Annotated in this window: 48 protein-coding genes (2 of these 48 only partly in view); 25 read left to right on the plus strand and 23 right to left on the minus strand. The window is 66.2% G+C overall.

The genetic code is table 11. The features are described 5' to 3' along the window. Positions 1-148, minus strand: the 5' portion of a protein-coding gene (locus tag KF892_22930) for a hypothetical protein (protein MBX3627882.1). The gene continues 773 nt to the left of window position 1, outside the view; the window shows 148 of its 921 coding nt (coding positions 1-148); it begins with the start codon at positions 146-148; its stop codon lies beyond the left edge, outside the window. A 186-nt stretch (positions 149-334) separates the two neighbouring features. On the opposite strand from KF892_22930, the gene KF892_22935 reads away from it, so the two are divergent. The 4 genes from KF892_22935 (at position 335) to KF892_22950 (ending at position 5936) form a co-directional block, all read left to right on the plus strand. Beyond that, entirely contained in the window at positions 335-2413 is a 2079-nt protein-coding gene (locus KF892_22935; protein ID MBX3627883.1) for an AsmA family protein, read from the plus strand. 81 nt (positions 2414-2494) lie between these two features. Continuing rightward, positions 2495-4309 (plus strand): phosphogluconate dehydratase, encoded by a 1815-nt coding sequence (edd, locus tag KF892_22940; protein ID MBX3627884.1) that lies wholly within the window; start codon positions 2495-2497, stop codon positions 4307-4309. 27 nt (positions 4310-4336) lie between these two features. Then, positions 4337-4963 (plus strand): bifunctional 4-hydroxy-2-oxoglutarate aldolase/2-dehydro-3-deoxy-phosphogluconate aldolase, encoded by a 627-nt coding sequence (gene eda / locus KF892_22945; GenBank protein MBX3627885.1) that lies wholly within the window; start codon positions 4337-4339, stop codon positions 4961-4963. A 115-nt stretch (positions 4964-5078) separates the two neighbouring features. Then, positions 5079-5936 (plus strand): DUF2167 domain-containing protein, encoded by an 858-nt coding sequence (locus tag KF892_22950; GenBank protein ID MBX3627886.1) that lies wholly within the window; start codon positions 5079-5081, stop codon positions 5934-5936. A 14-nt stretch (positions 5937-5950) separates the two neighbouring features. On the opposite strand, the gene gloA is transcribed toward KF892_22950, so the two are convergent. After that, positions 5951-6337, minus strand: a complete 387-nt coding sequence (gene gloA, locus KF892_22955) for a lactoylglutathione lyase (protein ID MBX3627887.1) — start codon at positions 6335-6337, stop codon at positions 5951-5953. An 83-nt stretch (positions 6338-6420) separates the two neighbouring features. Further along, positions 6421-6963 (minus strand): PaaI family thioesterase, encoded by a 543-nt coding sequence (locus KF892_22960; protein ID MBX3627888.1) that lies wholly within the window; start codon positions 6961-6963, stop codon positions 6421-6423. Between the two features lie 51 nt (positions 6964-7014). Between KF892_22960 and KF892_22965 the strand changes: the two genes are divergently transcribed. Both KF892_22965 and KF892_22970 read left to right on the plus strand, forming a co-directional pair. Then, positions 7015-7482 carry a winged helix-turn-helix transcriptional regulator gene (locus tag KF892_22965; GenBank protein MBX3627889.1) on the plus strand — a complete coding sequence of 156 codons (468 nt, stop codon included), beginning with the start codon at positions 7015-7017 and terminating at the stop codon, positions 7480-7482. Next, positions 7472-8722: an MFS transporter gene (locus KF892_22970; protein MBX3627890.1), complete on the plus strand. Its 1251-nt coding sequence runs from the start codon at positions 7472-7474 to the stop codon at positions 8720-8722. Before KF892_22965 ends, KF892_22970 begins: the two co-directional genes overlap by 11 nt. A gap of 3 nt (positions 8723-8725) precedes the next feature. On the opposite strand, the gene KF892_22975 is transcribed toward KF892_22970, so the two are convergent. The 3 genes from KF892_22975 to KF892_22985 are packed head-to-tail and all read right to left on the minus strand — an operon-like array spanning position 8726 to position 11054. Beyond that, complete coding sequence (locus tag KF892_22975) at positions 8726-9298, minus strand: TMEM165/GDT1 family protein (GenBank protein MBX3627891.1); 573 nt, start codon at positions 9296-9298, stop codon at positions 8726-8728. Between the two features lie 11 nt (positions 9299-9309). After that, on the minus strand, positions 9310-10101 hold the full coding sequence (locus KF892_22980; protein MBX3627892.1) for an SDR family oxidoreductase: 792 nt from the start codon (positions 10099-10101) through the stop codon (positions 9310-9312). Further along, on the minus strand, positions 10098-11054 hold the full coding sequence (locus KF892_22985) for an MBL fold metallo-hydrolase (GenBank protein MBX3627893.1): 957 nt from the start codon (positions 11052-11054) through the stop codon (positions 10098-10100). Before KF892_22985 ends, KF892_22980 begins: the two co-directional genes overlap by 4 nt. A gap of 48 nt (positions 11055-11102) precedes the next feature. Between KF892_22985 and tssA the strand changes: the two genes are divergently transcribed. Further along, on the plus strand, positions 11103-12149 hold the full coding sequence (gene tssA / locus KF892_22990; GenBank protein ID MBX3627894.1) for a type VI secretion system protein TssA: 1047 nt from the start codon (positions 11103-11105) through the stop codon (positions 12147-12149). Between the two features lie 3 nt (positions 12150-12152). Here tssA and KF892_22995 read toward each other — a convergent pair whose 3' ends face one another. The 6 genes from KF892_22995 to KF892_23020 form a co-directional block, all read right to left on the minus strand. Continuing rightward, a complete protein-coding gene (locus KF892_22995; GenBank protein MBX3627895.1) occupies positions 12153-12941 on the minus strand; it encodes an OmpA family protein in 789 nt (262 codons plus the stop codon). After that, positions 12938-13915 carry a type VI secretion system-associated protein TagF gene (tagF, locus tag KF892_23000; protein ID MBX3627896.1) on the minus strand — a complete coding sequence of 326 codons (978 nt, stop codon included), beginning with the start codon at positions 13913-13915 and terminating at the stop codon, positions 12938-12940. The genes KF892_22995 and tagF overlap by 4 nt, the downstream gene beginning before the upstream one ends. Next, entirely contained in the window at positions 13912-17721 is a 3810-nt protein-coding gene (tssM, locus tag KF892_23005; protein MBX3627897.1) for a type VI secretion system membrane subunit TssM, read from the minus strand. The genes tagF and tssM overlap by 4 nt, the downstream gene beginning before the upstream one ends. 21 nt (positions 17722-17742) lie before the next feature. Next, complete coding sequence (locus tag KF892_23010; protein ID MBX3627898.1) at positions 17743-19305, minus strand: hypothetical protein; 1563 nt, start codon at positions 19303-19305, stop codon at positions 17743-17745. Between the two features lie 92 nt (positions 19306-19397). Further along, the gene (locus KF892_23015) at positions 19398-19667 is read right to left on the minus strand and encodes a PAAR domain-containing protein (GenBank protein ID MBX3627899.1); all 270 of its coding nucleotides are present in this window, start codon (positions 19665-19667) and stop codon (positions 19398-19400) included. A gap of 83 nt (positions 19668-19750) precedes the next feature. Further along, a complete protein-coding gene (locus tag KF892_23020; protein ID MBX3627900.1) occupies positions 19751-20593 on the minus strand; it encodes a M15 family metallopeptidase in 843 nt (280 codons plus the stop codon). 299 nt (positions 20594-20892) lie between these two features. Between KF892_23020 and KF892_23025 the strand changes: the two genes are divergently transcribed. Further along, positions 20893-21558 carry a hypothetical protein gene (locus KF892_23025; GenBank protein MBX3627901.1) on the plus strand — a complete coding sequence of 222 codons (666 nt, stop codon included), beginning with the start codon at positions 20893-20895 and terminating at the stop codon, positions 21556-21558. A gap of 100 nt (positions 21559-21658) precedes the next feature. Here the strand turns inward: KF892_23025 and KF892_23030 are convergent, their stop codons facing one another. From KF892_23030 to tssJ, 7 genes are all read right to left on the minus strand, one after another. Beyond that, the gene (locus KF892_23030; protein ID MBX3627902.1) at positions 21659-22744 is read right to left on the minus strand and encodes a DUF1911 domain-containing protein; all 1086 of its coding nucleotides are present in this window, start codon (positions 22742-22744) and stop codon (positions 21659-21661) included. Positions 22745-22959: 215 nt separating this feature from the next. Continuing rightward, complete coding sequence (locus tag KF892_23035) at positions 22960-23997, minus strand: DUF1911 domain-containing protein (protein ID MBX3627903.1); 1038 nt, start codon at positions 23995-23997, stop codon at positions 22960-22962. Positions 23998-24003: 6 nt separating this feature from the next. Further along, positions 24004-25572, minus strand: coding sequence for a hypothetical protein (locus KF892_23040; GenBank protein ID MBX3627904.1), 1569 nt, complete (start codon positions 25570-25572; stop codon positions 24004-24006). Then, positions 25569-28673, minus strand: coding sequence for a type VI secretion system tip protein VgrG (locus KF892_23045; GenBank protein ID MBX3627905.1), 3105 nt, complete (start codon positions 28671-28673; stop codon positions 25569-25571). The genes KF892_23040 and KF892_23045 overlap by 4 nt, the downstream gene beginning before the upstream one ends. A gap of 142 nt (positions 28674-28815) precedes the next feature. Further along, positions 28816-29559, minus strand: coding sequence for a type IVB secretion system protein IcmH/DotU (gene icmH / locus KF892_23050; GenBank protein MBX3627906.1), 744 nt, complete (start codon positions 29557-29559; stop codon positions 28816-28818). 44 nt (positions 29560-29603) lie between these two features. Beyond that, positions 29604-30953, minus strand: a complete 1350-nt coding sequence (tssK, locus tag KF892_23055; protein ID MBX3627907.1) for a type VI secretion system baseplate subunit TssK — start codon at positions 30951-30953, stop codon at positions 29604-29606. Positions 30954-30976: 23 nt separating this feature from the next. After that, a complete protein-coding gene (tssJ, locus tag KF892_23060) occupies positions 30977-31597 on the minus strand; it encodes a type VI secretion system lipoprotein TssJ (GenBank protein MBX3627908.1) in 621 nt (206 codons plus the stop codon). Between the two features lie 409 nt (positions 31598-32006). On the opposite strand from tssJ, the gene KF892_23065 reads away from it, so the two are divergent. The 10 genes from KF892_23065 to KF892_23110 all read left to right on the plus strand — a co-directional run bounded on the left by KF892_23065 (position 32007) and on the right by KF892_23110 (position 47353). Further along, a complete protein-coding gene (locus KF892_23065) occupies positions 32007-32516 on the plus strand; it encodes a hypothetical protein (protein MBX3627909.1) in 510 nt (169 codons plus the stop codon). Between the two features lie 30 nt (positions 32517-32546). After that, positions 32547-33062, plus strand: coding sequence for a type VI secretion system contractile sheath small subunit (gene tssB / locus KF892_23070; GenBank protein MBX3627910.1), 516 nt, complete (start codon positions 32547-32549; stop codon positions 33060-33062). A 3-nt stretch (positions 33063-33065) separates the two neighbouring features. Further along, complete coding sequence (tssC, locus tag KF892_23075) at positions 33066-34553, plus strand: type VI secretion system contractile sheath large subunit (GenBank protein MBX3627911.1); 1488 nt, start codon at positions 33066-33068, stop codon at positions 34551-34553. 24 nt (positions 34554-34577) lie between these two features. Beyond that, positions 34578-35096 (plus strand): type VI secretion system tube protein Hcp, encoded by a 519-nt coding sequence (locus KF892_23080; GenBank protein MBX3627912.1) that lies wholly within the window; start codon positions 34578-34580, stop codon positions 35094-35096. Between the two features lie 69 nt (positions 35097-35165). Continuing rightward, positions 35166-35639, plus strand: a complete 474-nt coding sequence (tssE, locus tag KF892_23085) for a type VI secretion system baseplate subunit TssE (protein MBX3627913.1) — start codon at positions 35166-35168, stop codon at positions 35637-35639. Positions 35640-35665: 26 nt separating this feature from the next. Beyond that, positions 35666-37558 carry a type VI secretion system baseplate subunit TssF gene (gene tssF / locus KF892_23090; protein ID MBX3627914.1) on the plus strand — a complete coding sequence of 631 codons (1893 nt, stop codon included), beginning with the start codon at positions 35666-35668 and terminating at the stop codon, positions 37556-37558. Then, positions 37522-38601, plus strand: a complete 1080-nt coding sequence (gene tssG / locus KF892_23095) for a type VI secretion system baseplate subunit TssG (protein MBX3627915.1) — start codon at positions 37522-37524, stop codon at positions 38599-38601. Before tssF ends, tssG begins: the two co-directional genes overlap by 37 nt. Positions 38602-38647: 46 nt before the next feature. Beyond that, the gene (tssH, locus tag KF892_23100) at positions 38648-41362 is read left to right on the plus strand and encodes a type VI secretion system ATPase TssH (protein ID MBX3627916.1); all 2715 of its coding nucleotides are present in this window, start codon (positions 38648-38650) and stop codon (positions 41360-41362) included. Positions 41363-41495: 133 nt separating this feature from the next. Next, the gene (locus tag KF892_23105) at positions 41496-44555 is read left to right on the plus strand and encodes a type VI secretion system tip protein VgrG (protein ID MBX3627917.1); all 3060 of its coding nucleotides are present in this window, start codon (positions 41496-41498) and stop codon (positions 44553-44555) included. A 32-nt stretch (positions 44556-44587) separates the two neighbouring features. Continuing rightward, on the plus strand, positions 44588-47353 hold the full coding sequence (locus KF892_23110; GenBank protein ID MBX3627918.1) for a hypothetical protein: 2766 nt from the start codon (positions 44588-44590) through the stop codon (positions 47351-47353). A gap of 58 nt (positions 47354-47411) precedes the next feature. On the opposite strand, the gene KF892_23115 is transcribed toward KF892_23110, so the two are convergent. Next, positions 47412-48413 (minus strand): SUMF1/EgtB/PvdO family nonheme iron enzyme, encoded by a 1002-nt coding sequence (locus tag KF892_23115; GenBank protein ID MBX3627919.1) that lies wholly within the window; start codon positions 48411-48413, stop codon positions 47412-47414. On the opposite strand from KF892_23115, the gene KF892_23120 reads away from it, so the two are divergent. Beyond that, the gene (locus tag KF892_23120) at positions 48404-49477 is read left to right on the plus strand and encodes a TPM domain-containing protein (GenBank protein ID MBX3627920.1); all 1074 of its coding nucleotides are present in this window, start codon (positions 48404-48406) and stop codon (positions 49475-49477) included. The genes KF892_23115 and KF892_23120 overlap by 10 nt on opposite strands. A 114-nt stretch (positions 49478-49591) precedes the next feature. Next, positions 49592-50230: a CDP-alcohol phosphatidyltransferase family protein gene (locus KF892_23125; protein ID MBX3627921.1), complete on the plus strand. Its 639-nt coding sequence runs from the start codon at positions 49592-49594 to the stop codon at positions 50228-50230. A 24-nt stretch (positions 50231-50254) separates the two neighbouring features. Here the strand turns inward: KF892_23125 and KF892_23130 are convergent, their stop codons facing one another. Beyond that, complete coding sequence (locus KF892_23130) at positions 50255-51439, minus strand: acetyl-CoA C-acyltransferase family protein (protein MBX3627922.1); 1185 nt, start codon at positions 51437-51439, stop codon at positions 50255-50257. Between the two features lie 87 nt (positions 51440-51526). On the opposite strand from KF892_23130, the gene KF892_23135 reads away from it, so the two are divergent. Both KF892_23135 and KF892_23140 read left to right on the plus strand, forming a co-directional pair. Beyond that, complete coding sequence (locus KF892_23135) at positions 51527-52219, plus strand: SDR family oxidoreductase (GenBank protein ID MBX3627923.1); 693 nt, start codon at positions 51527-51529, stop codon at positions 52217-52219. 3 nt (positions 52220-52222) lie between these two features. Beyond that, on the plus strand, positions 52223-53698 hold the full coding sequence (locus KF892_23140; GenBank protein MBX3627924.1) for a carboxylesterase/lipase family protein: 1476 nt from the start codon (positions 52223-52225) through the stop codon (positions 53696-53698). Between the two features lie 36 nt (positions 53699-53734). On the opposite strand, the gene KF892_23145 is transcribed toward KF892_23140, so the two are convergent. Together KF892_23145 and KF892_23150 are read right to left on the minus strand one after the other, a co-directional pair. Then, positions 53735-53959: a hypothetical protein gene (locus KF892_23145; GenBank protein ID MBX3627925.1), complete on the minus strand. Its 225-nt coding sequence runs from the start codon at positions 53957-53959 to the stop codon at positions 53735-53737. Then, positions 53956-54849, minus strand: a complete 894-nt coding sequence (locus tag KF892_23150; protein ID MBX3627926.1) for a diiron oxygenase — start codon at positions 54847-54849, stop codon at positions 53956-53958. The genes KF892_23145 and KF892_23150 overlap by 4 nt, the downstream gene beginning before the upstream one ends. Positions 54850-54990: 141 nt before the next feature. On the opposite strand from KF892_23150, the gene KF892_23155 reads away from it, so the two are divergent. The 3 genes from KF892_23155 to KF892_23165 all read left to right on the plus strand — a co-directional run. Continuing rightward, entirely contained in the window at positions 54991-56124 is a 1134-nt protein-coding gene (locus KF892_23155; protein ID MBX3627927.1) for an LLM class flavin-dependent oxidoreductase, read from the plus strand. A gap of 273 nt (positions 56125-56397) precedes the next feature. Beyond that, on the plus strand, positions 56398-57414 hold the full coding sequence (locus KF892_23160) for a hypothetical protein (protein MBX3627928.1): 1017 nt from the start codon (positions 56398-56400) through the stop codon (positions 57412-57414). Positions 57415-57436: 22 nt separating this feature from the next. Further along, positions 57437-57671 carry the 5' portion of an isoprenylcysteine carboxylmethyltransferase family protein gene (locus tag KF892_23165; GenBank protein ID MBX3627929.1) on the plus strand. Its footprint extends 416 nt past the window's final position, so only the first 235 of its 651 coding nucleotides appear in the window; its start codon is at positions 57437-57439; its stop codon lies off the right edge, out of view.

Genomic DNA, 57671 nt, shown 5'->3' on the forward strand with positions numbered 1-57671 from the left:
ATTGGCCATCGAGCAGCCGGGTCATGGACACGAGCACCGCGCGGTCGCGTGCGTCCAGGCCGACGGCGGCGAGGTCGAGCGAACGCACGCCTGAAGGCGATGGGCTCGTGGCGGAAGGGCTGGCCGGGGAATCAGCGCGTTCGGGCATGGAGGCTCGACAGGTGCTCGCAGCGGGACCGGGCCAGTCTACTAGCGCCGTTGCGACCGCGGGTGTGTGCCATTGCACGTGGCACGCCCCGTAGGACATGCCCCACAGCCACTGCCGGCCGGTGCCGATACGACCCGCGAGGCCACGGGCCTAAGGTGCTGGCAACCCACCACCCGGAGCGACGCGATGACCTCATCCCCACGGCGCATCAGCAAAGGCTGGGCCGTGGCAGCGGCCGTGTTGGGCGCGCTCGTCGTCGGCGTGGCCGCCTGCGAATGGGCCGGCTGGCCCTTCCTCGCCAAGCCGGTGGAGCGCGCGCTGAGCCGCACGCTCGAGCGCGAGGTGCAGCTCGGCAATGACAGCTCGCGTGCCACGGTGCGCTTCTTCGGCGGCCTCAGGGTCGCGGTGCCGCACCTGCAGATCGGTGCGCCCGCATGGAGCCACCGCCCGTTTTTCCTGCAGGCGCGCAATGCGCAGATGCACCTGTCGTATGGCGACCTGTGGCGCGCGAAGAAGGGTGCGCCGCTCGACATCGACCTGCTGCGCGCCGACCACCTGGTGGTGCATGCCGAACGCCGGGCCGATGGGCGTGCGTCGTGGGTGTTTGGTGGCCTGCAAAAGCCCAAGGAGGAAAAGGAGGGGCAGCCCAAGGTCTTCCCGACCGTGCGCGAGCTGCGCGTCAACGAAGGGCAGCTCACGTATGTCGATGAGCCGTTGAAGGCCGACATCGTCGCCAAGCTCGCGCTGGCCGAAGGCGAAGCCGGTGTGCAGCCGCCTCCAACACAAGGCTCGCAACCCCTGCCGGTGGCGCTGCGCGGACTCATCGCCAGCGCCGAAGGCACGTATGGCCCGGCGAAGCTCTCGGCCAAGCTGCGCACGGCGGGGGTCACGCCCCTGCTGCGCAGCGACTCCGGTGCGCCCTCGGTGCCGGTGGTGCTGGAGCTCAAGGCCAACCAGGCGAGCCTGAGCTTCAACGGCACGGTGACCGACCTCTTCAAGCTGTCCGACCTGACCGGCACGTTCCGCGTGAGCGGCCCGTCGCTTGCGGCGGCGGGCGACCCGCTCGGCGTCACCTTGCCGACCACCGGTGCCTTCGTGCTGGCCGGCCGCATTCACAAGGACGGCAAGGTCTGGAAGGTGGCGGCGCACGACGCCACCGTGGGCGCCACCAGGCTCAAGGGTGACTTCACCTACGACATGAACCCCCGCGTGCCGCTGCTGTCGGGGAAGGTGACGAGCCCGCGACTGCTGCTGGCCGACCTCGCACCCACCATCGGCGGCGAGCCCGGTGCCGCACCGGCCCCGCCGGCGAAAACAAAGGCGCCGCCGGCCGCGCGCGTGCTGCCCGACAAGGAATTTGACCTGCCCTCGCTGCGCGTCATGAACGCCGACGTGCAGATGGCCTTCGAGCGCGTCGAGCTGGGCGCGCTTTTCGCGCTGCCGCTGCAGCCGCTGAAGACGCACCTCACCTTGAAAGACGGCAAGCTGCGCCTCGACGAGCTCGTGGCCACCACCGCCGACGGCAGCGTGCGCGGCAACGTCGCGCTCGACGGCACACGCGACGTGGCCCTCTGGAACGCCGACCTGCGCTGGTCGGGCGTGAAGCTCGAGCAGTGGCTCAAGCAGAAGCGCGCCGATGACAAGCCGCCCTTCGTCAGCGGCAAGCTCGTCGGGCACGCCAAGCTCGAAGGGCGGGGGCGCTCGACGGCGCAGATCCTCGGCAGCCTCGATGGCAGCGTGGCCACCACTGTGCGCCAGGGGCAGGTCTCGCACCTCATCGTCGAAGCCGCGGGCCTCGACCTGGCGCAGGCGCTGGGTGTGTTCGTGAAGGGCGACGAACCGCTGCCCGTGAGCTGCGCGCTCGCCGACCTCCAGGCCGAGAAGGGCGTGCTGACCACGCGCACCTTCGTGGTCGACACACCCGACTCGACCGTGTGGGCCGAAGGCAGCATCTCGATGAAAGACGAGGCGCTCGACCTCAAGGCCACCGTGGCGCCCAAGGACTTCAGCCCGCTTGCGCTGCGCACGCCGGTGCAGGTGAAGGGGGCGTTCAACGCACCCAAGGTGTCGATCGAGAAGGCCCCGCTTGCGCGCCGGGTGGCCGGCGCCGCGCTGCTGGCGCTGGTGAACCCGGTGGCCGCGTTGCTGCCGCTTTTCGACAAGGGCGAAGACGACGGCAGCGACAGCTGCAACCAGCTCGTCGCCCGCGCCCGAGAGGCGGCCCGCGAGGGCCGGTCTCCTGCCGACAAGAAGAAGGGCCAGTAACCACGGCACGCGCATCGGCCGCGTTGACTTGTAATTTGGTTACCTGATAATCGCGCACCAGGTTACAAGTCGTCCGCTCCCATGAAACCAGCCGTCCTCGCCGTCACCCAACGCATCCGCGAGCGCAGCGCCCCGCTGCGCACCGCCTACCTGAAGCGCGTGGAGGCCTGGGGTTCCCGCCCCCGCGGCGCCGACCGCATGGGCTGCGCGAACGTCGCCCACGCCTTCGCCGCCATGCCGGCCTCCGACAAGCTGCGCATCGTGGCCGAGCGTGCGCCCAACATCGGCATCGTCAACGCCTACAACGACATGCTGTCGGCGCACCAGCCGCTGGCCACCTACCCCGACCTGATCCGCGATGAAGCGCATCGCCGCGGCGCCACCGCGCAGGTGGCCGGTGGCGTGCCCGCCATGTGCGACGGTGTCACGCAGGGCCTGCCCGGCATGGAGTTGAGCCTCTTCTCGCGCGACACCATCGCGATGAGCACCGCGGTGTCGCTCACGCACGATGTGTTCGACGCGGCCCTGCTGCTCGGCGTGTGCGACAAGATCGTGCCCGGCCTGCTCATCGGCGCCTTGCACTTCGGGCACCTGCCGTGCGTCTTCGTGCCGGCGGGGCCGATGACGAGTGGCTTGTCGAACAGCGACAAGGCCAAGGTGCGCGAGCAGTTCGCGCAAGGCCTCGTGGGCCGCGAGGAGCTGCTCAAGGCCGAATCGGCCGCGTACCACGGCCCCGGCACCTGCACCTTCTACGGCACGGCCAACAGCAACCAGATGCTGATGGAAGCGATGGGTCTGCACGTGCCCGGCACGGCCTTCATCCACCCGCACGAAGGCCTGCGCGAGCAGCTCACGCGCCAGGCGGTGCGGCAGGTCCTCGAGATTTCACGCGGCGAGCGCCGCACGCCGATCGGCCGTGTGGTCGACGAGCGGGTGATCGTCAACGCGCTCGTCGCCCTGCTCGCCACGGGGGGCTCCACCAACCACCTGATCCACTGGGTGGCGGTGGCCCGCGCGGCGGGCATCCTCATCGACTGGAGCGATTTCTCCGAGCTGTCGCACGTGGTGCCGTTGCTGGCACGCGTGTACCCCAACGGCAGTGCCGACGTGAACCAGTTCCAGGCGGCCGGTGGCCCGGGTTTCGTGCTGCGCGAGCTGCTCGACGCCGGCCTGCTGCACGGCGACGTGATGACCACCACCGCCGGCGGCCTGCGCGACTACACCCGCGTGCCCGCGATGGACGGCGAGCGCCTGGTGTGGCGCGACCTGCCCGAGGCGAGCGGCGACGACCTCATCGTGCGCCGCGCGAGCGACCCCTTCAGCCCCACGGGCGGCCTCAAGCTGCTCGACGGCAACCTGGGCCGCGCGGTGATCAAGGTCTCGGCCGTGCCCGAAGCCAACCATGTGATCGAAGCGCCGGCCATCGTGTTCGACGACCAGGAGTCGCTGCTCGCCGCCTTCAAGGCCGGCTCGTTGCAGCGCGACTTCGTGGCGGTGGTGCGCTTCCAGGGGCCGCAGGCCAACGGCATGCCCGAGCTGCACAAGCTCACGCCGCCGCTGGGCGTGCTGCAGGGGCAGGGCTTCAAGGTGGCGCTCGTGACCGATGGCCGCATGAGCGGGGCCTCGGGCAAGGTGCCCGCGGCCATCCACGTGAGCCCGGAAGCGATGGCGGGCGGGCCGCTCGCGAAGGTGCGCGACGGTGACGTGATCCGCCTCGACGCCGTGGCCGGCACGCTCGAGGCATTGGTCGACGCGCCCACCTGGGCCCAGCGCGAGCTCGCCACGATGAGCGAGCAGCGCCGTGCCGACAACGCCCACGGCCTCGGCCGCGAACTCTTCGGCGGCATGCGCCGCAACGTGCGCAGCGCCGAAGAAGGCGCCATCACCTGGCTTTGAACTGGCTTTGACCACCAGCACCCCACCATGAACACACTCGAACTCGCCACCCACGGCCCGGTGATCCCGGTCATCGTCATCGACCGTCTGGAAGACGCCGTGCCCCTCGCCGAAGCCCTGGTGGCCGGCGGCGTGAAGGTGCTGGAGGTGACGCTGCGCACGCCGGTCGCGCTGGCCGCGATGGAGGCGATTGCGAAGAAGGTGCCCGAGGCCATCGTCGGTGCCGGCACGGTGCGCAACGTCGGTGATGCGAAGGCGGCGCTGAGCGCCGGCTGCAAATTCGCCGTGAGCCCGGGTTACCTGAGCCTCGTCGGCCAGGCCTGCCGCGAGATCGGCCTGCCGCTCCTGCCCGGCGTGGCCACCGGCAGCGAAGTGATGCAGGCCAACCTCGACGGCTACGACTTTCTCAAGTTCTTCCCGGCCACCGCGGCGGGTGGCATCCCGATGCTCAAGGCGCTGGCCGGGCCCTTCGCCGACGTGAGGTTCTGCCCGACCGGCGGCATCACGCCCGAGACAGCGCCGCAGTTCCTCGCGCTGCCCAACGTGCCCGTGTGCGGCGGCTCGTGGCTCACGCCGGCTGCCGCCGTGGCGGCGCGCGACTGGGCGCGCATCACGCAGCTGGCGCGGGAGGCGCAGGCCCTGCGCGCCGCGTGATCCTCCGATTCCCCCGGCCGGGCGAAGACGGCCGCTTGTGCGGCCGCTAGGATGACCGTTCCCGCGGAGTTCTCCCGCGGGCACAGACCTACTTCAAATCCAACGGGGGAAATTCATGTCGTCGATTCATCGCGCGCTTGGCGCGCTGGCGCTGCTGTGCGCCTGGGCTGTTGCGGCCACTCCTGCGCAGGCCACCGAGCCGCCGCAGCTGAAGGCCGAACACGGTCCCAAGACCATCACACTCGGCGACCAGGGCACGCTCAAGCTGCCGGCCGGCTACGTGTACCTCAACGAGCGCGATGCCGGCGCCTTGCTCACCTACTGGGGCAACCCGGGGCCGCACGAGCTGCTCGGCATGGTGCTCAGCGAGAGCGAGAAGGAAACCTGGGCCGTGTCGCTGCGCTTCCGCCCCGAGGGCTACGTCAAGGACGAAGACGCGAAGAGCTGGAACGCGGACGAACTCTTCAAGTCGGTCAAGGAAGGCACCGAAGCGTCGAATGCAGAGCGCAAGAAGCTGGGCGGCGGCGAGCTGCACGTGATCGACTGGGTACAGAAGCCCACCTACGATGCCACCAAGCACCAGCTGGCGTGGGGCATGCGGGCGGAATCGGTGGATGGCGCGCAGCGCGGTGAGTCGGTCAACTACAAGACCTATGTGCTGGGCCGCGAGGGTTACATCGAGATGAACCTGATGACCGATCCGCAGGCGCTCGCCGCCGCGCAGCCGCATGCAAGCACGCTGCTGGCGGCCGCCCGCTTCAACGAGGGCAAGCGCTACGAAGATTTCTCGGCCTCCACCGACAAGGTGGCCGCCTACGGCCTGGCCGCGCTGGTGGCGGGCGGCGTGGCGAAGAAGGTCGGCCTGCTGGCGACGATCGGGCTGCTCTTCGCCAAGTTCTGGAAGATCCTCGCGGTGGGCGTGCTGTTGTTCGGCGGTGCCATCGCCAAGCTTTTCAAGCGCAAGAGCGCCTGAGATCCAGCCCGCGCTCAGGGCTTGCGTTCGATCAACTCGACCTTGTAGCCATCGGGGTCGGTGATGAAGGCGATCACCGTGTTGCCACCCTTCACCGGCCCGGCTTCGCGCGTGACGGCCCCGCCGTTCGCGCGGATCTTGTCGCAGGCTGCATAGGCATCGGGCACCTCGATGGCGATGTGGCCGTAGGCCGTGCCGAGCTCGTACTTCTCGACGCCGTAGTTGTAGGTGAGCTCGATCTCGGCGTGCTCGGGGTTGTGGCCGTAGCCGAGGAAGGCGAGCGAGTACTGCTGCTCGGGACGATCAGTGGTGCGCAGCAGCTGCATGCCCATCACCTTCGTGTAGAAGTCGATCGAGCGCTGCAGGTTGCCGACGCGCAGCATGGTGTGGAGGATTCGCATGGGTCAGTTCTGCTCGGCCGCCCGGAGGGACTGACGCGCCCCTTGGGGGCCGCGAACGAAGTGAGCTTGGGGTCGATTCATTTTCAGCCCTTGGCGTCCATGATGAAACAGGTGGTCGAGGCGTGAGCGTACAGCTTGCCGTCGTGGCCGTAGAGGCGGCCCTCGGCGGTGCCCATGCTGCGCCCGAGGTGAATCACCTGGCCTTCGGCTCGCACGAGCGGCACGTGTTCGGTCAGTGCCCGCACGATGTTGATCTTCAGTTCGACCGTCGTGTAGGTCTTGCCCACGGGCAGTGAGGCGTGGATGGCGCAGGCCACGCACGAGTCGAGCAGCGTGGCAAACCAGCCGCCGTGCACCGTGCCCAGCGGGTTGTAGTGCGCACGTCGCGGGCGGCCCTGGAAGATGGCCCGACCGGGCTCCACGAACACCGGCAGGAAGTCGAGCGTCTCGCCGATGTGCGGCTGCGGCAGCTCGCCCGAGAACATCGCGTTGAACACCTCGATGCCGGCCTTGCCCGCCACCTGCTCGGGGCGGATCACGCCGAGCGCGCTGCGGCGGGCGCGCACCGCGGCTTCGTCGGCCTCCCAGGCGGCGAGGGTCTGTTCAGGGGTGGGCGTGTCGGCCATGAGGCCCTCCATGAAGTTGCATATACAAATATTGTAGCTACAATGATCTGAATGATAGCCAAGACACAAGCCGCGGCCCCACGCGGCTGCACCAACTTCAAGCTGCGCCAGATCACCCGCACGGTGAGCCGGCGCTACGACGCGGCGGTGGCCGCGGCCGGCCTCAAAACCACGCAGTACTCGCTGCTCTCTCACATCGGTGGGCTGGAGCCAGTGCGCCCGTCGGACCTCGCGGCCAAGATGAACCTCGACGTCTCCACGCTCTCGCGCAACCTGCAGCCGCTGGTCGCGCAGGGCTGGGTCGAGCTTGGCCCGGGGCCCGATGCGCGCACGCGGCTCGTCTCGCTCACCGAAGCGGGCCGCGCCAAGCGTGCCGAAGCGCAGCGCCTGTGGAAGCAGGCTCAGCAGAACCTCAACGACACCCTGGGTGCAGAGCGCGTGGCGCAGCTGCACCAGTTGATCGAAGACAGCCTGGCGCTGCTCGGCGCCGATGAAGAGGATGCAAGTGATGACGAATGAACAGAACACCCGCCGCCTGGCGCTGTGGCTCGTGCTGCTGGCCGCGGCCGGCACGTTCTCGTTGACGATGGGGGCGCGCCAGTCGATGGGCCTCTTCCTCAACACCCTCAACACGCACACCGGCCTGGGCCTTGCGAGCATCAGCCTCGCGTTTGCCTTCGGCCAGCTGTGGTGGGGGCTCACGCAGCCGTTTGCCGGCATGGTGGCCGACCGGGTGGGTGCCGGGCGGGTGCTGGTGGTGGGGGTGGTGCTGATCGCCATCGGCACCGCGCTCGTGCCCTTCATGACGACGACGGCGGGGTTGATCCTCGCGATCGGCGTGCTCTCGGCGGGCGGCGCCGGCATGGCCGGCCCCGCGGTGCTGATGGCCGCGACCACCCGGCTGGTGCCGCCCGAGAAGCGCGGCATGGCCTCGGGCATCGTGAACGCGGGGGGCTCGTTCGGGCAGTTCCTCTTCGCGCCGCTCGCGCAGGCCATCACCGCGGCGGCGAGCTGGGTGGTCGCTCTGCAAAGCCTGGCCTTCATCACGCTGCTGGCGCTGCCTGCGGCGTGGGTGCTGCGGGGCACGGCCCAGCAGGCCGCAGCGGCGGCCGGTGCCGCGCCGCTCAAGAAGGAGACGACCCGTGAAGCCATCGGCCGCGCGGTGCACAACCCGAGCTACCTGATGCTGTGCGCCGGTTTCTTCGTCTGCGGCTTCCACGTCGCCTTCATCGCGACGCACCTCCCGGGCGTGGTGGCCTCGTGCCAGCTGCCGGCATCGCTCGGCGCCTGGGCGCTGGGCATCATCGGCCTCTTCAACATCGTGGGCAGCGTGGCAATGGGCTGGGCGGTGTCGTTCCAGGGCGGGCGCTGGCGCATGAAGTCGCTGTTGTCGCTGGTGTATGCGACGCGGGCGGTGGCGGTGCTCGTGTTCCTGCTGGCACCGAAGACCGAGTTCACGCTGCTGGTGTTCGCGGCGGTGATCGGCGTCACCTACCTGTCGACCGTGCCGCCCACCGCCGGTCTCGTCGCCAAGTTCTTCGGCCCGGCGCACATGGCCACGCTCTTCGGGCTGGTGATGCTCGCGCACCAGATCGGCGGCTTCCTGGGCGCGTATTTCGGCGGCAAGTCGTTTGAGTGGACCGGCAGCTACAACTGGATGTGGTATGCCGACATCGTGCTCGCCGTGGGCGCGGCGCTCATCCACCTGCCGATCCGCGAAGCCTCGGCCGTGCCGGCCGCGCAGCCGGCGAAGGCCTGAGGTTCAGGCTCCCACGCCGAGCAGGATCAGCACGCCAATCACCGCGAACACCAGCGCGGCGATGGCGTGCACCCACGCCATCGGCACAAACCTGACTGCACGCTCGCCGAAGAGCACCGCCGGCACATTGGCCAGCATCATGCCGAGCGTGGTGCCGGCCGTGACCCAGATCAGCGAGTCGAAACGCGCGGCCAGCATCACGGTGGCGATCTGCGTCTTGTCGCCCATCTCGGCGAGGAAGAAGGCCACCACCGTCACGCCGAACACCCCCCAGCGGCCGGCGCTCGCGGTCTCGCCGTCGTCGGCCTTGTCGGGAATGAGCATCCACACCGCCACGGCGAGGAACGACGCACCGAGCACCCAGCGCATCCATTGCGGGTTGACGAGCGTTTGCAGCCACGCGCCGAGCGCGGCGGCGGCCGCATGGTTGGCCAGCGTCGCGACGAGGATGCCCAGCACGATGGGCACGGGCTTGCGGTAGCGGGCCGCAAGCAGCAGGGCGAGGAGCTGGGTCTTGTCGCCGATCTCGCCGAGGGCGACGACGCCGGTCGACACCCAGAAAGCTTCGAAGGTCATCAGGAAAAGGGTCAGGCCGTGGGAACGGTGTAGTTGAGCGTCATGCGTCCACCGTCGACGAAGACGATCTCGCCCGTCATGTAGCTAGACGCGTTGCTGAGCAGGAAGGCGGTCACGTCGGCGATCTCGGCCGGCTCGCCGAGGCGCTTCATCGGCGTGCGGCTCATGATGCGCTGCTTCGCTTCTTCACTGCCGAGCACCGCGTTGCGTGCCAGCTCGGTGGCGATGGTGCCGGGGGCGACGGCGTTGACGCGCACCCCGCGGTCGGCGAGCGAGAGCGCCATCACGCGCGTGAGCTGGTTGATGCCGCCCTTGCTCACGTTGTAACTGGCGATGGTGGGAATGGCCATCACGCCGTTGACCGAGCTCATGTTGACGATGGCGCCGCCGCCCGTCTTCACCATCTCGCGTGCTGCCGCCTGGCCGACGAGGAAGGCGCCCTTGAGGTTGACGTCGAGCACGGCGTCCCAGTCGGCCTCGGTGATGTCGAGGAAGTCGGCGGCCTTGAAGATGCCGGCGTTGTTGACGAGGCCGGTGATGCGGCCGAAGGTCGCGAGCGTGTTGCCGATGGCCGCGTCGACCTCGGCTTTCGAGGCCACGTTGCAGTGCACGTAGTGCGCCTGGCGGCCTTGGGCGGTGAGCGAGGCGGCGAGGGCCTGGCCGCGTGCATCGTCCACGTCCCACAGCGCGATGGCGGCGCCGTCTTGTGACAGGCGCTCGGCACACGCGGCGCCGATGCCCCGCGAGGCACCCGTGACGATGACGACGTGGTCGTTCAGCGCGAAATTCACCTGTGAGTTCATCGTTTGTCTCCCGCAAGCCAGACGGCGATGCCCTGGGCGTTGAGTTCGATGTCGTTGGCGAGCAGGTGCAGCACCTCGTCATCGGCCAGCGTGCAACCGTGTGCGTGCACGCGCTTCAGGTAGGTGGCGCTCAGCGCATGCTTCAGCTGCGCATGGCGGTCGGGCGCGTCGCGCAGCGGCAACGCCAGTTGCACCAGCTCGTCGATCTGCTCCAGCAGGGTGGCGCCGAGTGCGGCGACGTCTTGCACGCGGCCATAGTGGGTGAGGAACATCGACTCGGGCTGGTACGAGAGCAGCCGCTGCACCGAGGCCTTGAGCACGGGCGGGTCGAAGTGCACCGGCGTGGTCGTCGGCAGCAGCCAGGGCCCGCGCGCGGTGTCGAACTCGCGGTACGAGAGGCCGAAGGTGTCGCCGGTGAAGAAGCTCTGGCTGCGCTCGTCCCAGATGCAGTGGTGATGCTTCGCGTGGCCGGGGGTGTCGAGCAGCGTGAGGGTGCGGCCCGCCAACTGCACCGCCATGCCGTCGTGGCTCGTGACGACCCGCTCCTTCGGGATCGGCGCGATGGTGCCGTAGGCGCGCGTCACTTCGTCGGCACCGTACACCTCGCTGGCCCCCGCGATCAGCGCGCTCGGGTCGACCATGTGCCGCTCGCCGCGCGGGTGCACGAGGAGCCGGGCCTTGGGCAGCGCTTGCATCAGCGCACCGGCGCCGCCTGCGTGGTCGAGGTGCACGTGGGTGACGATCACCCAGTCGGCGTCTTCCGGCGCCAAGCCCGCGGCCGACAGTGCCGCCAGCAGGCGCGGCACGCTGTGCGTGGTGCCGGTGTCGATGAAAGCGGCGCGGCCGTCTTCCACCATCAGGTAGGCGGCGTCGAAATTCGGGCGGTGGAAGCCGGTGTCGACGGTGTGGATGCCGTGGGGCGCAGGGCCCCCCAACGAGGGTGTGGCGGTCATGATTCATTCTAGGCAGCGCGCAAAAGCCCACCGCTACACTGCCTGCCCATGAACACCGACGAGCTCCTGCAGCCGATTTCCGACTCGGCCCCGTGTGGCGAAGACCTGTCGTTCTCGGCCGAGTTCGACCAGATCGCCGAGATGCGCCGCGAAGACGACCCGACGCTCGACCAGGGCGAATGGGTCACGAGCCTGAAGATGGCCGACTGGCCCGGCGTGCTCGACCGCTGCAGCGAGCTGCTGCGCAGCAAGTCCAAGGACCTGCGGCTCGCGATGTGGTGGGCCGAGGCCGCCACCTTGACGCAGGGTTACGTCGGGCTGCGACAGGGTCTGGAACTGTGCGGCGGGCTGTGCGAGCGCTATTGGGACGACTTCTACCCGCAGCCGGAAGACGGCGACCAGGAGCAGCGCATCGGCAACCTGCGCTGGTTCCTCGGGCGCATCGGGGCGCTGTCGACCGTGGCGCCGATCACGCGCGGCCGCACCGGCGTGTACTCGCTGCAGCAGATGTTCGCCGCGCGTGCGCTGCAGCCCACGCCCGAGAAGCCGCTGCCGCCTGAAGCGCTGACGCTCGACAAGTTCAACCGCGCCTTGCGCGAAACCCCGAAAGACGACCTGCGCGCCTCATTGGCGGCGCTCGAAGCCAGCCAGCAGCTGCTGAACGGCTTGCAGGGCCTGGTCGACGCAAAGCTCGGGGCCGATGGGCCCAGCTTTGTGTCGGCGCGCGAGGCGTTGGCTTCGGCGCTGCACGAGCTGCAGCGCCTGTCGCGAGAAGCGGGCGCGATCTCGGGCGCTGCGGTGTCCGATGTGGGCGCCGGTGCGGCCAAGGTCACCGCCGACGCGGCTGCTGCGGGCGCTGCCACCGGCGGGCCCCTGCGCACGCGCGAGCAGGCGCTGGCACAACTGCGCGAGGTGGCGAGCTTCTTCCGCGCCACCGAGCCGCACAGCCCCGTGGCCTACCTCGCCGAGAAGGCGGTGCAGTGGGGCGACATGCCGCTGCACCTGTGGCTGCGCGCCGTGCTCAAGGACGCGGGCGCGCTGGCCCACGTGGAAGAACTCCTGGGCGTGCAGCCGGCCCGGGACGAGAACTCTTAAGCCTTACTGGCTCACCCGGAACTCGATGCGCCGGTTGCGCGCACGCCCTTCCGGCGTGTCGTTCGCAGCCACGGGCCGATCCGGGCCCGACCCCGAAGTGGTGATGAGCGAGGGCGGCACGCCCTTGCCGGCGAGGTAGCTGCGCACCGCATCGGCCCGCGCGAGCGAGAGCACGATGTTGGTGTCGCGAGCGCCTTGCGAATCGGTGTGGCCGATCACCTCGACCTTCTTGCCGCCCATCTTCAGGAGCGCCGCCGCCATCTCGTCGAGGATGGTGCGGCCAGCCGGGCGCAGCACGCTGCTGCCGGCTTCGAACTCGATGATGCGGTTGGCGAGCGTCGCGTCGAGCACCGACTGCTCCTGCGCCGCCACGCGCAGCGCGTTGCGCACCGCGTAGGTCGGGTTCAGCGCCGTGGCCATGTCGGCGGCGAGCTGCTGGCGCTGTGCTTCGTTGCCCACCTCGCCCTTGAGCTCGATGTTGTTGCCGTTGATCACGAGCTGGCCGCGCGACACCTGCTTGAGGTTGGGCGAGACGATCTTCTGCACGTAGCCACTCCAGTTGGGAGGTGCCACGACCTGGCCCACGCCGAGCTGGTCGACCACACGCTCGGCACCGTAGATCTCGCGCACGCGGGCGAGGATGGCGTTGCGGGTGGCTTCGTCGGGCACGGTGCCGGCGACGACGACCTGGTTCGGTGCCGCAGCGGTCTCGGCTGCAGCCGGCATGGCGGCTGCCATCAAGGCCACCAGGGGCAGCACGCGTTTCATGAAGGACGGGAGGCTCATGCTCATTCCCCGAGGAAGGTTTCGCGGAACATGTCGACCGCTGCCGCGAGAGACAGCGAGGGGTCGCGCAGGTGGTTGGAGAGCTTGCGCAGGCCGTAGTCGGAGCCGATCCAGTCTTCCACCCACTCGGCTTCCGTCACGCTGACGTTGTCGTTGCGGCTCGCCTCGCTGTCGATCACCGAGCGCAGCGTGAGCGGCGACGCGCCGTGGAAGCCCATCACCAGCACCGGCTGCGCGCCATGCATGGTGACGAAGATGGCGGTCTCGGCCGAGGTGCGCGCAAAGAAGCGGCTGATCAGGTCGACCCACATCGTGAGCACGTGCGGCAGCTGCATCGGGTCGCGCGGCAGTGGCAGCAGCAGGCCCTTGTTGAGGTCGGCATGGCCTTGCGACAGCACCGGCTGCAGGAGCAGGCCGAGGGCCAGCGCCGTTTGGCGGAACGAGATCGGCGCAGCGCCCGGCGGCATGAGTGCCGCTTCGAGGCGCTCGATCGTGATCTGTTGCGCGAAGGCCTTGTACGACTGACGCAGCGCGTTGGTTTCGCGTTCCAGCTCCAGCGGGCCGAGCAGCTGCTCCTGCACCTCGGCGAAGTCGGTGGCCTGCTGGGCCACGCGCACCTGCGTGTCGAGCCGGCCCCACAGCGGGCTGAGTGCCTGCGGGCTGTAGGGCAGGAACTGCAGCGGCTCGTCGACTTCGAACGACGCGGCCAGCACGAAGGGGAAGCGGCGGCCTGAGGCATCCTGGCTGGCCACCATGTGCCCCACCAGGCCGGCATTGCTCTGCGTGCCGAGGATGGCGAAGTGCACCGGCGAGGCGGCGTCGTAGACGATCTTCCAGCGGGTGTCTTCGGCCAGCAGCTCGAGCGTCTGCGACATCCAGTGGTCGATGCTGTGGATGAGCGCCGAGCCCGCGCTCGAGCGCACGAAATCGCCGCGCGACGGCAGCTTGCCGAAGTAGAGCGCCTGGGCGGCTCCGCTCATGGCCGGCCTCCCGTCAAGGGTGCAGACGCGGGCACGGCAGGCGCGAGGCCGGCCACCAGCGGCGGCAGCTGCACGCCCTTCAGGCCGCCCGAGGCGCTGGGGGTGTCGGCCGCGCCGGCCGCATTCGGCGAGCCGACGGCGGCGCTGGCGATCAGGCGCAGCTGCACCGTCACGGCCAGGTTGGCGTTGGGCCACGAGAGTTCGAAGACGTTGCTGTCGATCTTGCGGCGGCGCGCCTTGTTGATCATCTTCTCGAGACCGTAGCCGCCCGGCTCGTTGAGGAACTCGACGGTGCGGCCATCGGTGGTGACACCGGTGATCTTCACGCCCGGCGTGCCCTGGCCGGGCCAGACGAAGTTGGTCCAGCTGGCGATGGCGTTGCGGTAGCGCAGCTGCTGGCCGTCGACCTCGATGGTGTATTCGGCGAGGCCCGGCACGGGCGTGGGCAGCATCTGGAAATTGGTCTGGGCTTCGTTGCCGCCGCCCGAGCCACCCCCTGCCGCACCGCCGCTGCCAGCCCCGCCGCCAGCGACCGGCGCCACCCACACCGGGAAGCCAGTCGCGAACTCGGGCCGCAGGCGCAGGCCGATGTCAGCCCAGGTGCGCGGCGTGATGATGTCGCCGCGGCGCACGACGAGCGCGCCCAGCGCCTGCTCGCTGAACTTGGCGACGCCACCATCGGGCCCGAAGAGCTTGGTCATCTCGCCGGCCGTGGCCTCCAGGCGCGAAGCCTTGTCGAACGGGTACTTGCCCGCCAGCGTGCGCTGGAACGGCTCGTGCACCTGCGCGGCCCAGATGCGGTTGATCTCGTTCTCGGCCGCCGGCACGATGACCGCGTAAGACTGGATCAGCGGGCGCACGAGCAGCGGGCGCAGCGTGGCCTTGGCGGCATCGGTCTGGCCGGCGAGCATCTGCTCGTCGACGAGCTTGAGCGCTTCGCTGAGCTCGGAGCTGCCTTCGAGCGTCTGCTGCATCAGCTGGCGGCTGGCCGGGCCGGCGTCGCCCTGGTTCTTGATCTGGTTGAAGCGCGTGCGGACCTTCGACAGCGACTGCAGGTAGTTGCGGATCAAAGCCGGGTTGCTGTCACGCTCGACCATCAGGCGCGTGAGACCGGCGAACTCCTTGCCGATCGGCCCCATCGGGATGGCCGCCTGGCCGGTGGTCACGTCGAGCTTCACTTCCACCGGGCTCGGCGACATGCGCAGGATGGAGCGCTTGAACCAGTCGACGAAGCCCTTCTGCCCCTTGGCCAGCTTGTCGTTGAGGATGCCCGGGTTGTCCCACGAGGTCTGGTCGTAGAGCGCGGTGATGAGCTTGCCGACGGGTGAGGCCGCCGGGTCGCCCAGGCGGTTCATGCGGATCACCGCCTGCTCGAAGCTGCCGAACTCCTTCACCGTCACGCCCTGCAGGAACTTCTGCCACTCCTGCACGTATTCGGTCTTGTAGAGCTGCACCAGCGCCTTGCGGATCTGCTCAGGGCTGCCTTCGAGCGTGAGGTCGTCTTGCGTCGCGGTCTTGAGCACCCAGTCGTCGGCACGCGTTTCCTTGAGCGAGGCTTCCTTGAAGGCGTCTTCGATGAAGCCGTCCCACGCTTCGCGGGTGAAGGCCCCCGAGATGGCGTAGCTGCCGGCCACGATCTCGCGGTCGGCTTCGTCGATCAGGCGGGCCACCGTCATCGGCGGGAAACGGGTGGCGGCTCGCGCCTTCACTTCGGCGTACACGCGCTCGCGTGCCGGCATGCCCTTGACGACGCGGCGCAGGTTCTCGCGCGTGGTGTCGAGCAGCGCGAGGTTGGTCTGCGTGGCGGGGAAGTCGGGTGCCGAGACCTGCGTGAGCGCGAAGGAGAGGATGCGTTCGGCCGAGCGGATCAGCTGCTCGCGCGGCATCGACCCGCGGTTGGCTTCGAGCCAGCCGCGCCAGAAGCGGGTGAGCTGGTCGCCGAGGTGGCCGGTTTCCATGCGGGTGCGGTCGCCCAGCATGATGTAGGTCTTGAGTGCGTTGTAGGCGTCGGAGACGTTGGTGCTCGAGGCGGCGGAGTAGAAGCCCATCGGCTCGGGTGTGGTGGCAGGCCGCGCGGCGTTGCTGCTGTCGGCTGAGCGGCCGAGCGGTTGCAGTTGCGCGGCGTTGGCGTTCACCTCGCCGAGGTAAGCCGCAATCGCCCCTGCGGTGGGCTTGAGCAGCACTTCCTGCAGGCCCGACAAGTAGACCGCTCGCATCTTGGCTTCGAGCGCCTCGCCCTGGTAGAGGCCGAGCGCGAGGGTCCACGGGCGCTCTTCGCGGTAGCGCTGCAGCTGGTCGACGCGGTCTTGCACGATCTCGAGCGCTTCGAGTCTCGACTGCAGGTCGATGCGGCCTTCCTGCAGCTTGATCGCCTTGTTGAGGTCGGCCTGCACGTTGGCCACGAGCTGGCGGTTGCCCACATACGACCACGTCCAGCCGGCGAGCATGGCGCCCAGCAGCAGCGCGCCACCGAAGAACGCGGCATAACGCCAGCGCAGCTTGTTGCGGCTGGTGTACTGCTTGACGAGGTTGGCGTCGGCGAAGACGACCTTGGAGAAAAGGTCGCGCAGGAAGAAACCGTTTTGCGCCACCACTGCAGCGGTGGGTGCGGTGCCCACCGCGGGCGAGAGCCCGAAGCGCTCGGCCACACGCTGGCTCGCGCGGCCGGTGGACTGGCCTTCCTGCACCGCGCTCGTGAAATAGAAGCCGCGGAAGATCGGGCGGAACTGGTACGGGTTGTCTTCGAAGAGCGTGGTGATGAAGGTGCGCAGCGGCGCCTTCAGCGACGAGAACTCGAGCGGGAAGGTCAGCACGCCGGGCGGCAGTTTCTCGCCGCGGTGCATCGACATGCGCACCGTCGAGGCTTCCTTCAGGCCGTCATTCAACTCGTCGAAGTGCTTGTCGAAACTTGCCACCACGTCGGCCTTGGTGGCGGTGTCGTAGGGCAGGGTGGCGCCCCACACCCGCTCGCGCTCGTCGCGGTCGCGGTCTTCGAAGAATTCGGCAAAGCCCGAGATCAGGTCGGCCTTGGTGAAGACCACGTAGACGGGCGCGAAGACTTCGAGCTTCTCGGTCAGCTCTTGCACACGCTGGCGCAGCTGCTTGGCGAGCGTGATCGCGAATTCGGGCTTGTTGTTCGAAAGCTCGGCGAGGCTCGCCGCGATGATCACCCCGTTGAGCGGCGCCTTCGGGCGGTTGCGCTTCAAGAGCGAGAGGAAGCCGAGCCATTCGTCACGGTCTTCCTGGTGCACCGAGTAGCGGCCGGCGGTGTCGAGCAGGATGCCTTCGGTGGTGAAGAACCAGTCGCAGTTGCGTGTGCCGCCGATGCCCTGGATCACCGATGACGTTTTGTCGGAGAAGGGGAAGTTGAGGCCCGAGCGCACGATGGCCGTGCTCTTGCCGGCGGCCGGGTTGCCGATCACCGCATACCAGGGCAGCTCGTACAGTGCCGCCGAACCCGAAGTCAGGCCGAGCTTGGAGGTCTTGATGGTCTTGACCGCCTCTTGCATGCGCTGGCGCACGGCCTCCATCTCGGCGCGGCTTTCCTTCGTGCTCGCGGACTTCACGGCGCGCTCGGCTTCGGCCTCCATCGCGGCTTCGAGGTTCTTCGAGGCACGCGCTGCACGCCAGCGCCGCACGGCCCACACGATGAACCACACGACGAGCAGCGTCACGAGGATGGCCACCGCCCACAGCGCGCCGACTTTCAGCGCGTTGGCACTGAGGAAGAGCAGGGCGGCCAGCGCCAGCACGCCGATCACGGCGAGCGTGCGTGTGTCCAGGAGGAACGACCAGATTCGTTGCATGGGAAATATCCGTTCGGGTGTTCAGGCGGCCTGTGCCGCGGCGGCGGGTGCTGCTGCGGGCAGTGGGGCCGGTGCGGTGGCCGGTGGCGTGACGGGCGCCATGAGCACGGCCAGGCGGTCGAAAGAGGACTGCGCGCCCAGCACGAGCGCGGGTGCTTCGGACTCGCGCACCTGCGCGGCGGTCAGCGCGGCACAGGCGATCAGGCGGGCGATGCCGAGGTCGCCGCAGCCGAGGCCGAGGCGCAATGCGTGTTCCGACGCGTCGAGGTGCGGCAGCCGCTCCTGCAGCGTTTCATAGACCTCGACGGTGCGCGAGACACGATGGTCGGCGTCGGTCGTGAGGTGCTGGATCAGCTTGGCGTCTTGGCTGGTGCCGAGCAGCAGGTCGTCGACGGCTTGCACCAGCGCTTGCGAGGTGACACGGCCACTCGCATCGGCCGACTTGTCGCGCTTGATCAAGCTGGCCTTGTGCATGAGCGCGAGTGGGGCTGGCGCAGCGGTGGGCGCGGGCCATGTGGGCGACGCGAGCAACACGCCGGCGCCGCCTTCGCCGGGTACGCGGCCCTGCTGGCGCTGGCCTGAGAAGAGCTCGTTGTGGCGTGCGAGCTGCTCGACCGTGTCTTCGCCCACCAGGCTGTCGGCCGCCAGCGCCCACAGCAGGCCGGGCTGGCGCTCACGCTGCCACTGCTGGAGCTGCTGCTCCATCAGCAGCCAATGGGCCTCGGCGTTCTCGACCGGGTGGACGTGCAGTTGCACCGCAGGGCGCGCCGTGCTGGCCATCGCGCGCGACTGGCCGGCGGCCTTGAGGCCCGCCTCGACGTGAGGCTCGAAGAGCTGGTGCAGCCATGCGCTCGCGAGCTGTTGCGCAGGCACCGGCCAACGCGCCGGAATGCCCACTCGCACGCTCACCATCGGCGGCAGCATCGGAGCGGCGTTCGGCGTTGCTCGCGCTGAAGGCAACGGCACCGACAGTGCAGGCCACTGCGACTCGAGCTGTCCGGCCATCTGCTCGACGATGGCTTCGAGCGAGGCCAAGGCCCGCAGCATCTCGGCTTGCGGCAGGTGGCCGGGCCACTCGGCAGGCAGGCCTTTGCGTGCGTTGCCGATGTCTTCGAGTGCGGTGGCCACGCCGTCGGTGCTGATGTCGGCGAGCGGCGCGGTGAAGATCGCGATGCCATCGTCGTCTTTCATCGCAGCGTCGAGTTCGGCTTTGCAGCTGCCTTCGGCGATGCTCGATTGCGCGTCTCGCCAGGCCGCACCCGCGCGCACTTGCACCGCGGCGGCCAGCACGCGGTGGGGCACGGCGCGTGCGTCAGTGGCAGGCGCTGCGGCGGCGGCCGGTGTGGCGGAAGGCGAAGCTGCTACGGCCACGGTCGGTGCAGCGGCATAGCGGCGCAGCCGCCTCACCGCCCACACCACGGCGAGGAGTGCCGCCGTCAGGACCAAGGGCAACACCACCAGGTGCAGCAGCAACTGCGTGGCATCGGGGTTCACGTTCGCTGACTGCCATCGCCACAGCGTGCTCAACCACACCAGTGCGGTGATCACCAGCAGCAGTGCGAGAACCTTCCAGACTTTGGCCATGAGGGGAGTACAGCGAACGCATGGCGCCGCGAAGGCGCGTGCGAGGTGGTGTCAGCGGGGGGCGAAGCGGAGTTGGAGCGGGCGCAGGGTCGTCAGCATTCGTCGCTGGTGACCGACTGCGAGGAGATCAGCTTGGCTCCGCAGGCGGTCTGGTCGTCGTGCCGCGCGGCGGCCTTGCCGTCGATGACCATCGTCGGGTCGCCGGTGACGATCGCACAGGTGCCGTGGCCCTTCTTGGGGCAGGTGACCTTGTCGCCGACGCGTGCGATGCGCTTGCCGTGTGTGTCGGTGACCCCGGAGGCCTCGATGACCTCGCCGCCGTGGTCGGTCTTGTCGCCCAACACGATGAAGGGACGCCCCATTCCACCTCTCCCTTGTCTGTGTGATTTGCAGCTCGCATGCAGGCTCGATGCGAGCGCTGAAGTCTAACGGCGGGCGCGTGTTTTCAGGCCCCCACTTTCGGGCGGTGCACATTGGGTTTGCGCAGCTCCACATGGCCCAGGTCGGCGTTCTGCCAGCGTCCGCCCCAGGTCAGGCCGACACGTTGCGCAACTTCTCCATACAACTCGTAACCCTTCGCGGCCCACGGGTCGCGTTCGCTGATGACGAGCTTGCCGTTGCGCATGAACGCGCTGTCGGCGGCGAGCCCGTGCTGGTGGTAGCTCTGCCACGCCGCTGCGTTGGTGACGTGCGCGCCCATGCTGGCGAGCAGGGTCTGCCGCTCGGGGCTGCGGTAGCCCTCGATGAGCGCCATCTCATAGCCGTGCTCCTCGCGCATCAGGCGGTAGGCGAGCAGCAGGCGCTGGCGGAAGTCGGCATCGAGCGCGTCCCATCGGCGGTCGGCTGTGCTGAGCTTCGGGCGCAGCAGCTCCACTTCGGCGGTGGTGAACACCTCGGGCGGCAGCGGTGGGGGTGGCACCAACTGCTCGCCTTGTAGCAGCGTGGCGATGACGCTGTCGGGTTGCGAGGTGGTGGTGTCGTCGTAGGCATCGAGCGTGTGCAAGGCCCGCAACGAGAAGACGATGACCGGCGGCAAGATCAGCAGCGCCGCTCCGATCGACAAGGGAATCGCATTGCGCTGCGCCCAGCGGGTGCTGCTGGCGGCCTGGGCGTAGCCCTGACGCGCATTGCGCGTGGCAGCACGTTGCGCGTTGTGCTGTGCACCGGCAAGACGTCGACCCCATTGCGTGATGCGCTGCACCACACCTTCACGAAACGATGGCAGCAGGAGCAGCGCCGCCAGTGCGCACGCACCGACGAAGTACACGACGACGATCGCAATCCACATCATCTTGTTGCAAGCACACTTCGCTGTCCCCCCAACGGGGCGTTGCTGCCTGGGATGGCCTCTCTAGAATTCGCGCACCCATACGCGCGCAGGCGCGCCCGTCGACTTCCAGGCCTTCGGCTTTTGCCATGACCCAGCCAGACAAGCCCGTTCCAGCCCGAGGCGCACGCCCTCAGTTGTTTGGCGGACCCAGCGCAAGCCAGCCCGGCAAATCACGACAGCCCGACTTCGGGCCGAGCATCTTAGCCACCATCGACGGCACGCCGCGTCGTGATGCGCGTGCTCGCGACACGACCCCCTTGAAGCGGGTGCTGTGGATGTCGCTGCTGGCGCTGGGTGTGGTGGCGGTTTACTTTGCGGTGAAGCTCGGCATGCTGCCGAGTGCGTCGTCTTACTCGCCCGCGCAGGCTGCTCCGGTGGCGCAAGCGCCGGCTCCAGTGGTCAAGGCCGTCGAGCCGCTGGCCGCCGCTGTGCCTGTGACGCAGGCGGCGTCTGCAGCATCGGCGTCCGATGGCGCTGCGTCGATCGAAACGGTGGCGATGCCGGTGGTGGTGGCTGCGTCTGCTGATGCGGCAACGCCCGCGGCGTCGAATGTTGCAGCCAGCCTGAACAACATCCAGCAGGTGCTGGCCAGCGCAGATGCTCCAGAGCCACGCAAGGCTGCCAAGCCGGTGATGCCCAAGGAGCCGGCCGTCACGGCTCCGCCGTCCACCAAGGACACGACCGTGGCGATGCGCGGTGCCGCACCTGCGCCGAAGCCGACCACCAAATCTGCCAACGACGATGCTGAGTTGATCGCCGCGATGCTTCCGCACCTGAAGCGCAGGGGCACTGCGCCCACGAGCCCGGGCTACGAGAAGCGCTGCGGTCACCTTGATGGTGATGCGGCGGTGGATTGCCGGGTGAAGTTCTGCAACGGGCGCGAAGGGGTGGACGCGGCGTGTCCGTCGGCGGTGAGTCGTTGAGCCGCCTTTGACTTCAGCGTGGTTTGAGCTCGCTTAGCGAGGGCGTTGTTCTGCCTAGGAGCCTCGGCTCCCGGGAGCCGTCGACACGGCTACGCGCTGCTTACAGCTTTGGCGGGTCTTGGTTTTGATCCAGCTGCCAGATGGTGACACCGAAATCACCGCCGACGTCGGGCATCAAGTCGCCCTGTTTGAAGTAGCGGCGGCTGTTGGCTTGAGCGGGGGTGAACCAGAAGCCATTGCGAGGGCAAGGTTGGTTGGCGGCGCAGCGCAGCCGTGTGATGTCCAGGGTTTTGCCATCGCTGCCAAGCGCGGCAGGCCTGGGGAGGCTTCGCGCATAGTCCACAAGGTCGCGCGGGTAGAACTCGTGGTCCCGGTAGCTGCTGTCGTCGATATCGAGCAGGTAAGTGATCGCGCCGGACTCGAAGCTCCAGTAGCCGAGGAAGACTGCACTGCCTTCGTGAGTACCGTGGTAGTACTCCCGTCGGGATGCTTCGTACCACTTCTCGAGGTAGCGCTTCATTAGCGCTGGGCGATCGGCCGGCGCTGCGTTGAAGATCTTGACAGTGTTGCGATAGGGGAGTTCGCGAGTGGAGTCGTCAGGCAGCGGGGCAACAGCCAAGCCGAATGGTTGAAGCAGGCGTTCGATTAGGCAGTCTCTGGTCGGATTTCCCCAATCGAGAACGGCTTTGATGCGAGGAATCAGCTCGGAATGTCCGAGGAGGTATGCAAAGCAAATAAGACGCAAAGCTCGAAAGTAGCCGACGTCTTCCCAAAGGGAAGCATGTGCCACAACTGCTCCGTGGTGCTCATCGCTCGCTTGAAAAGCGCGGTCAAAGCGAGCAGCTTCTTCCCATCGTTCAACCACAAACAGCATGAACGCTGAAAGGTTTGGAATCGAGTCGCCCGCGGTGAAGTTGACATGCAGAAAGTCCAATGCGTCTTGGGCCAACGCATCGGCTGCCATTGAAATCCTGCCTTTCGGCCGACTGGCCAGGTAGTCGGGCTCTGAGAGATTCTTGAGGACGAAGGGAATGTCGTCAGAGAACGGCGTCGCGGAATCCGAGTCATATCGCTCGTAGTCAAGCAGGTGGTCACGCTTGGCTGTCGCAAACGCCTTTGCATCGATCTTGCTTAGGTTGTTCATTAGCGTGACAACAACAACTCCTGGACTCAAAACAGTCGGCATCTGGATGCGTGCGGCTGGCCGCTCTTGCCTCTGTTGGAACGATGTTAGGGTTGACTGTGGTCACTACCACACGTGATCGATTTCGAGCTCATGAGCACCGCCTTGCTCTTCGACTTTGAGCCTGTGGCCATTGATCTTGATGTGTGCGCCCTGTTCCTGCTGGTCAAGTTATGCCGGTTGCTGGTGGTCTGAACAGCTTGCGCCGCCCCTTTTTGCTAGAGCCTGGGCGGATCCTGGTTCTGATCGAGTTGCCAGATGGTGACACCGAAGTCACCGCCGACGTCGGGCATCAAGTCACCCTGTTTGAAGTAGCGGCGGCTGTTGGCTTGAGCGGGGGTGAACCAAAAGCCATTGCGAGGGCAAGGTTGGCTGGCGGCGCAGCGCAGGCGAGTGACGTCCAAGGTCTTGCCGTCGCTGCCAAGTGCGGCGGGTCTGGGGAGACTACGCGCGTAGTCCACAAGGTCGCGCGGGTAGAACTCGTGATCGCGGTAGCTGCTGTCGTCGATGTCCAGTAGGTAGGTGATGGCGCCTGCCTCGAAGCTCCAATAGCCGAGGAATACGGCGCTGCCCTCATGTGTGCCGTGGTAGTACTCACGTCGAGAGGCCTCGTACCACTTTTCAAGATACCGCTTCATCAGAGCCGGGCGCTCGGAGGGTGCGGCATCGAAAATCTTGATGGTGTTGCGATAGGGAAGTTCGCGAGTGGAATCGTCCGGCAGTGGATCCACGGCTAGGCCGAACGGCTGAAGCAGTCGCTCGATGAGGCAGTCTTTCTCAACGTTTCCGTAGTCAAGCAGCGTCTTGACGCGAGGAACCTCTCTCGTGTGACCGAAAAGATAGGCGAAGGAAATCAGGCGAAGAGCGTCGTAGTAGCCGTCGCCTCCCGGGAGCGCAGCATGGGGGACTACGGCCCCATGATGGATATCGCTCTTGTGAAAAGCCTCGTGCAGATGCCCAAACTCTTCCCAATACGTCACGAGAGCCGGGTAGTCGTTTGCGATGAGTTCTGGTGATGCTCCCGCTGAGTAATTGATCGTCGCGAGGTTCAAGGCGTATTCAGCCCTTGCGCCCGCAGCGGCCTGCAGTTCGCCGACATTCTTTTCGGCGCGCCAAGCTGGGTCCGCGAGCCTTTTCGTGGTTCGTGGAATGCGTATCTCTAGATCTGCCGCCTCCTCTTCATATCGCATGAAGTTGAGCAGCTTGCATCGCACCTTCGCGGAAAACTCAGCAGCAGTTCGTACAAGCATCTTCATTGAGGACTACTCCCACAAGAACCCGCGGTCGTCTGGCAGAACGACAATTGGTCTCTGAACGCTGTGGGTATGCGGAGGTTGCTTCTTAGAGGTTTCATGGAGATGCTTCTGACGTCCCGTCACCATCAGTATCCATCTGTGGTAAGGACACGATATGTCGCCGTCAACAAAGTCGCGAATCTGCGATCTCAGCCGGGGAGCATCGCTTGGGAGAAGGGTGGCGTCAGATGAAGCGTTCCTGATGATCCATCGATGGCTCATCTGCGTGGCAAGGCTGGTCTTCTCATTTGCGTTGTTCAGGCCTTGTTGACGCTTCCCGTGTTCATCGCGCCCACCTTTCGTAAGTCCCTGGTCCGTCTGAAGCTCGGCCTTCTTGGCCGGGCTGCTGTCGCGCTGCTCGTTGCCAAACGCATTCGGGCCATTGCCATTGGCTTCATCGGCACGCAGCGCATCGAAGTGCTGCCGTAGATCCGGTGTGAGCGCAGACAGAAAGGCAAACGAACCAATCAGGCTTCCCTTCGTTTCAGCAATCACATACGGCTTGCCTCCCTTGCCGCTGCTGGCGAAGACGGTGGGGTTGACCGTGGTCACGCGCCAGATGTGGTCGATGCCCGGCCCGCGAGCGCCATCACGCTCCTCGACCTTGCGCCCGTGGTCATTGATCTTCTTGAAGTTGGTGTGGTTCTTGGCGACGTGGTAGTCGGCAATGTGCTCAGGCAGGACGCCGCTGTACCAGTTGTCGCGCTTCTTCTTGGCTTCGCGTGGTTGGTCGGTCTTGCGAGTGTCTGGGGCCCCCTGATTCCTGCCGGTTTGGTCTTGCTTCTTCGGGGTGCTGCCTGAACCGCGCTGCGCCGGGGTTGGCGACGGCAAGGCTTTGGCATCAGCGGCATTGGACGCCGCTTTGGCAGACCCGCCCGGCGCGGTCTTCGCCGTACTCGCCGGGGCGATGTCGTCGAGGATCTTCTTGTGCAGCTTCTTGAGTTCTTCCAGCGCTTCAGCGAGGCGCTGGGGCGCGATGCGCTGAATGCCCTTCAGCTCGGAGATGAGCAGGTCAACATTGCCCTTGCCGGCGACAAGCTTGACCGCCCAGGAATCCAAGCCGTTGATGAAGGCTTTCAACGCACCGTCGAGCGTGTTGCGCGACTGCTGACCCACCGCGTTCCAGTTGATGTTGCGCAGCCACTTGTCGACATCGCCCTTGAGCACAGCGCGCAAGGCGTCCAGCACGCGGCCGACCCCGTGGCCTTGGCGAACCAGCTTGAAACACACCTTGAATGCGTCGCCCAGGCCGGGGATGAAACCCACGAGGGTGATCAGAAGATCGACCCAAACCAGAGGATTTGCCGGGTTGGCCGATAGCGCAATGATCCCGAGGATCAGGTCCCGCACGTCGAAGGCCTGCCCCAGCCCCGGCACGACACCGATGACGCCGGTGATGATGATGTGCGCTGGAGAGCTGCCCTGGCCGGTCACCAGGTCCTTGAGCCACTTGCCGATGCCGTCATCGGCCTGCGAAAGCGCCTTGGCGGCGCGCCCTGCATTCGGGGCATTGATGGCGCTCGTTGCTCCGCTCACGCTTGTTCTCCCTCAGTGTGCTCATGGCGCTCCGCGTAGGTGGTCGGCTGGGCTGCCACGTCCTTGAGTTCTTGCTCTGTCAGGTAGGCGTTGTAGTGGTGCTCGAAGTCGGGTGCGCTGCTGCCACCGAATTGCGGCACTTCGGCCGCCATGGCGGCGATCTCGTCGTTGAAGAAGTTCTCCTTGAGGAACTCGTCTTCCTGAGCGAGATACTTCGCGATCACTGAGTTGGCCAGTTGGTCGTCCGAGGCGGTTTGACCGACCAAGGCATTGCTGCCGCGGTCAACTCGCGCGAATGCCTGGCGAGTGTCTTCGCCGTAGGTGACGTCGTAGGTCCCCTTCGGCACGCCCTCGATGCGAGCGAACCCGCTTCCGTCCAGCTTGCCGGTGCGGCTGGACCCATCCGCAAAGGTGACCTTGTAGTCGGCTCCGACAACCGGAGTCATGTCGCTGTATCGGTAGTCGAGTTCCACGAAGTGGGTCGGCTTGCCTGCTTGACCGGTTGGAAGCGCGTTGAGATTGGCGCTGCCGCTCCCACCACCCGCCCAGCTGTGGCTGGCCGCCTTGACGATGAAGCTGCCCGGAGTTGCGAACTCGATGTTGGCCCCGTTCAGCACCACTTTGGAGTCGCCCCCCACGATCTCGATCCGCTCCTTCGCGGTGATCGTGATCTCGTCATTGACCGAGATCACCGTGATGTCCTTGTCAGCCAGCAGCTCCAGCGCATCGGTGTGTGCGCGCAGCGAGAGCTTGCCGTTGGCGGCTATTGCCTGCAGGTCACCGTCGTGCGTGTAGAGGCTCGTGGTCTCGCCTGAGACGAGGCTGGCGGTGTGCGCGGCAGCGGCGTGGATGTCGCCTTGGGCGATGAGTGTCGTGTCTTGCCCCGAGTAGCTCGCGATGCTGGCCGGGCTGCTCGTGATGGCGGCGCTGGGGGTGTCGAGCACGATGAAGGGCTTGGCGAACTGCGCCACCGGGTCGTTTGCGTCGCGGTTGGCGCCTTGGCGTTCGCTCGGGTGTTGCCCGCTCTTCTGGATGTCGATGGCCTCCAGCAGACCTTGCAGCGCGGCTTGTTCCTGGGTGTCGTGGCTCGTGAGGGCGAGTGCACCCTGGCCTTGTGCCGCCTGGCTGAGCGCTTGCCCAAGTTGCTGTGCGCTCTTGAGTTGGGCGACGGCCTCTTGCACGTCGAGCTGATTGCCTTGCGCACTGCCGTAGCTGCCAGCTCGCGCGGTGGTGCTCAGCAGCAGGCCCTGGCCTGCGCGCAGACTCGCCCAGCCGTCGGTGTGGGCGTAGAAGCCGGAGCCGAGCCAGGCGCCGCGTTGGCTGCTGCTAGAACTCTGGCTGATGATGTGGCCGAGGCTCAGCTCGCTCCACGGTGAGCCCGCGCTCTGGCTGGCCAGGCGCATGCGCAGCTGGCCGGTGGCGTCGTCGATCACCCACTGGTTGCTGCCGTCGTCGTCGAGCGTGCGGCTGTGCCAGCCCGAGAGGGTGCCCGGGTGGTTGGTGCCCGAGTCCACGCCTGCCGGCCAGGGCAGGGCGTCCTGTCCGTTGTGCAGCTGCCCGACGATGATCGGGCGGTCGAGGTCGCCTTCTAGAAAGTCGACCAGCACTTCGGTGCCCACGCGGGGAATGAAGAGCGCGCCCCAGTTGGCGCCGGCGCTGGGCTGTGAGACGCGGACCCACTGGCTGGCGGCCGCATCGCCCGGTGCGTGGCCGGTGTCGTCTTGGCCCGGGGTGATGGGGCCAGGCAAGCCACCTGCCAGAGGTGCTGAGCCACGTTGCCAGGGGAACTGCACGCGCACACGCAGGTCTCGCTCGGTGGTGACGGGCTGGTCGGCATGGCCGACGACGAGGGCGGTCTGCACGCCGGGCGCTTGCGGCTTGGCTCGTGCGGCGGGCACGAGGGTCGCTGCGGCCGGCGCTGCCTGGAAGTGCTGCTGGTAGCTGCCGGCGTCGAGGTCGGGGCGCTTGAGGAGCTGGGCCGCCTCGCTGCCGAGGTTGTTGGCCGCTTCGTGGTGAACCGCGAGCACGACGAACTGGCTGTCGCTTGCGCCCAGGGGATAGCGGCTGTGCTCGGTGAGTTGGAAGTTGGCGCCGGGGGTGAGGCGGCGCACGCCGCCGGTGCCGCTCAGCGTCTTGTAGGCGAGCTCGTGTCGGGCCAGGGCCAGCGCACTGCGCTGGTCGGCCAGCGGGCTGTGGGCCGATTCTTCGTCAGACTCGAACCGGCTGTGACGCCGCTCGCCGTGGCCGTGGTACTGCTCGAGTGCAGGTACCTCGCCTTGCGCGAGTGCGCTTTGCTGTTGAGCGGTCACGCCGGCGAGCTGGCGAGGGTCCCACGCGCCCAGCGTCACAGCGTTGGGTGCGAGCTGACGCGAGAGCGCGATGGCGGTGATGGTGTCTTCGACGAAGCCGCGCGTGCGCACGTCGGGCTTGCCGAAGCGCAGGGCGCCGAGATCGGGGCGTGCGGCGCTCGGGTCGCTGATGATGAGGCAGTGCTTGGCCGTCTTGGCTTCGCTGAGTGGGCGATCGTCGTCGCTGTGGTCGAGGCGCCAGTTCCAGCCCTCTTCGGCCAGCAGGCGCTGCACGAACTCGGCGTCGCTCTCGCGGTACTGGGTGGTCGTGCCTCGGCGAGGGGCGGCCTCCAGCGCTTCGGGGCTCAGCTCGAGGCGGAAGTTGGCCTGGGGATAGGCCCGCAAGACGGTGGTGAGGATCTCGTCGGCGCGCTGGCCGAGGAACACGCGTGTGTCGTGGCGCAGGCCGAGGAAGTGGGTGAAGGCGACGAGCTGCAGCCGATAGCGAGCAAGGCCCCCGTCGGCGCCGAGCTGCGCGGCTTCGGCCACGTAGCCGTGCCAGGTGCGGTAGCGGCCGTCGGCGCACATCAGGCGCAGGCTCATCTGCTCACCGATCAGGGCTTTGAGAGACAGCTGGGCGCTGGTGCTCAGGCAATCGATTTCGGCGACCAGCGGGCTCAGCGTGGCGTGAGCTTGGCCGAGGCCGCTCACGTCTTCGTGCCAGCGCGCGCGCTCGACCACAAGCGTGGCGCTCGGCAAAGCGGTCTCGATCTGCAGCAGCCGCTTCTGCTGGCCGATCGTCAGCAAGGTCATCAGGCGACTCAAGCCTTCGGACATCGCCGAAGTCAGCGCCGAAGTCATGGTGCTCGGGTTCATTCTTGTGCTCTCCCTGTCTTCTGTGCGGCAGACGTTCTGCGGTCTGCGCACGGCGTGCCGCGCGGTGCGTCTTATGTCGTCATGGCAGCGTGATCGTCACGTGTGCGGCTTGTGGCGCGAGTTTCACGACTTCCTGGTAGGCCGCGAGGTCGCGTTCGGTGCTGCGGCCGAGCTGCCAGCGCATCGCGGTGAAGGCAAGCACGCCCAGCAGCGCGAACACCGAGCCGATCACCCACAGCGGCACTTCGTTCTTCAGCCGGTTGCGCACCTGATCGGGTGGCGCCCAATGCGGCGCAAACGCCGCACGTGAGCCTTTGAGGTGGGCGATCTCATCACCCAGCCGCGCGGTCAGGTAGTTGAGCTTCTCGCTGCCTTCGATCAGGTACTTGCCCTGGAAGCCCATCAGCAGGCACATGTGAAAGACCTCGAGGATCTGCACGCGTGACGCACCTTCGCGCCGCAGGGCTTCCAGCTTGGCGAAGAACTGCTCGCCCGCGAGTTGCTCGCCAAAAAACTGAAGCTGCAGCGGCTGGCGCTGCCACGCGTCGCGCACCTTGAACTGCGACATGAGGATGGCTTCATCGACCGTCGCGCAGAAGGCGTACTTGCACAGGTGCACGTCTTCCGCCGAGCTGCCGAGCTTGGTGGCGCCGCGCTCCAGGCCTGTGAGGAATTCCTTGATGTGCGAGCGGAAGGCATCCGCGTCGCTCGGGCCCTGCTTGGCGCGCAACAGGAAGAGCAGGTAGAACCCGTCGTACATCAGGTCCAGCAGCGTGCGGGCTTCGCGTGGCGTGCTGCCGCTGGTGGGTGAGAGGCCGGGCATCGTGGCCCCGCCGAACAACGACGGCGGCTGGGTGGCTTGTGCGTTCATGCGTTGATGGCGATGAGTTCGATTTTGATGTCGGCAATGCCGGCCGGGACGTAGATCGACACGGCCTGCGCTTGCATCATGCGTTCATAGAGAGCGCCCCGCGGCTCGAGCGCGAAGTAGTAGGCACCGGGGCGCACGGGGATCGCGGCCGGCACCTGCACCGAGTGAGACAGCGGCACGCCCGGCAAGGCCGAGAGCACGAGCTTCTCGACGTCTTCCGGCGCACCGATCTTGAAGCGAAGCGGCACCGCGTCGACCAGCTCGGCGGGTGGCATGGAGGCGCTCACGCCGAGGTAGAGGTTGGTCGCGCCGGTGATCTGCTGTGCATCGAGGCGGCCCTGGTGGAACGACGGCCGCACTTCCGAGAGCGAGATGCCGAAGTAGCGCGTGGAGATCACCGTTTCGAGCAACTCGCGGATGATGTGGTCGAGGCGGAAGAACGCGGGGCCTGGGTTGGCGTGGTCGTAGGCGGGCAGGTCGGCCAGCGTGAAGCCTTTCGAGAAGGTCATCAGCGCACCGGCCAGTTCGAGCAAGCGCTGGAAGAGGCGCTCCGGGTGCAGGCCCGGGTGGCGCATCAGGTGAGCCAGCGAGGCGTAGGCGCCGCTTGCGGTGTGCAGCAGCCAGAACGACGCGACGTCACCGGAACGGAATTCGATGATGTTCTTGGAAGGCTCGCGGTGAAAACCGTACAGCGCGTCGACCTTGGCCTGTAGCACATCGAGCAGACGGCGCAGGTAGAGGAACACGACAGGCGACGCCTGGATGGTGAGCGAGGGTGGCACGTAGCGCGGGTCGAGCTCGAAGCCGCCGGTGGCGTTGCGCCGCACGCGAAGCACCGGCATCGTCACGAGACGGCCACGCGGGTCATGTTCGGCGATCAGCTTCACCGATTTGCCGAGCAGGCTCAGCTGCGCGGCTGCTGCGTCGGTGTACTGGTCTTCCACGTCCTTCTGGACCTGGTAGTAGCGCGCAGCAGTGTCGGCTTCGTCGCGCGTGGAGGCGAAGTTGCTGCCGTTGGTGCGCAGCGGGGCCGCGGCCACGTGCAGCACCACTTCATTGCCTTGCGCGAATGCGGTGTCGAGTGCGAGTGGCTCCGGAAGTTCGTCTTCTGCTGGCGCGTTGTAGAACTCGCCGTCGGGCAGCACCATCTGCAGCTCGGTGAGGCGCAAGCGGCCGGCCTGCAAGGCATCGGTGTCGACCTTGATGCTGCGCACGCCCCAGGCGTAAGGGTGGAGGCCGCGCACCGCTTGCGCGAGGCGCCACTCGTGATAGGCGTCCTGCTGCTGGAAGTGCTGAGGCCGCAAGAAGAGGCCTTCGCCCCACAGGACTTTGGGAGTCGGAATCAAGTTCTACCTTCCGGGCGTGTCATTCAGTTGAGGGCGCACATCGAGGTGCTGAGCTTCAAGGCGCTGGTGGGCACTCCGATGGGCTGGCCGTTGGCCACGCTCAGTGCGCATGCGTGGGCGCCGAGCACGAGTCCATCGCCGAGCTGCACGTTCTCGAGTTCGAAGGCGTAGCGCCAGCGCTGCGGTGCCGGTGCGCGGAAGAGCGCGACCACGCCCACGTGTGTGGCCTCGCGTGCCCAGCGCTCGCTGATGCGTTGCTGCTGGCCTGGCAGGAGCACGAGTTCGCGGCTCTCGATCAGCTCATCGCCAAGTGTGTCTTTTTCCAGCTTGTTGTTACCGAAGGTTTCTTGGGGGGCGTTGAGGAACGCTGTGGGGCCTCGCAGTTTGTAGACGCGCACCACCAGCGAGAGCGAGCGGCCTGCGGTGTCGACGTTGAGAGAGTCGCTCGCCGCGAGCTTGAGTGTCATCGGCCGAGCCGGCTTTGCGGCCTCGGGCAACTCGGGTGCTTTGGGCACTTCCGGCTTCTTGAAGCCGATGGTCTCGAGCGCCTTTTCTCCCATGTTGCCGAGCCCTTCGCCGAACTTCTGAGCGCCACCTTGAACGGTCTCGCAACCTGACAGCGCTATCGCTGCGAAGAGCAACATCACATGCGTGAGATGTCGGTGCCGTGATGGGTCTCGCGTGATCATGTGTAGGTCGTCGCAATGCTGCGAGCGGCGCAGTTTAAGGGCGCGTACATGCAGTTGCGCATGCCGCCCCTCAAGAGAGGGATGGCCCGTCAACATCGATGCGGTAACACTGCGTAAGCCTTGCGGACATTGCGAATTTTTGCGATTTAATTCGCGCCAGCAGAAGCTGGGCACACACCACCTAACGCCAAGCACACTCGCATCGCGAGTGATCAAGGGAGTAGTTTTCCAAATGTTCTCTGACAGTCGCCTTCAGCGGCCGTTGATGGCCTGTGCCTTTGCAGGCAGCCTCATCTTCCTCGGTGCTTGCGGCAGCACACCGGCGCCTGTGAAGGCGGTGCTCCCGCCCGGCTATGCAGACCTGATGGCCTCTGCAGAAGAGGCGCACCGCAAGGGCGGTGTGGTGGAAGCGATGGGCTTCTACGAGAAGGCTGCCAAGGCCGACCCCTCCAAGAAGCAGCCATGGGTGCGCATCGCCCAAGCACAGTTCGATGCTCGCAACTACGGCTCTGCCATTACTGCGTCGCAAGAAGTCCTGCTGCGCGACACCAGCGACGTGACGGCCAAGAGCATCATGGCCGTGAGCGGCCTGCGTGTGTCGGCCTATGCGCTCGATCAACTGCGCATGGCCAATGCGGTGGGTGGCAACACCCGCGAAGAGGCCCAGGCGCTCGCACGCATCATGCGCGACTCGCTCGGCGAATCGATTCTTCCGCCGGCGCCACCCGTGGCGGCAACTGCGCCAGAGAAACCCGCTGCTGCACGCCCTGCAAACGTCGCCACACCGCCGGCACGGCGCGCGCCTGTGGCGGCTCCCATGCCTGCGGCTGCACCTGAACCCAAACGCAACCCGTTCGACGCCCTCAAGGGTTGAGAACCCGGCGACCCATTTCGAGAGGACAACATGGCCAAGAAAGACAGTGTTCAAAAGCGTCTTGAACGCATTCGCCCCCCGCGGGTCCAGCTCTCCTACGACGTCGAGATCGGCGATGCGATCGAGAGCAAGGAACTTCCCTTCGTGATGGGCGTGCTCGGCGACTTCACCGGCCAGCAAGACCCCGACAAGCCGCTGCCCAAGCTGCGCGACCGCAAGTTCGTGAATGTCGACCTCGACAACTTCGACGAAGTGATGGAAGGCATGGCCCCCAAGGCCAGCTACCGCGTGAAGAACCGCCTGAGCCCCGAGGGTGGCGAGTTCGCCGTCAACCTCGACTTCAAGGCCCTCGACGACTTCTCGCCCGAGGCCGTGGTGCAGCAAGTGGAGCCGCTGCGCAAGCTGCTCGAAGCGCGCACCAAGCTCTCGGACCTGCGCAACAAGCTCGCAGGCAACGACAAACTTGAAGACGTGCTGAGCGATGTGCTCAGCAACACCGAGAAGCTCAAGCAGCTCGGTCAGGAAGCCGGCAAGGATCAGGAGTAAGCCATGAGCGCAGCAGCACAACAAGCCCAGGCGCAGGCCGCGGTCGCCGATGCACCCGGGCTGCTCGACGAGATCGTTTCGCAGAGCAAGGTGGCCAAGACGAGCACAGAGCACACCCGCGCGAAAGACATCATCGGCGAGCTCGTCAAGGAAGTGCTGCAAGGCACGGTGGTGGTCTCGGAGAACCTCTCTGCCACACTCGATGCCCGCGTGGCCGAGCTCGACCAGCTCATCTCGGCCCAGCTCAGCGAGGTGATGCACGCCGCCGAGTTCCAGAAGCTCGAATCCTCGTGGCGCGGCCTGCACTACATGTGCAAGCACACCAGCACCGGTGAGCAGATCAAGATCAAGGTGCTGAACGCCACCAAGAAGGAGCTGGTGCGTGACTTCAAGACCGCGATCGACTTCGACCAGAGCGCGCTCTTCAAGAAGGTCTATGAAGAAGAATTCGGCACCTTCGGTGGCTCACCGTTCGGCGCACTGATCGGCGACTTCGACATCGGCCGCCAAGCCGAAGACATGTATTTCACCGAGCAGATGGCCCACGTGGCGGCTGCTGCACATGCGCCGTTCATCTCGGCCGCCTCGCCCGAGCTGTTCGGCCTCGAGACCTATACCGATCTCGGCAAGCCGCGCGACCTCGCGAAGGTGTTCGACACCGTCGAATACGCCAAGTGGAAGTCCTTCCGCGAGTCCGAAGACTCCCGCTACGTGGCGCTCACGCTGCCGCGCTTCCTCGGCCGCCTGCCGTTCAACCCGAAGGATGGCCTCACAACCGAAGGCTTCAACTTCGTGGAAGACGTGACCGGCGCCGACCACAGCCGCTACCTCTGGATCAACACCGCCTACGCCTTCGGTGCGCGCCTCACGGCGGCGTTCGAAACCTACGGCTGGTGCGCAGCGATCCGCGGCGTCGAAGGTGGTGGCCTGGTGGAAGACCTGCCGACCCACACCTTCAAGACCGACGAAGGCGAAGTGGCCCTCAAGTGCCCCACCGAGATCTCGATCACCGATCGCCGCGAGAAGGAGCTGAGCGATCTCGGTTTCATCCCGCTGGTGCACTGCAAGAACACCGACTACGCAGCGTTCTTCGGCGCCCAGTCGGCGCAGAAGCCGAAGAAGTACGACAGCCCCGCTGCCAACGCGAACTCGGTGTTGTCGGCCCAGCTGCAGTACATGTTCTCGGTGTGCCGCATTGCGCACTACCTGAAGGCCATGATGCGCGACAAGATCGGCAGCTTCGCCTCGGCTGACAACGTCGAGATCTTCCTGAACAAGTGGATCCAGCAATACATCACGACCGACGACATGGCAACGCCGGACGTGAAAGCCCAATTTCCGCTGCGCGAAGCGCGTGTGGAGGTGTCGGAGGTCCCGGGCAAGCCCGGCACCTATCGCGCCGTGTCGTTCATTCGTCCGCACTTCCAGTTGGACGAATTGACAGTGTCCCTGCGCTTGGTTGCGGAGCTTCCGCAATCGGCCAAGGGTTGATCATCTAAAAGGAGCGGATAAGAAATGAAAGACATTTACGTTGACTTCAAGGCGGGCGGCATCAAGGGTGACAGCAAGGACAGCACCCACGCTGGCACGGTGGAAGTCACTTCCTTCAGCCACGAGATCCGTCAGCCGAAATCGGCGACCTCGTCGACCGCCGGTGGCCACACCTCGGAACGTGTCGAGCACGGTGAAATGATTTTCACCAAGGACATCGACTTCGCGTCGCCGGCGCTGCTCGTGGCCTGCTCCTCGGGTACGGTGATCAAAGACGTGGAAATCCACTTCTACCGCGCCTTCGGCTCCAACACCGCAGGTGGCACCCAGAGCCGCAAGAAGTACTGGGCGATCAAGCTGAAGAACGTGATCGTTGCTTCGGTTGCGAACGTCATCAGCGGCGAAGGCCTGCCGGGCGAGACCTTCAGCCTGAAGTACTCGGCCATCGAGTGGAGCTACGACGAAATCAAGGTCGATGGCAGCCAAGGCAACAAGATGACCAAGCAGTGGAACCTGCAAAACAACACCCCGACCTTCGCCTAAAGCGAATCGCCGTGTGAAGAGGGCGAGCACTGCTCGCCCTTTTTTGCGCCCGGTTCGCGTGCGATGCCCATGCAGCGCTTTACCCCGTCATTGTTCGAGCGCCTGTTCGACGACCATTCGTCGTCTGGCGCCGATCACCTGTTGCGTGGCCTCACCATCGAGCAGATGAAGGCGAGCGTGGCGCGCGATCTCGAGGCCCTGCTCAACAGCCGTCTTGGTGTGCAGGCCGACATGACCGCCGGCTTCCCGCATGCGAGGTCGTCCATCCTCACGTTCGGCCTGCGCGATTTCGCCGGCATGAGCTTCGAGAGCCATCTCGACCAGCAAACCATCTGCGAGGCGATCAGCCAGACCATCGAGCGGCACGAGCCACGCCTGCGCAACGTGTCGGTCGAACTCAACAACCCCGACAAGCACCTGCAACTGCTCAACTTCGCGGTGAAAGCCATGCTGGTGCTCGACCCGGCCTATGAGCCGGTGAGCTTCGACGCCTTTCTGCAGCCGATGACGCAGAAGTACGACGTGGCCCTCTCGGGGCGCTGAGCTCCGGCTTTCAGACCGACCTCGGCATGGACGAACTTCTCCCGCACTACGAACGAGAACTCGCCTTCCTGCGTGAAGACGTGAAGGGCTTCGCCGCGCGTTACCCCAAGGTGGCGGGCCGCCTGCAGCTCGCAAGCGGGATCGCGGAAGACCCCCACGTCGAGCGGCTGATCCAGTCGTTTGCCTTGCTCGCAGCACGCGTCCACAAGCGCTTGGACGACGACTTCCCGCTCGTCACCGAATCGCTGCTCGACGTGCTCTACCCGCATTACCTGCGGCCGTTTCCGTCGTGCTCGATTGCGCAGTTCGATCTCGGCTCCGCTGCCGGGCAGATGAGCGCCGCGGCTGCCGTGCCGCGCGGCACCTTGCTGAACACCCGCGCCGTGCGGGGCGTGGCCTGCAAGTTCCGCACGGCCTATCCGCTGTCGCTGGCACCGGTGCGAGTGGCTTCGGCAAGCTATCGCAACACGATTGCAGCTCCCGAGGGCACGCGGGTGCCTTCGTCGGCCACGTCGGTGATCTCGATCCAGCTCGAACTCACTTCGCCGCGCGCCAGCTGGGCGGTGGTGGGCGAGCGGCTGCGTGTGTACCTCGACGGCGAGCCGTCGCAGGTGAGCGCACTGCGCGAGGCGCTGTGCGAGAAGGTGGTCGCGGTGATGCTGCAGGCCACGCCGCATGGACCGTGGACGGCGGGCCCCCGGTCCGAGCGGCCGAGCCTCGTGGGCTTCGGTGACGACGAAGCGCTGATCGACTACGACGAGCGCTCGCACCCGGCCTATCGCCTGCTGACCGAATACTTCGCATTCCCCGACAAGTTCAACTTCGTCGACCTGCCCTTGCCCTTGGCGTCGGTGCCCGGCTTGCTGCCGGTCGGCGATGAAGTCACCGCGCGGCCGAGCCGCATCACCTTGCATCTCGTGCTCTCGGGGCTGCGCAGCGACTCCGACCAGGCGCGCCTGCTCGAATCCATCTCGGCCGATAGTTTTGCGCTCGGCTGCACGCCGGTCGTCAACCTCTTCAAGCAAAACGCCGATCCCATCCGCGTGACGCACACCGCCGCGCGCTACCCGGTGGTGGTCGACGCGCGCAAGGCGTTTGCCTACGAGGTCTACTCGGTCGATCGCGTGTTCCGCGTCAAGCAGACGCCGCACGGCGAGTCGGTCGACGAGTTCCGCCCCTTCTTCTCGCTGTACCACGACGACCTGCTCGGCGAGGGCGATGAGCTCGGCGAGCGCCCGCCAGGCCGCTACTGGCACGTGCAGCGCGACGAGATGCTGGCCGACGCGAGCCCGGGCTATGAAGTCGAGATGTCGATCGTCGACGTGGACTTCGAACCCACCGCTCCCCAGGTCGACACACTCTCGCTTCAGGTCACCGCGACCAACCGCGACCTGCCGAGCCAGCTCAGCTTCGGTACGCCGGGCGGCGATCTCTTCATCGAAGGGGGCAGCGTCGCACGAGAAATCCGCATGCTGCGCAAGCCCACGTCGACCCACCGTATCGAGCGCGGTCGCGGCAGCCTGTGGCGGCTGGTGTCGCACCTGTCGCTCAACCACCTGTCGCTCAGTGGGCGGGGTGTCGAGGCTTTGAAGGAAATGCTGCGCCTGTATGACCTGCCCCAAGACGCCGCGAATCGGCGGCAGGTCGACGGTGTCACGTCGATCGAGTTCGTGCCGGCCACCGCGTGGCTGACGGGCGAGCCCTTCGCCACTTTCGTGCGCGGCACGGAGGTGCGGGTGGTCGTCGATGAAGAGAGCTACGTGGGCACCGGCCTGCACCTTTTCGCCAGCATGCTCGACCGCTTCTTCGGGCTGTATGTGCACATCAACAGCTTCACCAAGCTGACACTGATCTCGGCGCGCACCCGGCAGCCGCTCATCACATGCCCACCCCGCAACGGCGCGACGGCCCTGGTCTGATCGACCAGCTGTTCGAGGACCCGCACCGCTTCGAGTTTTTCCAGGCGGTGAGGCTGCTCGAGCGCACGCTGACGGCGCAGCATGGACCGAGCGCCGACCTGCTGCCGCCGCAATTGCGCTTTCGCAACTCGTCGTCGCTGTCGTTTCCTGCCAGCGAGATCGAGTCGCTGAAAGTTCGGTGGAAGCAATCGGAAGACGAGGCGGCCGGCGCAGCGCCCGAGATCGATGGCATCGACATCACCCCGGCCTTCATGGGCCTGCTCGGCGTGGCCGGTGCACTGCCGTATGTCTACACCGAGCAGATCGCCCAGCGCGAGCTGTACCAGAAGGACTTCGCCGCGCGAAGCTTTCTCGACCTCTTCAGCAACCGTGTGCTCGCGCTCTTCTACCAAGCCTGGAAGAAGAGCCGCCTGCAACTCCAGTACGAAACCGACCGCCGCAACCGCTTCGCCCCGATGGTGCTGGCGCTCGCCGGCCTGGGCCAAGCGCCGCTCCACGATCGGTTGAAGCCGGAAGCCGGTGGCGTGAACGATGAAGGCCTCGCTTTCTTCGCAGGCGCCTTGCAGCAGCGCACGCTGTCGGCGCAGCAGCTGCAGCAGCTGCTGTCGCGCTACCTCAAGGTGGCGGTGCGCATCGAGCAGTTCTGTGGCCGCTGGTACACGCTGCCACCCGATGCCCGCACGGTGCTCGGCCTGAGCGGCGGGCAGTTGGGGCGCAACGCGCTGTCGGGCGAGCGTGTGTGGCAGCGCGACCTGCGCGTGCGGGTCGTGCTGGGCCCGCTCGACCATCGCATGTTCCAACGCTTCCTTCCCGGCGCGCCCGGTGCCACCGCGCTGCGTGAGCTGCTCACGCTGCTGAGCGGCGTGAGCCTCGAGTACGAGATCAAGATCGTGCTGCGTGCCGACGCGGTCCACAGCAGCTCGCTCGGCTCGGGCCGGTCTCCCCTGGCCGGCCGCCTGGGCTGGGACACCTACTTGCAGACCCGCCCGTCCACCACCGATCGGTCGGACGTGCGCTACGACATCCACGCGGCTGCCGCCTGAGCGGCCACGGCCACAACCATCACATACATCGCTGTCATCCCTGCCCATGTCCACCAACCTCAAGACCCTAATCTCCAAGCTGAACGACACGACGCGCCGCGCCGCCGAGCGGGCTGCCAGCCTGTGCATGGCCCGCGGCAACTACGAGGTCGACATCGAGCATCTGTTCCTTGCGTTGCTCGAGAGCCCGCAAGGCGACCTGGCGCTCCTGTGCAAGCGCTTCGGCATCTCGGCCACCGAGCTGCAGCGAGACCTGGAGAACGAGATCTCCCGCTTCAAGACGGGCAATGGCCGCACGCCGGTGTTTTCTCAACACCTGCCCGTGCTGCTGGAGCACGCGTGGTTGATCGCTTCGCTCGAATCGCACACCAGCCGCATCCGCGGGGCGCACCTGCTGCTTGCGCTGCTGACCGAGCCGAGCCTGAGCCAGCTGGCGTTCCGCGGCTCCAAGCTCTTCGTCAAGTTCAAGCTCGACGAACTCAAGCACAAGCTGAGCGAGCTGACCCAAGGCTCGCAGGAAGCGGCCGAGTCGGTGCGCGCGGCCGATGCACCGGCAGCCGACAGCGAAGCCGATGCCGCCGAGCAGGCGGCGGCCCCTGGTGGCAAGACACCCGCGCTCGATCAGTTCACCACCAACCTCACCCAGCGTGCGCGCGACGGCAAGGTCGACCCGGTGATCGGCCGCGACCCCGAGATCCGCCAGTGCATCGACATCCTGATGCGCCGCCGCCAGAACAACCCCATCCTCACCGGCGAGGCGGGTGTGGGCAAGACAGCGGTGGTGGAGGGGCTCGCGCTGCGCATCGCGCAGGGCGACGTGCCACCCCCGCTGCAAGGCGTGGAGTTGCACACCCTTGACATGGGCCTGTTGCAGGCCGGCGCATCGGTGAAGGGCGAGTTCGAGAACCGCCTGAAGAACGTGATCGACGAGGTGAAGAAGAGCCCGCACCCCATCATCCTGTTCATCGACGAAGCCCACACCATGATCGGCGCCGGCGGCCAGGCCGGCCAGAACGACGCGGCCAACCTGCTCAAGCCCGCGCTCGCCCGCGGCGAGTTGCGCACGGTCGCGGCCACGACCTGGAGCGAGTACAAGAAGTATTTCGAAAAAGATGCGGCGCTCGCCCGCCGCTTTCAGGTGGTGAAGGTCGAAGAGCCCAGCGAGCCGCTCGCTGCCGCCATGCTGCGCGGCATGGCGCCGCTGATGGAGAAGCACTTCAACGTGCGCCTCTTCGACGAAGCCATTACCGAGGCCGTGCGTCTCTCGGCCCGCTACATCAGTGGCCGCCAGCTGCCCGACAAGGCGATCAGCGTGCTCGACACCGCCTGCGCCAAAGTGGCGCTGGGCCAGAACGCCACGCCGTCGATCATCGAAGACACCCAGCGCCAGCTCGAGCGCCTCGGCGCGGAACGTGAAGCGCTGCTGCGCGAGCAGGCGGCGGGCGCCGACCATGCCGTGCGCCTGGGCGAGCTGAACGACCTGCGCCAGCAACTCACCGACCAGGCTGGCGCGCTCAAGTCGCGCTGGGAGCGCGAGAAGGCGCTCGTGGCGGAAATCCGCGAGATGCGCAGCCAGCTGGAATCTGCACCTGCTCCGGTGCCCTCCGATGCCGCGGCTGGCGAGCCCAAGCCCAAGGCGAAGTCGACCAAGGCGGCGAAGGCCTCGACCCCCGAGCAAGCCGCGCTGCAAGCCAAGCTCGCCGAGCTGGAGCAGCTGCAAGGCGAGAGCCCGATGGTGCCGATGCAGGTCGATGGCACCGTGGTGGCCGAGATCGTCGCCGCGTGGACGGGCATTCCGCTTGGCAAGATGGTCAAGGACGAGATCAAGACCGTGCTCGGCCTGCTGCCCACGCTGAAGGAACGCATCATCGGCCAGGACCACGCCCTCGAAGCCGTGGCCCAGCGTGTGCGCACCGCACGCGCGAACCTCGAAGACCCGAACAAGCCCAAGGGCGTGTTCATGTTCGTTGGCCCCTCGGGTGTGGGCAAGACCGAGACCGCGCTGGCGCTGGCCGACGTGCTCTACGGCGGCGAGCGCAACATGATCACCATCAACATGAGCGAGTACCAGGAGTCGCACACCGTGAGCGGCCTCAAGGGCTCGCCTCCGGGGTACGTGGGCTACGGCGAAGGCGGCGTGCTGACCGAAGCCGTGCGCCGTCGCCCTTACAGCGTGGTGCTGCTCGACGAAGTGGAGAAGGCCCACCCCGACGTGCTGGAGATGTTCTTCCAGGTCTTCGACAAGGGCGTGATGGACGACGCCGAGGGCCGCGAGATCGACTTCCGCAACGCGGTGATCATCCTCACCAGCAACGTCGGATCGCAGACCGTGATGCAGGCCTGCCTGAACAAGCCCGCCGAAGAACTGCCCGATGCCGACGCCCTGGCCGAGCACCTGCGCCCGCAGCTCTACAAGGCCTTCAAGCCGGCGTTCCTCGGCCGCATGAAGGTGGTGCCGTACTACCCCATCTCCGACGACGTGCTCGAGCAGATCATCCGCCTCAAGCTCGACCGCATCGCCACCCGTGTGTCGACCAACCACAAGGCGCAGTTCGACTACGACGACGGGCTCGTCGACGCGGTGCTCGCGCGTTGCACCGAGGTCGACACCGGCGCCCGCGCGGTCGACCACATCCTCAACGGCACGCTGCTGCCCGAGATCGCCGAGAGCGTGCTCGCCCGCATGGCGGAAGGGCAGGCCATCAGCCGCATCAAGGTCAGCGCCGGCAAGGACGGGAAGTTCAAGTACAGCGTCAAGTAAGGGTGCGGTGGTTACCAATGTTTACCTGCCGGAGTGTTGCTTCGTCCCTCTGAGGGATTGCCTGTACGAGTGGGGCGCAGGGATGATTCACCCCCGGCGATAAGTGCCCGAGAGTCCGTAGCGCAACTCCCTCATGTCTGCCTTGTCTGCCGTTCAATCCGTGGTGCAAGCCGTGCTGGCGGCCCTGGGGCCCAACCAGAACCAGCGGCTGCTGAGGCTGCACACGCCGCTCGGCCCCAACGTGCTGCTGGCCGAGCGCCTGCTCGGCACTGAAACCATCGGCCCGCGTGCGCCTGGCGTTACGCCATCCGCAGGCTTCAAGTTCGACGTGCTTGCGCTGAGCACCAATGCGCACCTCCGCCTCAAAGACCTCATCGGCCAACCCGTCCGCATCGACCTGCTCACCGGGCAGAGCCTCACGGCGCTGCGCCCGTTCCACGGCCACGTGACCGCTTTCGCGCTGCTCGGCAGCGATGGAGGTCTGGCACGCTACAAGCTCACCATCGAGCCGTGGCTGAGCGTGCTCGCGCATCGGCAAGACGCCTGGGTCTTCCAGGACAAGACCGTGATGGAGATCCTCGATGAGGTCTTCGCCGACTACCAGGCTCAAGGCAAGCTCGCGCCCGCATGGCGCTGGGAGCTGGCCGACGCCAGCGTCTACGCCCGCCGCAGCCTGTGCATCCAGTACCACGAGAGCGACCTCGCGTTCGTGCAGCGCCTGATGGCCGAGGAAGGGCTCTTCTGCTGGTTCGAGCACGAAGCCTCGGAAGGCGACACGCTGGGCCAGCACACCCTGGTGATTGCCGACCACAACGGCTGCTTCAAGCCCAACGCGCAATCACGGGTTCGCTACACCCAGAGCGCCTCGGCGAGTTTCAAGGAAGACAGCATCACCCGGTTCGACGAAGCCCGGCGCGTGGCGCCCACGGTACTGTCGGCCGCCAGCTGGGACCATCGCTCCGTCTCGCAGCCTGCTGCTGAAGCCGCGGGCGATGAACGCATCTCTGCCGAGGCCCTGGCCCTGGCACTGCGCGACCAGCCAGGCGCCTACGCCTACGAGACAGCCTCCCAGGCCGAGCGCCTGGTGCGCCGGCACCTCGAAGCCGTGCAGGCCCCGGCCTGTCGGTACCAAGGCGAAGGCGCGTTGCGCCAGGCCGCCTGCGGCACCACCTTTACGCTCGCCGAACACCCGAGCGTGGCGGCCACCGATCAGTGGGTCATGCTCACGGTGCAGCACCGCGCGCGCAACAACATCACCGCCGATCTGTCGACGAGCCTGCAATCCCTCCTCGGCAAGATTCCGCAGGCGTTCGGTGAAACGCAGGGCGAGCAGGAGCTCAAGCGCGCCGAGCGGCCCAGCCTCTTCAGAGGCCCGGCCAATGCGACTGCCGAGCCCCTGTACCTCGCGCGCTTCTTTGCGCAAGACGCCGGCCTGCCGGTGCGCGGCACGCCGTGCCGCAACGAGCAGGGCGATCTGACGTTCGTGCGACCCAAGGTCGTCGGAACGCAGACGGCCATCGTCGTGGGCGTGGGCGAGCCGGTGCACACCGATCGCGACGGCCGCATCAAGATCCAGTTCCATTGGCAGCGCGGCACCCAGAGCGCACTGCGGCTGGACCATCCCTCGGGCAGCAACGCACCCGGTGACAACAGCACCGGCACCTGGGTGCGGGTGGCGCAGCCCTGGGCGGGCGCCAACTGGGGCGGCCATTTCACTCCGCGCCTGGGCCAGGAGGTGCTGGTCAGCTTCATCGAAGACGACATTGACCGCCCCGTGGTGATCGGCAGCGCCTACAACGGCGCGGGCAGTGCCGATGCGCAGGGCAACCAGGTGAGCGCCGGGGCCGGCACGGCGACAGGCAACGCAGCGGCGTGGTTCCCTGGCACCCAGAAAGCGGGCGAGCTGGAAGGGCATCAGCACCCCCACGTGCTGGCCGGCTTCAAGAGCCAGAGCCTGGAGGCCAGTGCGAGCGGCACCGGGGGCTACAACCAACTGGTGTTCGATGACACGCCGGCCCAGGCGCGAGCGCAGCTGTCGAGCACCACTGCCTCGAGCTGGCTGCAGATCGGGCACCTGCTGCAGCAGAACGACAACCAGCGGCTGGCCAAGCGCGGGCATGGGCTCGACCTCAGCACTACCGCCTATGGGGCGGTGAGGGCGGGGGCGGGCCTTTACCTGAGTGCCGATGCGCGAGCTCAGGGCAGCCAGGCAGGCGCTCAACCGGCCGACGCCCGTGCTGCGGTGGCGCAGCTGGAGTCCGCCGCGGAGCTGACGCAGACCCTGAACGAGACGGCGCAGAAGCACAACGCCAAGCTGAGTGGCGAGCCGGAGCCGAAGGATCTGCCGGTCCACAAAGGCCAGCAGTCCAGCATCGAGAGCCTTCAAAGCGACGACAGCCGCGGCGATGCGGCTTCGTCTGACGGCAACGCCCAGATCGCTGCCATTAAGGGTGGTGCAGGCCGCGTGAGCGCCTGGTCACGCCCAGAGCTGCTCGTCAGCGCACCGGGCGGCGTCGGTGCGGCGACACCTGCACACGCGGTGCTGAGCGCCGGCACCCACGCGAGCTTGAGCGCAGGTCAGGACATCAACCTCGAAAGCCAGCGCAATATGGCGTTGGCTGTGAAATGCGGTTTAACCTTTTTCACCTACGGCAAGGCTCAGGACAAGGACAAACCCAACGCCGAGATCGGCATGCAGCTGCATGCCGCGAGCGGCAATGTGAGCGTGCAGGCACAGGCTAACACCTTGCACCTCACGGCGGACAGGGCGGTGCGCGTGTCGAGCGTGACCAACGCGATCACGATGGGGTCGCCCAAGCATGTGTTGCTGACAGCGGGTGGGGCAAGCTTGCGGATCGCCAGCGGAAGCATCACGTTCACCACCAGCGGGCCGGCGCAGTTCAAGGCGGCGATGAAAGAGCTGACGGCTGCCGAAAGCGCGTCGGTTCCGAGCTTGCACTTCGGCGTCGCCCCTTTCCCGAAGCACTACCTGCGCTTTGTTGCGCGAGACGCCTCAGGCAAGCCCCTGGCGAACAAGGCCTACGCAATGATGATGCCGGATGGAACCACTCGAACGGGTACGACTGATGCCTCGGGTAGAACCGAACAGGTGTTGACCGATGGGCCGAAGCGAATCGGCATATTCATTGAGGACGCAGAGCACGAAGGCTTCCACGTCTCGGAGCAGTCGTAAAAGGACCGGCAGGACTGAGGGAGCGCCACGCCATGGCCACGGGGAAATTCAGGCTTCACTACAAAGACGGCAACGTCGACCACCCTTGCGCGAACGTTCACTACGAGGTTACTTCGCCAGGTGGTGTGATCGTCGCTTCCGGTGCCACTGATTCGCAGGGAGAGACCGCGGTCTTTGCCTCTTCCCCTGGCGCCGGTACTTATGTGCTCACCGTGCGCGAGAGCGGAGGAGGCTGGGGCAAGCCCGACCTCTATGCCGGTTCTGACAATCAGCCCGAGATCGAACTTGGTGATTTGGCTGACAAGAGTGCGAAGACCAAGATTCTTCGCGTCAAGCCGTACTTCAAGATTCGATTCCACACGCACCCCGATCGCAAGCCAATCGCGGGTGCCAAGTTCACGGCCCATGCGCTCGATGCAGACGGCAAGCGTGCTGTAGCTCGAGAACTGGATCGGTCGAGCCCCATCACCGGCGCGACTGACGGCAAAGGCGAGACCGGCGTCATCTTTTGTGCGAGCAAGGCCATCTTCAGCTTCGTGTTGCCCAACACCGGCGGCAAGATCAGTGTTCAAACGAAGATGCTGGCGCCGCAGATCAAGGGGCAAGACCAGCCTACTTACGAATTCCCATTCAAAACAGCCGTGGCCACCACGGGCCCTGACCCTGCCAAGCAGGTCGACATGGCTGGCAAGAAGAGCCTGCCTGTTCTGATTTCGCCTGCGGATGACGAGCTCATCATGGTTCCGCAGAGCGACTTCGATGAATTCGAGGAAATGAGTGGTCGCCTTGAGAAGATCATGGCTGCGGCCCATCTGGCGAAACTCGATCTGAGCCGGGCCCTCGAATCGCAAACGAAGTCGGAAATCGCTGCAGCTGAGAAGGCTCTAGGGTTGGCTGAGGACAAAGTCAAGTCGGAGCTCAACAAGAACTTTTCGAAGCTCGCCAGCCTGAAGGAGGTGGTGACCCTCGAGTCGTTCAACAAGAGCGGCACCAAAGGCGAAACGGACATGGGGTTTCGTCGCCGCTATCTGAAGACCGACAAGTACCTTGAGCTGAAGAACAAGCGCATCAACAAGACGGAATACAAGCTCTCCGTCAAGTTCTCGGGGCCGGCGGGGACGAAGGCGAGCGGAAGTGTCTCGCCGAAATCGCTCGACGTGCAGGCGCTAAAGAAGTCTTTCGAAAAGATCACCACCAGCATCAAGTCGAGCAAGGAGTGGAAGACCGATCCCAAGGTGCTCAATCTTCTTGACTTGGCTGGCAACGAGTACGCCGACACCCTCGTCAAGAGCGAGAGCTATGAAGTCGATGCGCAGGCGCAGTGGCTTCGTTTCGTGGGCGGTGCTGGCGCGAGTGGCGAGGTCGACTGGAAAAAGAAGAAGGCTCAGCTGCAAGGCAATCTGCAGGCCAAGCTGGTGCTCTGCGAAGGCAAGACCACGGCGCGTTGGGCCACGCCATCGCTCAAAGGCTGGATGATGAGTTTTGGCGGTGAGGACCTGGGTGCCTTGCGCTTCGTGTTGGAGTGCGAGTTGTATGGATTCGCCGGCGCAAAGGTCGTGGCGAGCGGTACTGTGGGTGTCACCCTCGAAGGCGGCAAGCAGGTCATGCATGCCATCAAGAACGACGGCAAAGACAGTCTGAGTGGGGCGATGGATCCCAAGAGCCGTCTGCCGAAATTCGAGCCCGACAGCCCCTACGCCAAGATGCCTGCGGACCTCAACGGGGTGAAGGCCGAACTAGACGCCTTTGCGGGTGTGGAGGCAGGCATTACACCGGCAGGCAAGATCCAATGGTTGCCTCCTCGCCAGAAGGACTTCGTCAGCTTCGCCGAGATCTCCGGTACGTTGGCTGGCAATGCCGGCATCGGCGCAGGTGCACAGCTTTATATCTACATGGCCGAAGGCAAATTCCGCGTTCGCGTGGCTGCCAAGTTGTGCTTTGGCTTGGGTGCCAAGGGCTCGGTCGATTTCACCGTCAATGCTGACAAGATCGACCAATTCGTTGAATGGGTTGCGTACCAGCTTCTGCACGTAGGCTTCAGGAAGCTTGTCTACTTCGCCGAAGCCGCGTTTGCGGTGCTGTCTCGGCTGCTGTTACTTTGCGTGGCGCATGGCTCTCCGGAGGCCAAGGCCATCGAGGCATGGGCGTCGAACATCGACAATGCCTTCCGCACCTACATTGATGCGCTGGAACTGGCAAAGACTCGCCGCGAGATGGTCGACAACATCAACCGCGTCCCGCCTTGGCTGGTATACGCGACCCCGGAAACGCGTGGCATGTTGCTGTACCAGATCACTCGCCATGGCACACCCAGCCATCAGCGCGATTTGCCTACCGCGAAAGAGAGCTCTCTTTTCGATCCGCAGATCCACTATCTTCCCGATCACAAGGAGGCCGTGTGCAAGATCATGGAAGGTGTGCAGACGGCGCGTGAGTGGTCCAACGTCATGGAGCACATGTCTTTGCGGGGGAGCAAGGTCACCGATCCCGGCAAGCGTGAAGGCGATGTGGTCCGCTTTCTCAACAACGGGATTTCGCTCGCAGACTTGTCTCCAGTGATGGCGACCATGAATCAGGCGTCAGTGGCACACCCCGAGGACAAAGCACCCAAGACAGGGAACTTTTACCTCGACCGCTATCTGAAGAAGCGCAACGCCCTGCTCGATCTGTTCCCGAAAGGCCACACCGTGGCACAGGTGTCACACGGGATATACGGAGGTGGTTCAGCGTTTGGCCAGATTCACACCCGCGGAATCGGCGAAGCCATGCTCGGAGATCCTGGCTCGAATGTTGGCTGATCGCTAGGTGTCATGCGCAAACTAACTGCTGCGTGCAGGGGCGCCTGTAGAGTCGCCGCTATCGGGCACCGGAAACGCGAGATGGGTGATTGACCACGCACCGAGCTGCCGTGTCTGGCGTCATGTTCGTTTCCGGGTCAGGCTTGAAGGTGACAGGGTTGACCTTGGGAGGATTGGGATGGCGGTGATGGCGAGCGAAGCTCATGCCATCTCCGGCGGCCAACCCTTCCCCGGCCTGATGGCTGAAGCTGCGCAGCACCTTTTCCTGACCTGCTGCGGGGCCGCTGGGGTTCTTTTCCACCGACGCGGCATAAAACTTCGGGTCGTACCAATCGACCATCCACTCGAAGCCGTCGGTCACCATGTCATGGAGACCCAGCGGTGTTGCAGGAAACTGCCCGAGGGCAAGAGACGGGCCGGGGAAATCGAGATCTTGCTTGCTGAGGTAGGCCTCGATCTGAGCTTGGCTCCAGATGTTGCGACCACCTTCGATCTTGCCGTTGTCAGTGGCGTACAGCAGCATCTGACCACGGTTGCGGGCGGCGTACTCCCATTGCGCCTCGGTCGGGAGGTCCATCGGCAGCTTGAGTTGGCGACCCAACCATTGGCAATAGTCGCGCGCTTCCTGCCAGGCCAAGCCGGCCGCCGCATCGGCGCGGCGAACCTTCTTCGTCACTCGGTCCATGCCGACCGGAGGCTTGCCGGTCGCGGCGCTGTAGACATCATGGTCAGCGTAGGTTGTCTTGTAGGCACTCAGCGAGAAGCTGTCGACACTCACCTTGTGCGGCGGCTTGTTGTCCGCCGCAGGCGAGTAGGGCAACTTGTCAGGGCTGTGAATGGTGCCGAAGTCACCCATCTGAAAAGTCCCACCTTCGATGAAGCGAAAGTTCTTGAGCGTCTTGTCGAGCAGAGCGCGCACCTGGGGCGTCGTGACCCCAGATGCCGCCGCAGGGGAGACTGCTTCGGCTCGGCAAAAGGGCGCTGCGTAAGCCACCGCCAGCGCACCAACAATGATCGCGATTCGCATGAGCATCAAGGAAAGAAAGAACGATGATTGCATCTTATGCGCCCGGCAATGACACGCGGAACCAACTGGTGAGGGACTGTGAGGCAGCGCGTGTGCATCAGCTGGCTCGCTCGCGGTGCTTGAGTTTTTTTCGTGTGGCGGCACGCATCGGAGGCCTGCTGCTAGTTGGGTTTCTCCCAGTCTTTGCCACATCGTTGGCGGCGCAGGACGTCCTTTCACTGCCGAGCTATGCACCCGTTGTCGACGAAATCGGCGCGCTGGCGGATTCGCAAAAACAGGCGATCACGGCCAAGCTCCGCGCGTTTGAAGACACCTACGGAGCACAGGTCGCCGTGGTGGTGGTGGCGAGCACCAAGCCCGAGCCGATCGAGGACTACGCCAACCGCTTGGCCAACACCTGGAAATTGGGCCGCAAAGGCATTGGCGATGGCGTGCTGATGATCGTCGCGCGAGACGACCGACAGGTGCGTGTCGAGGTGTCTCGCGCCCTGGAAGGTGCACTTCCTGATCTTGCGGTGAAACGCGTGCTCGCAGAAGTCGTCATCCCTCCCTTGAAGAACGGTGATCTTCTCGGGGCGATTGACGTAGGCGTGGATGCCTTGCTGTACCAGATGGCAAGCGAGGAGAAGGGGCAAGTGAGCAAGCCGCCCAGCAAGTTGGAGCGCTTCATTAGTGCCCATCCGCGCCAGACTGCCTGGGCTGGTGGGATCGTGGGTGGTGCCACATTCATTCTGCTGATGGGCGTGGCACTTGCCCGGATGGGACACGGCATCGCGATCATCTTTCTTTGCGTTGCCGCGGTGATGGCCGTGATCACCGGTCGCCAATATCACCTGAATTCTGTAGAACCGCTCTTGGGCTTGACGCTCTTCTTCGGCGCATTCTTCCTCTGGGGTGTCGTGTCGCTGATTCTTTTCGGGCGCAAGTCGTCACCAACGGTCGCCGCCGGCCAAGCTAGCTCAGGTCAGGACATGGAGCCTCCACTGCGCGAAACGGACATGTCCTCTCCCTCCTCGGCCGGATCTGATGATGCCAAGGCCCACCGAAGCGGAGGCGGGGGTGACTACGCCGGTGGCGGAGCCACCGATCGTTGGTAAAGCGGCTCGATGAAGGCGTTGTCCTACATACGCGCGGATCACTCCGGCGACAGACAGAGCCGCTGCGAGGCATAGGCTGCTGCGCAGCCGTCATTGAGCCGAGAGGAGAGCACCATGGCCCACACCGAATCCGTTCGAGAGCGCCGGCATTTTTCGATGCTGCGCGGCTTCCACCTCGCCGATTTCGTCACGCTTGGCAACGCCGCTTGCGGCACCGTATCGGTTTTTCTGGCGATGGCCTTCATGAACTCGCATGCGTTGCAGCAGTTCTACGCCGCCGCGGTGATGGCACCACTGGCCTTGCTGTTCGATGTGCTCGATGGCCGCATCGCACGCTGGCGCCAGACGCACTCGGCGCTCGGCCGGGAGCTCGATTCGCTTGCCGACATTGTCTCCTTCGGTGTGGCCCCCGCCGCGCTGGGCTTCGCGGCTGGCCTGCAGGGCGGGTGGGATGTGCTCGCGCTCGTCTACTTCGTCTGCTGCGGCGTCTCGCGCCTCGCGCGCTACAACGTGACGGCCGAGTCGCTGTCGGGTGACGATGCGAAGGTGCGCTACTTCGAAGGCACGCCCATCCCGACGAGCGTGCTGCTGGTCGGCGTGTTGGCGTTGGCCGCGTGGATGGGTGCACTGGGTGAAGACCTGTGGGGAGGCGCTTGGCAGCTCGGCCCGTGGGTCCTGCACCCGCTGTCGCTGATGTACGTGCTCTCCGGCACGCTCATGGTCAGCAAGACGCTGCACATCCCCAAGCTTTGACTTCGGGGCGTGCAGCGCGTCTGCTTACAGCCGCTCGAAGATCGCGGCGATGCCCTGCCCACCACCAATGCACATCGTCACCAGCGCATAACGCCCCTGCGTGCGCTGCAGCTCGTACAGCGCCTTCACGGTGATGATCGCGCCAGTCGCCCCCACCGGGTGCCCGAGCGAGATGCCTGAGCCGTTGGGGTTGACCTTCGCCGGGTCGAGGCCGAGGTCCTTGCTCACGGCGCAGGCCTGGGCGGCGAACGCTTCGTTCGCCTCGATGACGTCAAGGTCCGACACCTTCAGCCCCGCCTTCTCCAGCACCTTGCGCGTGGCCGGCACTGGGCCGATGCCCATGTACAGCGGGTCGACACCCGCGTGCGCGTAGGCCACCAGCCGCGCCATCGGCTTGCACCCACGGCGCTCGGCTTCGGCGCGCTCCATCAGCACCAGCGCTGCGGCACCGTCGTTCACACCCGACGCATTGCCGGCGGTCACCGTGCCGCCATCCTTCTTGAACGCGGGCTTGAGCTTGGCCATGTCGTCGAGCTTGGCGTTGAAGCGCACATGCTCGTCGGTGTCGAAAGTGACGGGGCCCTTGCGGCTCTCCTGCATCACGGGAACGATCTGCTCCTTGAAGTAGCCGGCTTCGATGGCCTTCTGCGCGCGTCGGTGGCTCTCGAGTGCCGCTTCATCCTGCTGGCCGCGGCTGATGTCCCACTTGGCGGCCACGTTTTCGGCGGTGATGCCCATGTGCACGTTGTGGAAGGGGTCGTGCAGCGCGCCGACCATCATGTCGACCATCGTGGCGTTGCCCATGCGCGCGCCGAAGCGTGCTTGCGGCATCGAATAGGGGCCGCGGCTCATGCATTCGGCACCGCCTGCCACCGCGATCTCGGCATCGCCAAGCAGGATGCTTTGCGCCGCGCTGACCACCGCCTGCAGGCCCGAGCCGCAGAGGCGGTTGACGGTCAGCGCGGGCGTGTCTTGCCCGATGCCGCCTTCGATGGCGGCCACGCGCGCCATGTACATGTCGCGCGGCTCGGTGTTGATGACGTGGCCGAAGACGACGTGGCCCACTTCCTTGCCTTCGACCTTCGCGCGGGCCAATGCCTCGCGCGTGACGGTGGCGCCCAGCTGCGTCGGCGTCACGTCTTTCAGCGCGCCGCCAAACGTCCCGATGGCGGTGCGCACACCGCTCACGACCACGACTTCTCTTTTCATGTTGAGCCTCGATAGGGTTACAGGGGAGAAGCCGCATTGTGAACATACCGACAATGCACGCTCGTCCATTCAACCCATCGAACGACCATGAATGACAGCTGCATCGTGATCACCGGCGCTGCCGGTGCGCTGGGCCAGGCGGTGGCGCAGCATTTCCTCTCAGCCGGCCACAAGCTGGGCCTGCTCGACCATGACGCGCAGCGCCTGCGCACCGTGTTCGGCGCACCCGCAGGTGCGGTGCTGCACGCCGCCGACGTGACCTCCGCCGACAGCGTGAGCGCGGTGATTGCCCAAGTGCTGCAGGCCCACGGCCGCATCGATGCGCTCGTGCACGTGGCCGGCGGCTTCGAGATGGGCGAGGGTGTGCACCAGATCACCCGCGCCTCGTGGGACCGCATGATGAACCTCAACGCCTGGTCGTTCGTGGCCCTCACGCAGGCCGTGGTGCCGGTGATGCAGCGCCAGGGCGGAGGCCGCATCGTCGCCGTCTCGGCGGCCGCGGCCCGCGAAGGCGCGGCCCTGAAGGGCGCCTACGCTGCCTCCAAGAGCGCGCTGCAGCGGCTGGTGGAATCGCTCTCGCACGAAGTGCGGGCGCAAGGCATCGCGGTCAACAGCGTGGCCCCCACCACGCTCGACACACCGGCGAACCGCGCTGCCATGCCCGACGCCGACCGCTCCGCCTGGGTGCCGCTCGACGTGGCCGCGCAGGCCATTGCCTTTCTCGCCACGCCGGCCGGTGCCGCCGTGCATGGGCAACACGTTCAACTCGGGAGTGCCTGATCCATGTCCAGCCCTTCGACCCTCGCTCGCACTACGCTCGGTGAGCTGCAAGGCCTGCACGACGGTGGCGTGAGCGCCTGGCTCGGCGTGCCGTATGCGCAGCCGCCGGTGGGTGCGCGGCGCTTCAAGGCGGCTGCTCCGGTGCAGCCGTGGCAAGGCGTGCGCGACGCCACCAGCTTCGGCGCGGCCTGCCCGCAGAAGGTGATGGGCAGCATGAAGTCGCTCGGGCCCGCGCTCGACGAAGACTGCCTCACGCTCAACATCTGGAGCCCCGCGGCCGATGGCAGGAAGCGCCCGGTGATGGTGTGGATCCACGGCGGTGCGTTCCTGCTCGGTAGCGCACGCGCCTACACCGGCGCGCACCTCGCGGCGCAGGGCGACATCGTCGTCGTCGCGATCAACTACCGGCTCGGTGTCTTCGGCTTCGTGAATTTCGGCGAAGCGCTGGGTGACGATCGCATCGAGAGCAACCTCGGCCTGCGCGACCAGATGCTCGCGCTGAAATGGGTGCGCGACCACATCGCTGCGTTTGGCGGTGACCCGGCGCAAGTCACCATCGCCGGTGAATCGGCCGGCTCGATGTCGGTCTCGCTGCTGATGCATGCGCAGGAGGCGCGCCCGCTCTTCCACCGCGCCATCATGCAAAGCGGTGCGCTGAGCCTGATCCACGACCGCGAAACCAGCCGCCAGGTGGCCCAGCTCTACCTCGACCACCTCGGCGTGAAGACGCTGGAGGAACTGCAGGCCTTGCCGGTGCAAGCCTTGCAGGCCGCGCAAGAGGCCGTGCATCAGCAGGTGCCGCAGACCATCCCCGCGGCGCCCTGGTACGACGGCGCGCTGCTCCCTGCGTCGCTCGAAGACGCACGCCGGGCGCCCACGCCCGAGATCCCGCTGCTGGCCGGCTACAACCGCGACGAGATCCGCTTCTTCGAGCTGTGGCGCGGCGTGGCCGATGTGTTCCTGTCACGCGAACGCATGCAGGCGGTGTTGCAGCGCCAGCTCGGCGACGGGTTTGCGGCGCAGGTGCTGGCCGCCTACCCCGAGTCGAAAGACGGCCGGCGCCGTCTCGGCACGCACATGAGCTTTGCCATGCCGACGCTGCATTTCGCCGAGCGCCATGCGGTGCGGCACCCGACGTGGTTCTACCGGTTCGACCGCGGGCACCCGCTGCTGGGCGCGCTGCACGCCATCGAGCTCTTCTACCTGTGGGACATGAAAGGCCCGCTGCCGCTGATGCTGCGCGGCGGGCCGCTCTGGGGCAGCCGCCGCGCGCTGGCCACGCGCTTGCGCAGCCACTGGATCCGTTTCGTGCGCGAAGGCCGGCCCGACGACGGCTGGAGGCCCTTCGACACTTCGCGCCGCGCCACGCTGGTGTTCGGCCGGCGCGATCGAATGGTGGATGACCCGGAGGGGCCACATCGCGAGGTGTGGGCCGCGCAAGACAGCGGGCCCGGCATGGTGACGCTCGGCAGCGCCTGAGGCGCTGCGGCAATTCAGCAGAGGGTCAGCGCAGGATCAGCGTTTGACCGCGCCCAGCTTGAGCATCAAGCGCGCATATTCCAGCTGCGCGTGCAGCGCTTCCATCTCCTGCTTCAGCTCCAGCCATTTTGCGACCCGCGCCTGCAGGTTGGGGTCGGGCTGGGGCGCGGCGGGTTGCTTCGGGGTGTCCATGGCCTGCATGGTGCCCGAGCCCGGCCGATCGGCCATCCCCTGCACAGGGGCGGGCGGGCGCTTGCTCACCACGCGGGCTGCTCGGCCAGCAAACCCGTCTTGAGGAAGTAGCTGACGATCTTCTCGGCCCCGCGTTGGCGGTGCGCAACGGTGGCCGGGTGGGCGAGCGCCGCCTGCCGCACTTCGTAGGCATCGGCGATGCCCGCGTCGCGGTACACGCTCGGGTTGTAGTAGTCGGCCCAGCAGGCCTTGAGGAACGCGGCCAGCCATTCCTGGAACGAGGCCAGCTTCTCCGGCGACCAACCCGGGCTGTAGCGCTCGAAGAGCTCCGCGAGGTAGAGGCGTCCGAACGCGAGGTGCCGTGCTTCGTCGATGTGGTGCACCCTGTTGATCTCGCGCACCAGCGGGTCGCAGCGTTCGTCGCGGCCGATGAGCACGTTGTAGAAATCGCCCAGCTCTTCCACGACCATCGCCATGCTGAAGAAGACCACCTCTTCCTGGCCGCGGTCCATCTCCTTCGGGATGGGCAGCTTCTTCTCCGGGTACACCTTGCCGATGTAGCGGTGGCAGAACTCGCCGAACATCACCATGTGCTTGTTCTCTTCATCGAGGAAGTGATGCAGGTACTCGGTGATCTCGCGGTTGTTGCTGGTGCTGTAGAGCCGATGCGCGAGGCCTTGCACGAGGATGCGCTCGCCTTGCAGCACGAGGCTGAACATGTTGGCCACCTCGTGCAGGCTCAGCTTGTGGCGGGTGGCGTCGTCGAGCGTGTCCCAGATCGGCGTGCCGTAGAGCGAGATCAACTCCGGCGGCATGCACCACGCGCCTTCCTGCAGCCGCTCGGGCCAGTCGAAGGCGTTGTAGACGTCGTAGAACTTCCTGCACGAGGCCTTGGACAGGCGCACGGCAAGTTGCGAGGCGGTTTCCGGCGAAGCGGTGTCGGGCGTGGCGGTTTCCATGGCGACATCGTCGTCGCGCCCCTCTCGCCAAAGTTTGATGTTGATCAACCTGCTCCGGCGCCTCCTGCAGCCAGGGGGTGCAGGCACGCCGGTTTAACCTGGATCAAACCGCGCGCACGCCGGCCGCCATCGAATGCCGGCATGCAGATCGACCTCCACGCCAACCAAGACCGGCCGCTGGCCTTCAGCCTCTACTACTTCGGCAGTGACGAAGGCGGGCCGCAGGCCAACGCTCACCGCCGGCTGCTCTTCGAGAGCGCACGCTTTGCCGACGACAACGGCTTCTCCGCCGTGTGGGCGCCCGAGCGCCACTTCCATGCTTTTGGCGGCCTGTCACCCAACCCCTCGGTGATGGCCGCGGCGCTCGCCGCAGCAACGAAGAACGTGCGCATCCGCTCCGGCAGCGTCGTCGTGCCGCTGCATCACCCGGCGCGTGTGGCCGAAGAGTGGGCGATGGTCGACTTCCTCTCCGGTGGCCGGGTCGACCTCGGGCTCGCCTCGGGCTGGTTCCCCAACGATTTCATCCTCGCGGCGCCCGGAAACTACGAGCGGCGCAGCGAGATCGTCTTCGAGCGTGTCGACGAGCTGCGCCGCCTGTGGGCCGGCGAGCCCTTCGAGGCCGTCAACGCGCTGGGCGACCGGGTGCAGCTGCGCACCATGCCGCGCCCGGTGCAATCGCATCTGCCGATCTGGATCACCGCGGCCGGCAACCCGCAGACCTTCCGCCGCGCCGGTGCGATGGGGCTCAACGTGCTCACGCACCTGCTCGGCCAGTCGCTCGAAGCACTGGCCGAGAAGATCGCTGCCTACCGCGAAGCCTGGCGCGAAGCGGGTCACACGGGGGAGGGTACCGTGACCTTGATGCTGCACACCTTCGTCGGCGAGAGCGAGGCCGAGGTGCGCCGCAAGGTCAAGGCGCCGATGCTGCGCTACCTGGCCAGCTCCGCCAACCTCGTGGGCCAGTACACGGCCGCTGTGCCCTTCTTCCAGAAGCAGTGCGCGGCCAGCCCGGCACCCACCACGCAAGACGACCTCAACGACGCACTCGAGTTCTCCTTCGAGCGCTACTACGCCACGAGTTCGCTGCTGGGCACGCTCGACGACTGCCTGGGCATGACCGACAAGCTCAAGGCCATCGAAGTCGACGAGGTGGCCTGCCTGATCGACTTCGGCGTCGACCCCGACGAGGTGCTCGCCGCACTGCCCGCGCTTGCCGAGCTGCGCGATCTGGCGCAGGTGCCGATGAGCGAAGAAGAAATGCTGATGGGCAGCTGAGGGTCCCAAAGCAAGGGCATGGTGAAGAGGCTCACGGCTCACGTGCGCTGAATCGGTGTCCCCCCAACCAGCGGGTTAATTTGCACGATCGTGCAGATTGGCCCGCTGTTTGCTTTGTATGGACTTGTCGGCTCGATTCGAACCACTAGCGGCCCAACCGGGCGCGAGCTGACGACCCCGACGCAGGCGGAGGAGGAGCAAACGTGCATGCCAGCAGGCCCACTGGGCCGGTGGCGTGCGTTGCACTCGATCGCTCTGTAGCAGGGAGAACAGATGAACGCCGCAGCAGTAGAACGGCCCGCACCGGCCGTTGCGCCCACCTGGGAGATCGCCCCCCAGGTGAACCACCAGAACACCATTCCGCGCAACCTCGCGCACAAGCGCCGGCTCGAGAACGTCTACGTCACGTCGCTCAGCCCCGCAGGGCCGAGCAGCGAATTCATCTTCGGTGCGTTCGTGCCCCAATCGAATGCCTACATCAACGACATGCGGGTGCATGCGGGTGACGTCACGCTGTCCATCATCGAGATCGGCCGGCAGATCGGCATCGCGCTCTCGCATGAATACCTGGGCGTCGCGCCGCAGCAGACCTTCGTGCTCGACACCATGGTGTTCGAAGCCTTGCCGCCGTTGCACACCCACGACTGGCTGGCCAACGACAAGCTCTGGGGCCAGGCCCTCATCGACCAGCAGGTGCACAACGCCGAAGGCGAGCTGAGCAGCGCGCGGGCCAACGGGCAGATCTGGTCAGGCACCGACTGCGTGTGCATGCAATCCAGCAACTGGAGCATCCTGCCGAGAGACCGCTACCAGCGCCTGCGCGAACTCAGCCGCAGCCGCAACGTGCGGCGCATGAGCGAAGCGACGGAAACAACGCCGCTCGGCCCGGGCTTCTGGGTGAGCCTCGATGCGCAGCTGCGCCGCGGTGTGCTGGCGCCCGGCCTCTGGGTCAGCAGCAACGCGAGCCGCTTCGTGGCCACGCTGCACGTCGACCAGCGCAACCTCTTCTTCTTCGACCACGACAACGACCACGTGCCCGGCATGCTGGTGCTCGAAGGCATGCGTGCGATGGCACTCGACATCGTCGGCAAGTTCAGCTCGCGCAGCACCGGGCCGGCAGCCCTGCGGCGCATCGAGGTGGGGTTCAAGAACTTCGCCGAGCTCGACGCGCCGGTGCAGCTCGTCGCCTCGCTCGACCCGCATCGCACCGATGGCGAACCGCTGACGCTGCACGTCGAAGCGCGCCAGCTGGGCCGTGTGTTCGCCACGGGCGATTTCATCGCCGCCTGAAACCCATCACCAAGTACACACCATGAGCACCACCTCTTCCCGTTCTCCGTTCGCCCAGGCGATCGCGCTCGTTGGCATCGCAGCCATGCTCTTCGCGGCAGGCCACGCGGCCTTCACGCGCGAGGGTGTCTTCCAGTGGCTCACGCCGGGCATCGCCGTGGCCTACGTGCTGTGGGTCCTGTCGGAGTGGCGCATCACCACCGCCGCCGAGAGCCAAGACACCCGTACCGACCGCTACACCTGCGAAGCCTACGCCA

This window comes from Rhizobacter sp. (assembly GCA_019635355.1).
Lineage (GTDB): Bacteria > Pseudomonadota > Gammaproteobacteria > Burkholderiales > Burkholderiaceae_C > Rhizobacter.

Bases quoted from the DNA above. Each gene is read 5' to 3' on its own strand.
- KF892_23020 (MBX3627900.1), bottom strand. From the start codon at position 20,593: ATGTGGATTGCGATCGTCGTCGTGTACTTCGTCGGTGCGTGCGCACTG.
- KF892_23015 (MBX3627899.1), bottom strand. From the start codon at position 19,667: ATGGGGCGTCCCTTCATCGTGTTGGGCGACAAGACCGACCACGGCGGC.
- tssH (MBX3627916.1), top strand. From the start codon at position 38,648: ATGTCCACCAACCTCAAGACCCTAATCTCCAAGCTGAACGACACGACG.
- KF892_23045 (MBX3627905.1), bottom strand. From the start codon at position 28,673: ATGACCTTGCTGACGATCGGCCAGCAGAAGCGGCTGCTGCAGATCGAG.
- KF892_22970 (MBX3627890.1), top strand. From the start codon at position 7,472: ATGACGAATGAACAGAACACCCGCCGCCTGGCGCTGTGGCTCGTGCTG.
- KF892_23035 (MBX3627903.1), bottom strand. From the start codon at position 23,997: ATGAAGATGCTTGTACGAACTGCTGCTGAGTTTTCCGCGAAGGTGCGA.
- KF892_23010 (MBX3627898.1), bottom strand. From the start codon at position 19,305: ATGGCCAAAGTCTGGAAGGTTCTCGCACTGCTGCTGGTGATCACCGCA.
- KF892_22965 (MBX3627889.1), top strand. From the start codon at position 7,015: ATGATAGCCAAGACACAAGCCGCGGCCCCACGCGGCTGCACCAACTTC.
- gloA (MBX3627887.1), bottom strand. From the start codon at position 6,337: ATGCGAATCCTCCACACCATGCTGCGCGTCGGCAACCTGCAGCGCTCG.
- tssG (MBX3627915.1), top strand. From the start codon at position 37,522: ATGCCCACCCCGCAACGGCGCGACGGCCCTGGTCTGATCGACCAGCTG.
- KF892_23080 (MBX3627912.1), top strand. From the start codon at position 34,578: ATGAAAGACATTTACGTTGACTTCAAGGCGGGCGGCATCAAGGGTGAC.
- tagF (MBX3627896.1), bottom strand. From the start codon at position 13,915: ATGAGCGGAGCCGCCCAGGCGCTCTACTTCGGCAAGCTGCCGTCGCGC.
- KF892_22950 (MBX3627886.1), top strand. From the start codon at position 5,079: ATGTCGTCGATTCATCGCGCGCTTGGCGCGCTGGCGCTGCTGTGCGCC.
- tssE (MBX3627913.1), top strand. From the start codon at position 35,166: ATGCAGCGCTTTACCCCGTCATTGTTCGAGCGCCTGTTCGACGACCAT.
- KF892_23110 (MBX3627918.1), top strand. From the start codon at position 44,588: ATGGCCACGGGGAAATTCAGGCTTCACTACAAAGACGGCAACGTCGAC.
- KF892_22985 (MBX3627893.1), bottom strand. From the start codon at position 11,054: ATGACCGCCACACCCTCGTTGGGGGGCCCTGCGCCCCACGGCATCCAC.
- KF892_23065 (MBX3627909.1), top strand. From the start codon at position 32,007: ATGGCCTCTGCAGAAGAGGCGCACCGCAAGGGCGGTGTGGTGGAAGCG.
- KF892_23130 (MBX3627922.1), bottom strand. From the start codon at position 51,439: ATGAAAAGAGAAGTCGTGGTCGTGAGCGGTGTGCGCACCGCCATCGGG.
- tssM (MBX3627897.1), bottom strand. From the start codon at position 17,721: ATGCAACGAATCTGGTCGTTCCTCCTGGACACACGCACGCTCGCCGTG.
- KF892_22935 (MBX3627883.1), top strand. From the start codon at position 335: ATGACCTCATCCCCACGGCGCATCAGCAAAGGCTGGGCCGTGGCAGCG.
- icmH (MBX3627906.1), bottom strand. From the start codon at position 29,559: ATGCCCGGCCTCTCACCCACCAGCGGCAGCACGCCACGCGAAGCCCGC.
- KF892_23135 (MBX3627923.1), top strand. From the start codon at position 51,527: ATGAATGACAGCTGCATCGTGATCACCGGCGCTGCCGGTGCGCTGGGC.
- tssA (MBX3627894.1), top strand. From the start codon at position 11,103: ATGAACACCGACGAGCTCCTGCAGCCGATTTCCGACTCGGCCCCGTGT.
- KF892_22980 (MBX3627892.1), bottom strand. From the start codon at position 10,101: ATGAACTCACAGGTGAATTTCGCGCTGAACGACCACGTCGTCATCGTC.
- eda (MBX3627885.1), top strand. From the start codon at position 4,337: ATGAACACACTCGAACTCGCCACCCACGGCCCGGTGATCCCGGTCATC.
- KF892_23120 (MBX3627920.1), top strand. From the start codon at position 48,404: ATGATTGCATCTTATGCGCCCGGCAATGACACGCGGAACCAACTGGTG.
- tssJ (MBX3627908.1), bottom strand. From the start codon at position 31,597: ATGTTGCTCTTCGCAGCGATAGCGCTGTCAGGTTGCGAGACCGTTCAA.
- KF892_23115 (MBX3627919.1), bottom strand. From the start codon at position 48,413: ATGCAATCATCGTTCTTTCTTTCCTTGATGCTCATGCGAATCGCGATC.
- tssC (MBX3627911.1), top strand. From the start codon at position 33,066: ATGAGCGCAGCAGCACAACAAGCCCAGGCGCAGGCCGCGGTCGCCGAT.
- KF892_23105 (MBX3627917.1), top strand. From the start codon at position 41,496: ATGTCTGCCTTGTCTGCCGTTCAATCCGTGGTGCAAGCCGTGCTGGCG.
- KF892_23155 (MBX3627927.1), top strand. From the start codon at position 54,991: ATGCAGATCGACCTCCACGCCAACCAAGACCGGCCGCTGGCCTTCAGC.
- KF892_23030 (MBX3627902.1), bottom strand. From the start codon at position 22,744: ATGCCGACTGTTTTGAGTCCAGGAGTTGTTGTTGTCACGCTAATGAAC.
- KF892_22960 (MBX3627888.1), bottom strand. From the start codon at position 6,963: ATGGCCGACACGCCCACCCCTGAACAGACCCTCGCCGCCTGGGAGGCC.
- KF892_22975 (MBX3627891.1), bottom strand. From the start codon at position 9,298: ATGACCTTCGAAGCTTTCTGGGTGTCGACCGGCGTCGTCGCCCTCGGC.
- tssB (MBX3627910.1), top strand. From the start codon at position 32,547: ATGGCCAAGAAAGACAGTGTTCAAAAGCGTCTTGAACGCATTCGCCCC.
- tssF (MBX3627914.1), top strand. From the start codon at position 35,666: ATGGACGAACTTCTCCCGCACTACGAACGAGAACTCGCCTTCCTGCGT.
- KF892_23125 (MBX3627921.1), top strand. From the start codon at position 49,592: ATGGCCCACACCGAATCCGTTCGAGAGCGCCGGCATTTTTCGATGCTG.
- KF892_23150 (MBX3627926.1), bottom strand. From the start codon at position 54,849: ATGGAAACCGCCACGCCCGACACCGCTTCGCCGGAAACCGCCTCGCAA.
- KF892_22995 (MBX3627895.1), bottom strand. From the start codon at position 12,941: ATGAGCATGAGCCTCCCGTCCTTCATGAAACGCGTGCTGCCCCTGGTG.
- KF892_23160 (MBX3627928.1), top strand. From the start codon at position 56,398: ATGAACGCCGCAGCAGTAGAACGGCCCGCACCGGCCGTTGCGCCCACC.
- edd (MBX3627884.1), top strand. From the start codon at position 2,495: ATGAAACCAGCCGTCCTCGCCGTCACCCAACGCATCCGCGAGCGCAGC.
- KF892_23140 (MBX3627924.1), top strand. From the start codon at position 52,223: ATGTCCAGCCCTTCGACCCTCGCTCGCACTACGCTCGGTGAGCTGCAA.